This is a genomic window from Branchiibius hedensis (assembly GCF_900108585.1).
GTDB classification, from domain to species: Bacteria; Actinomycetota; Actinomycetes; order Actinomycetales; family Dermatophilaceae; genus Branchiibius; species Branchiibius hedensis.
In genome coordinates, this window is the sequence record NZ_UESZ01000002.1 from 1 (window position 1) to 57,114 (window position 57,114).

The window sequence follows — 57,114 nt, forward strand, 5'->3', positions numbered from 1 at the left end:
CCGTGGCACGTCGACAACACGTCCCTGTGGACGGCGGCACCCATGCACGAGTCAGATGCACTAGTGTGTGTGCATCGACTTGGACTCACCTGACCGCCAGGGACCGCCAAGCGGGCCTTCTGGCACACGAGACAACAAGGAGATCGATATGACGAAGTCGACGCGCGTGGCGGCGCAGCCCCGTGCTGGGCAGCGCGCTACTGGCCTCCGCCTGTGGTGACGGAGGGAGCGGCAAGCCCTCATCCAGCACCACGAGCTCGGCTTCGCCCTCAACGGGCTCGGCCACGCACCCTTCAGCTCCGACAAGCACTACGAGTGATCCGAACTCGCCAGCGACTCGGGCTCGGGCGATGGTCGATCAGTACTTCTCGGTGAGCGACCGCTGTCTCTTCGACCCACAGAGCGCACCGATGACGTGCTTCGACGGCGTGGCCATCGGCACCGAGTTGGACAGTCTCCGGAACACGTTGACGTCTGCAAAGACGGCCTACACAAAGCAAATCGGATCCACCCAGGTGATCTCGGTCAAGCAGACCAAGATCGATCTGACCAACAAGCCGAAAGAGACCCCGCCAAGCATTCCGATCGTCACGTACAGCGTGTGCTTCGACGTCAGCAAGGTGAACATCGTGGATTACCAAGGCAAGTCCATCGTGCCTCCCGACCGGAAGCCTCGCGCCGTCGAGACGGTCGCGGTGGCGAACTATCAGTACCCGAAGGCCACAGGTTGGCGGGTCGCGTACACACAGCCCACGGGGAAGACATGTTGACCCGGCTCCGCGGAGGCACGATCGCCGCGGTGCTCGCCGCAGCGTTGCTGAGTGCTGTGATGTCGGCACCCGCAGCAAACGCCGCGCCGCCGAAGTGCCAGTCCTATGACGTGCGAGGACGCTGCGTCATCTGGGTGACTCCGCCCACCGGTCCGCCCGGCACGCGTCCGCCGACGCCGCCCACGGGACCGCCGGCGAAGGGTGACCCTCCGAAGCAACCGATCAGTGGCCCGCCGGCGGGAGTGGGACCAATCACCGTGAACGGTGTGCAGTGCTGGCCGATCGGCAAGAGCAACCCTCAGCCGCCGAAGTCGGACCCGGTTTGGAAGGTCACACCGACGGCGCCATCTACGACTGCCTTGGGTGGAGGTTTGGGCGGTCTTTGGCGACCATGACGCTCAAGTATTGGGCTGCGACTGCGCCGGCCGTGGCGCCGCCACCTGACCCCCGCGTGCTCGCGCAGCAAGCAATCAGGGCAATGAACCTTCAAGCGGTGGCCATGGGCTGGCTCCTGAACCTACTGCCGGTTCTGTCGGACTGGTGGGATGCCGAACTGGATGTGGGTCAAGCAGCCGCACCCAACACGTGGGGACCAATCACTAAGAGCGCCTCAGCGCAGGGGTACACGGTGACGGCCACGGCGACGGTGTCCGATGTGGTCTGGGACATGGGCGACGGACAGACCGTGACCTGCCAGCAGGGCACGCCGTACGTCATGTCGTACGGGAAGCAAAAGTCACCGACCTGTGGGCACACCTACACCCGCCAAGGACTTACGCCGTCACCGCGACGTCGCACTGGGTCATCAACTGGTCCGGAATTGGCCAGGCCGGAACGATCACGATGGACCTCAATCGCAGGGCCACGGTCCAGATCGGCGAGGCGCAAGTGCTCACCCAGTGAGCAGCACCCGACGACGTACCGACTGAATCAAGGGAGACAGCATGGCAATCGCACCAACAGACGAGCAGCGAAGCGTTCGCCGTCTCGGTCGAGGAAAGAAGCCAGCCGAGGCGAGCAGGGCATCGAGACCAGCGACAGCGTGACGCCACCGCCGAAGATGCGCCGTCGACCACTGCTGTCGCGGCCTCCGTTGCGGCGGTCTGCCTGGGCGCGCTGCTCGCCGTGCTGGCCTTCACGTCGATGAACTCAGCCCAGAGGTCCTCGCCGTCCGCTCGACCGTGCACCGCGGTGAGGTCATCACCCGGGACGACCTCATGACCGTTCGGGTCGGTGTCGATCCCGCGCTGAAGCCTCTGCCGGCATCGGAGCTGAACGATGTCGTGGGCAAGCGCGCGGCCATGGATCTGACCGCTGGGGGACTGGTGACCAGCGAAGATGTGACCTCGAGCGTGGTGCCGGCAAGGGTATGAGCGTCGTCGGCATCAGCCTCGCTCCGGGCGCGTATCCAGCGAATGGGCTGAAGAACGGCGACGCCGTCCGGATCGTGCTCACCCCCGGCCAGCAGGGGCAGTACACCAGCGGCTCGACCCCGACCGAGATCCCCGCGACCGTGGTGGACGTCGCAGCCGGAGGATCCGGCGGCCAGCAGTTGTCGACGTGCTCGTTCCTGAGGGACAGGCCCCAGACGTCGCCGCGATGGCCGCCACGGGCAAGGCTGCGCTGGTCTTGGACTCGCGGGAGCGCTGAGCGATGTCGGTCATCCTTCTCACCTCGGCATCCGGGTCCCCGGGCGTGACATCAGCGGCGCTTGGGCTCGCGCTGACCTGGCCGCGGCCGGTAGTGCTCGTGGAAGCCGACCCGACCGGAGGAAGTGGTCTGCTTGCTGGCTACTTCCACGGTGACGTGGCCCATGTGGGTGGTCTCATCGATCTCGCGTTGGCGCACCGTGACGGTGTCCTCGTCGAGACGCTTCCGGAAGCGATGATCCCGATTCCAGACTCCACCGCTCTTCTTCTGCCCGGGGTTCGCAGCCATGCCCAAGCTCGAAGCGTGGCAGGCATGTGGGGGCCATTGGCAGGTGCCCTGCGGGCGCTGGAGCGCAACGGCCAGGACGTGATCGTTGATGCCGGTCGCCTCGGCCTTGACGGAGCTCCCACACCGCTGATGTTGAACGCGGACCTGACTTTGCTGACGATGCGGACAAACCTGCCCGCACTGTCAGGTGCCCGGTCCTGGGCGCAAACACTGCGTGAGGAGTTCGAGCAAATAGGCTCCCTGCCGCGACTGGGCACCCTGCTCGTGGGCGAGGGCCAGCCGTACAGCGCCCGCGAAGTGCGCAAGGTCCTCGAGCTGCCAGTCACGGCAACGCTGCCCTGGGACCCGCCGGCAGCAGCCGTCTTCTCGGTCGGCGCCAACCGACCCCGCAGATTCGACAACGGCGCGCTCGTCCGAGCGCTGCGCGCGACAGGCGCGGCCGCCCGAGCGGCCATCGAAAGCAACCGAGTCGATCTAGCGGCCACCAAGAGCGTGGGGAGCACAGCATGAGCCAGCCCAACCCCTTCCTCAACGACCCGGACGAGGATGACGACCGGTCAGACCCCACCTCCCTGCCACTGTTCGCGGAAGATGCCGACCAGCCCCGGCCGCCGCGCCAAGGGCGAGTCCGGTCCAACTTCTCACTCGGGGAGAACGCACCCCGCCGGCCGGGACATATCCACGCCGTCGGCCGCGACGTACCGGACGACGAGGTCGCGGGTGGGTTAGCGGAGGCAGCTCTCCGAGCGCTGCCTCCGGCCACCGCAAGACTGGCGCTACTGCGCATGAAGGAATCGACTGGGGCCTCGTTGCGGCGTTCCGCAGCCAGGCCTCCGACCAGCTGAGTGCCGCAATTGGTGAAGACCGGTCGCTCGATCAGCAGGCACAACAGGAACTCGGTCGGGCGATCATCGTCGAACTGCTCGAGAGTGAGGCCGCCGAGGCGGTATCTGCCGGGCGTGAGTCCTGGTCGCTGAGCCAGCAGGAAGACATGGCTGAGGCCATCTTCAATGCAGTCTTCGGCCTCGGGAGATTCCAGCCGCTCGTCGACGACGAAACGGTTGAGAACATCGAGGTCTACGGCAACGACAACGTGCTCCTCGAGCACAGTGACGGCACCATCCAGCAAGGGCCGAACGTCGCCGAGGACGACGACGAGCTCCTGGAGTTCATCAGCTTCCTGGGCAGCAAGTCCGGTAGCGGGCGGCCCTTCTCCGAAGCACAGCCGCGGTTGCACATGCGACTGGAGGGCGGCGCGCGGCTCGCGGCCACCGCGTGGGTCACTCCGCGCCCGTCGATCGTCATCCGCCGCCACCGGCTCCGTGACACCAACCTGGAACAGTTGGCCGACACGGGCATGCTGACCCCGCTGATCGCCGACTTCCTCGAAGCGGCCGTGAGGGCGCGACTCAACATTGTGGTCGCCGGTGCCCAGGGTGCCGGAAAGACGACGTTGGTGCGTGGGCTCTGCGCGGCGATCGATCCGTGGGAGAAGATCGGCACGTTCGAGACCGAGTACGAACTCTTCCTCAATGAGCTGTCGCACAAGCACAAGCGAGTCATCGCGTGGGAATCCCGGCCGGGCTCGGGCGAGGTTGGGATGAACGGTCGCCAGGCCGGCGAGATCACCCTCGACGACCTCCTCATCGACAGCTTCCGGTTCATCCTCAGCCGCACGATTGTCGGTGAGGTCCGTGGCCGCGAGATCCTGTCCATGATCAAAGCGATGCAGTCGACCTCCGGGTCGATCAGCACGACGCACGCAGCCAACGCCAAGGCGGCGATCCGCAAGCTCATCACCTGCGCCATGGAGGCCGGCAACCACATCTCCGAGGGATACGCCACCAGTGCAGTCGCCGGGCACATCGACTTGATCGTTCAGGTGAACCTCGAGACGACACCGGTCACCGAGACGGGCGGGCGCCGCAAGCGGTGGATCTCCGAGATCGTGTCCGTCGAGCCCGGAGAGCAAGCCACCGGCTACGCGACCCAACAGGTGTTCCGACCGGTTCAGGGCGGACCCGCGGTCGCCAGTGTGATGCCGGAGCACATCCGAACCGCACTGGAAGCACAGGGCTTCGACACCCGTCCTTTCGAAGCGGAGCGCCGCTCGCACGGAGGGCCGGCGGCATGACGCCCCTGATTCCTGGCCTGGCCGGCGCACTCGTCGTTGCCGGCATCCTTGGCGTGGTGTTCGGTCTGCGACCGGCACCACAGAAGCCACCCGCACCAGCCCGGACGCGCACCCCCCTGATAGCGCGCCTGGGTCAGACCTCCCCTCGGACTCGAGTGCTGCTGCTCGTCGGGGCTGGTGCGGGTCTCATCGTCGCAATCGTCACCGGATGGTTCATCGCGGTACTGGCCGTCCCGGCACTGATCGTCGGACTGCCCATGCTGCTGACCGCGCCACCAGCCGCCTCCAAGATCGAGCGGCTGGAAGGGATGGAGGAGTGGACCCGCTCCCTGTCCGGGGTTCTCACCGTCGGCGTCGGCCTGGAGCAGGCACTCATCGCGACCCTGCGATCAACGCCCGACGCCATCCGACCCGAAGTGACTCGCCTGGTCGCCCGACTGGGCGCCCGATGGAGCACCGAGGACGCACTGCGCGCGTTCGCGGACGACCTGGACGACGCCACCGGCGACCTGGTCGCGGCAAACCTGATCCTCGGCGCCCGGCGCCGAGGTCGTGGTCTTGCCAACGTGCTGGAGTCACTGGCCGAGTCGGTGGCCGCCGACGTCCGGGCCCGCCGACAGATTGAGGCCGACCGAGCCAAGCCGCGCGCAACGGCACGCTGGGTCACGCTGATCACCGTCGGAGTCCTGGTCTTCCTCGCGCTCACCGGCCGGTACGTGGCCCCGTACGGGTCACCGATCGGACAGGTCATCCTCGCGCTGCTGCTCGGCGCCTATGTGGCCACGCTGGTCTGGATGCGGACGATGACCCGGGGCAAGCCGCTGCCGAGGTTCATCGGCCTGGCGGCCGAAGGAGGCAACGCATGATCACCGGACTTCAGATGGCCTTGGCAGGCGGCGGGCTGGTCGGCCTAGGGCTGTCGCTGCTGATCTGGCGGCTCGTACCCGCACAGCCAGACCTCGGGGACGCGCTCGAGCGGCTGTCTCCCGAACATGTGCGTCGCACCCGTGCGACCGAAGTGGCCAGTCCGGCGGCAGACTCGCGCGAAAGGCTTGGACAATGGGCGCTGAAGACGTTCCCAGCCGGAGCCTGGGCGAGGGTCCCGCGTAAGGAACTGGCCCTGCTGCGAATCTCGCCGACGAGGTTCTACGGCGAGAAGGTTCTCTTCGCGGTCGTCGGCCTGATTACGCCGCCGCTGCTGACGGTGTTCTTCACGGTCATCGGACTGAACCTGCCGTTCGTCATCCCAGTCGTCGCAACTGTCGGCTTAGCCGTACTGATGTTCTTCCTCCCCGACTACAACGCACGCGACGACGCCAAGAAGGCCCGAGACGAGTTCAACCGGGCGCTGGGGGCCTACATCGACTTGGTCGCCTTGGAGCGCAACTCAGGGTCGGGTCCGCGCCAAGCCATGGAAGTCGCAGCCGAAGTCGGCGACAGCTGGGTGTTCCGCCGGCTGAGCGAGGAACTGACCCGCTCGCGCTGGTCAGGCGAAGCGCCATGGGAAGCCATCCGAGCGCTCGGCCACGAACTCGGCCTCGCCGAGCTGGAGGACCTCGCCGACATCATGAGGCTATCGGGAGAGGAAGGCACCCAAATCTACGCGCAACTGCGCGCCCGATCCGCCTCGATGCGAGGCGCGATGCTCAACTCCGAGCTGGCCAAGGCCAACGAGATCGGCGAACGAATGAGCATCCCTATGAGCCTGCTAGGGGTCATCTTCATGGCCCTGCTGATCGCACCCGCGCTGCTACGGGTGATCGGGGGTGGCAGCTGATCGCACTGTCGCAACGTAGGACCAGCAGGCACTACCTCTAAGCCAAACCGTCAGAACCCGGCTCCACCACAGGAGCCACCAAGCCATAGGAAGGCAAGGACCATGAACCACCTCATCGCCACCCTCCACACCCTCGGTGTCCGCATCCAGGACAACGTCGACGACGCACACGCCACACTGCGCAAGAACCGCGAGGAGGGCTCAGTCACGATCGAACAGGTCCTGTGGGCAATCGCCGTGATCGCCTTCGTCGGGATCGTCGTGGCAGCCATCACGACCTACGTGACCAACAAAGCGAAGAACATCAAGTAGACCGAGCGAATCACACACCATGACCAGGACACACGCGCTGCGCGCCCGGCTCGCCCGTCGAGCCGGGGCGCAGCGTGAGCGTGGCTCGAGTTCCATTCAGATGGTGATGCTCCTGCCTGCTCTGTTCGCGGTCATGTTCCTGGGCATGCAAGGAGCACTGTGGTACCACGCCCGATCGGTCGCGATCGCCGCAGCGCAAGAAGGTGCCCGCAAGGCAGGCGCACAGAACAGCAGCGTCGGGGCGGGAATCAGCGACGCATCGTCCTTCATCGCCGACGCGGGCGGAAGCGGTGTGCTGGACGGCGCACACGTCACCGGCAGCCGATCGGGCACCACAGCCACGATCACAGTCAGCGGCACGTCGATGAGCGTGATCCCCGGCTGGACCATCACGGTGCGCCAGAGCGCCACTGTGCCAGTGGAAAGACTGACGCGATGAGGTGCCCCGTCCGTCAGGACTCCGAGGAGGGATCGGCGGCCATCGAGGCCGCCATCGGCGTGCCAGCTTTCATGCTGTTCGTCCTGCTGGTGATCTTCGGTGGGCGCGTCGCTATGGCGCACCAAGCAGTGCAGTCCGCCGCGGCTGAAGCCGCCAGAACCGCCTCGATCGCGCGCACACAAGGGCAAGCTCAAAGCGACGGCGCCGGTGGGGCCGCGGCAAGCCTGAGCTCCCAAGGCGTGCACTGCATCTCACAGGACGTGAGCGTGGACGCCTCCGGATTCGCCGCTCCTGTCGGAACACCTGCCACGATCCGAGCGACCGTTCGCTGCACCATCGACCTGTCCGACGTGTCAATACCTGGCGTCCCCGGCTCGATGACGATCACGGAAACCATGACCAGCCCGCTCGACACCTATCGGGAGCGGTAATGAGACAACGCAACCTCCACCAGATGGGCCGCGACCGCGGATCCGTGAGCATCTTCATGGCCTCCGCAGCCTTCGTGATGATCGTGCTCGTCGGCCTCGCAGTCGACCTCGGCGGTCAAGTCGCCGCACAGCAGCGCGCCCGAGACGTCGCCGCACAAGCGGCCCGATCGGGTGGGGAGCAGGTCCTCGGTGGTCCCGCGGTGAACGGCCAAGGCGCCCAGATCGACACCGCGGCCGCAGCCTCGGCCGCGCGCTCCTACCTATCGACAGCGGGAGTGAGCGGCACGGCGACCATCCAAGGGAACGACACCCTGGTCGTTACGACATCCGCGAACTACCAGACGAAGTTCTTGTCGATCATCGGGATCGGAAGCTTGCACGTCACCGGACACAGCAGTGCGCGGCTCATCCGCGCACAGAACGGAGCACCCCGATGAGAGGCATCCGAGCCCGACTTGCTGGCCTGTTCGCCAGCCTGTTGATCCTGGGCATTGTCGTTGGGCTGCCTCTGGTTCTCCTTGCCGTCGGCGCCAACCCGACCCACCTCTCGATGCCGAGCATCGATGGGATCCGGACAGCGCTCACCAACCCCGACGACGGAACCCTGGCGTTGTCGGCGATCAAGGTGATCGCCTGGGCAGCATGGGCGTTCCTCACCCTGTCGATCGTGCTCGAGATCAGTGCGCGCGTCCGAGGGGTCCGGGCCCCTCGCCTGCCCGGTATGCGCATGCCGCAGTCGGCAGCGAAGGGCTTGGTCGGCACCGCCATCCTGCTGTTCGCGGCCTCCCCGATCGTCGCCCAGACAGCCTCCGCCGCGACACTGCCGACTGCGCAAGTCAGCACCGTCAGTGCCACCGCCCAGCCGGGGACTAGTACGTTGGCCGCCCCAGCACCAAGCAGCAAGGCCAGCCCCGCGCGCGCCTCAGCCCCCACAACCAAACACACCGTGCAACCAGGGGAGACCCTCTGGTCGATCGCGCGCGACCACCTGGGAGCAGGGGAGAGGTACACCGAGATCGCGGCGCTGAACCACGACCTGCTCGGCGGAAGGCCAGGCTTCCTCAAGACGGGCTGGGTACTGAACGTGCCCGCGCCACCCGCACCGATCTCCAGCACGACCTCCCCGGCGCCCGCCGAACACACCGTGACCGTCCAGGCCGGACAAACCCTGTCCGGCATCGCACAGAAGGAACTGGGGAACCCGAATCGGTTCTCAGAGATCGCCGACGCGTCGAAAAACATCACCCAGCCCGGCGGGCTGCACCTGACCAATCCGAACCGGATCAATGCGGGCTGGACGCTCGTGATCCCCGCAGCCAAGCCGGTCAACCACGCCGCGGCGAAACCCCCGACCGCCAAGCCCACCCCATCGGCGGCGACACCCAGCACCGTTCCGGCACCGGTCAAACCGACGCAGCACACCCCAGCACCTGAACCCTCCACCGCACCGAGCGCCCCGGTCCCCAGCAAGACGGCTGTGCGCCCCAACGTCGAAAGCACGGCGGAGGCGGAACAGCAGCACTCGAGCACGGCACCATGGATGCTGACCGGACTGACCGGGGCCGGCGCGGTGCTTGCCGGGTCGGCACTGCTTGCACTCCGCCGCCGGCGTCAGGCCCAGTTCCGGGCCCGCCGCCCCGGGAGGACGATCGCCGTCCCGGAGACGGCGATCGTGCCCGTCGAGAAGACCATCACCGCCATTGGTTCGACGTCGGCACCCACCGTCGAACAAATGGACACCTTGCTGCGCCAGCTGGCCGCGAACATCACCAACTCGAACCTGACGATGCCCGCGCTGGCCGCCGTCGAACTCGGCGGGACGCAGATCGTGCTGCACCTGAGCGCGCCCTGCGCACTGCCCGACCCGTGGGACGGCACCGCCGACCAGCTGCACTGGGCCACACAGGTCGGACCTGCGGTTGGCGACGTCGACGAGAACCAACCGGCGCCCTACCCACTCCTGGTCACGATCGGTGCAGACGACACTAGCGACCACGTGTGGTTGCTCAACATGGAGGAACTCGCGTCGATCAACCTGACCGGCGACCCCACCTACACGCGCGACTTCGCGCGATACATCGTTGCGGAGCTGGCCCTCAACCCGTGGTCGGCCGGGACCACCGTCGACTGCATCGGCATCGCCGACGAAGTCGCTCCCCTCAACCCTGAGCGGATCCGTTACCGCGACGACTCCAGTGACGCGGCCGCCGAGGCCGTGGCCGACGCCGTCGCGATGATCGACCGCGCCGACGCACAGCACGTCGACGTCGCCACCGGCCGCGGAACGGCCGCGGACGAGGACGTTTGGCCCGCAAGACTCCTCCTGGTCGACGCGACGGCAGACGATCACGCCGTCGACCAACTGATCGGGCTAGTCGAACAACACCCAGGGAAGACAGGGACAGCAATCGTCGTCTCAGGTGACCAGCACTCGACCGGCGGGACCGTGCTCAACCTCAGCTCCAGCGGGCGACTGACCATGCCGCGCGCAGGACTGGACCTGGTCGCCGTCGGTTTGACTGGCGACGAAGCGAAAGGCTGCGCAACGCTGCTCGCGCACAGCGACATCCTGGACGACATCGAGATCCCCGTCGACGAGGACGCGACAGAAGGTTGGCGAGCCTTCACCAACGAAGCCGGCGCGCTGCGGGAGAAGCACACCAAGCCACGCGCCGACCGGGACGACGAGACCACCCAGAGCGTCCTGGCTGGCGACGACGACGAATACGTGACCGCCGCTGCGACCACCGAGGAGGACCTGGAGGCACTGGCGCCACAAGTCCCAGCTGAGGTCCGGGTCAGCGTCGAGTCTGCCGACCCGACCCTCGACGACGACGTAACCGCCTGGCTCAGCGACGACTGCCCGCTGCCGCGCCTCACCCTTCTCGGCCCGGTCCGCGCCCGAGCCAAAGGCAGCGCCGCCGCAGTCGCCAAACGCAAGCCCTACGCCACCGAGCTGCTCGCCTACCTCGCCATCCGTCCTCACGGCGCAACACCGGCACAGCTCGCCGACGCGTTCAACCTCAGCGACGGACGCGCACGCAACGACATCAAGATGGTGCGGGACTGGCTCGGCACGAACCCACGCACCGGCAACAAGCACCTGCCCAACGCGCGCGAGTCCGAAGCCGCCAAGGCGCGGGGCGTCGGCGTCTACGTGGTCGAGGACATCCTGGTCGACGCCGATCTGTTCCGACGACTGCGAGCACGCGGAGAGGCACGCGGTGCCGACGGCATCACCGACCTGCTGCGTGCACTACAGCTGGTCGACGGGCGCCCGTTCGATCAGCTGCGCCCCGGCGGCTGGGAATGGCTCGCCGAAGGCGATCGCCTCGATCACCACATGAACGCAGCCATCGTCGACGTCGCACACATGGTGACCACCGCATGTCTAGGTTCGAACGATCTAGTCCGCGCGAGAGCAGCCGCCGAGATCGCCACCGCCGTCGCGCCTGACTCGGAGATCGCCAAGCTCGACCTCGTCGCGGTGTTCGAAGCGGAAGGGCACCGAGCCGAAGCGAAGCGGATCCTGCAAGACGAGGTCTGCAACCGCTCCGACGACCAGGGTGCGCCCGCGGAGCTGTCCGCACGAACCGAGAAGATCATCCGCAACCACGAATGGCTCGACCCCGACCGGGCCGCCAGCTGATGCCACTGGAACGATTCGACCCGGCCTCCGCCCAGGCGGAGGCCACGATCACGATCACGTCGGTGACCGGCGACCTCACGCAGCTGCAAGACGTCGACGGGCTGGTGAACCCGTGGAACCGGAACTACATGCCACGGTGGCTGCTCTACCCCAGCGGCGTCAGCCGCGCGCTGAAGTCGCAGACAGGGCCAGACCCGTGGAAAGAGCTTTCCCGGGCAGGAGTGCTTCCCGTCGGCGGGTGCGTGGTAACTGATGCCGGGCGGCTGAGCGCGCACACGAAGCTCATCCACGTCGCCGGACTCAACCTCGCGTGGCGAGCCACTGAAGCCACCGTCTCGGCGTCAGTGCACTCGGTTGTGCGAGCGGCCGTGGCCCAGAAGATGCGAACGGTCGCGATGCCGCTCATCGGATCAGGCTCGGGCGGCATGAACCCAACGTCATCACGAGAGTGCATCGAGAACGCCCTACGTCGGTACACCAGCGGGTGGCCCCTGGAGGTGCTGCTCGTTGAGCACGACAAGGCAGCCTGATCCGGCCCGACCGACGGTGCGGGACCTCCAAGCGCTACGACGAAAGCGCCGAAGTATGCGTGTACTTCGTTCCGTGATGTGCGTAGAGCTTCTTGACGGAGTCGGTGTCGGCCGGTGATTCGTAGACGGCGCGCCGGACGGCTGCGTCCTTGAGGTTCAAGCCATACAGAGTGTCGTCCTTCTCGACGCCGACAGCCATGATGCGTTCGAACTGGTCACCGTGCTGATCGGCGTACTGGGCCAGGGCCTTCAGCTTGGGCGAGCTGTCTCCCAAGTGCGCACCGTGTGGGTCGACGATGGATGGCAGGTAGGCATCCCCTGTTCGATGCACGAACACGAAGTCCGGCTGCACAGAACTCCAGGAGCCATTGGACGACTTGTGCGCGATCCGTAGGGAACTCGTGGTGGCAGCGGACGGGTTCCGGTACCAGCCAGCGAGGGTTCCGAGGCTTTGCTCGTGCTCGACGACAGCCTGCTCCCACCGGTTTCGGGCCATCGCCTGCTCAACTGGGTAGTCACCCTCGGATGTCGCCAGCAGGTGCTTCCTCTGAGTGGGCAGCTTCTTGCCGTCGGTGTCGACCGAGTCGACCAGCTGCTCCGTCTGGATCTTGATAGCCACCGGCTCCGCGGCGCGGGCCATGTCCTGGATCGCCTGGTAGATAGGCTTTCGATTGTCTGGTAGTGCCGCGATCTTGGTGCTGTTGGTGGTCAGCCACAGCCGGGTGAGTGCGTCAGCGGCGTCCTCGACCGGCTGCTGGACGTCGACATCCAGGAACCCCAGTGCGGCGACTTCGGCCCGGACGCCCGTGATGTCGACGGTGAACAGGTCCTCGCCACGGTCCTCGGCCGCGGTGATCGCGGACTGCATGTTCCGGTGCAGGTACCCGTTGACGACCGAGGTCGAGAGCAGCCGGCGCAGGTGGCGCAGCGCGTCGTCCACGGTCGCCGCGTCCGCGGCACGTGAGGTCGTGCGGTCGGTCACCTGGTCCTCGCCGCGCTGGACGAGGATCTGCCGGATCTGTGCGGTGAGGATCTGCTTCGCGGCGGACGCCACGGCGTCGGCGTTGTCGTGGACGACCCCGTCGAGGACTGCGAACAGCGTCTCGTGCGCTACCTTGTTGGCATCTGGCTCGAGGGCATCCTGGCTGAACGCCTGCGCAGCCTTGAGTAGCCGCTTCACCGGCTTCGGCGCGGCCGCCGGTTTCGCGAACGACGGCAGCGACTCGACCACGTCGAACACCTCGTCGGGGACCTCGGTGTTGCGGGAGAGCATGACCGGCTTGAGCATCACCTTCGCGACGGCGGCACCGCGCTCCCCTGACGCGGGCTCGCGCAGGCCCATGATCTCCTCGGCGACCTGCTTAGCCGTGTCCTTGTCGAAGCGTGGCAGGTAGCACGAGGCTGCGTTAAGCCGCTCGTCACCGGTGGTCTGCGCCAGCGGTGTGCGCACCATCCGACCCAGCAGCTGCGTGACGTAGGTGGCGTCGACCGCGGGCCGCAACGAGACCAGCACCTCGGCACGCGGGCAGTCCCACCCGGTGGAGACCGCGTCCTTCGCCAGCAGCACCCTGATGCCGTGGTCGTGCTGGATGTCCTGCGGGGCGACCTTCGGGATCACGTACGAGCCGACCTCAATGGTGGCCCGGTCTCCGAGCACGTGCGCAACCCCGTCGTACGGCATCTCGGGCCAGTGCTTGCGGATGGTCTCCAGCACCAGGTGGATCGTGTCGTCCTCGGCCTTGAGTGCCTTCTCGGTGTCCTTCTCGCCGACCTCCTTGTTGGGGATCTGGGCTACCAGGAGCGGCACTACGGGCTCGAGGCCCTGCTGCTCGCAGTAGTCGTCCCAGCGCTGGCAAACCGAGACGAAGTCCAAGGTCGCGTCCCGGACCATCGTGGTCGAGAAGTCGCCAGCCTCGTCGGGGATGTCAAGCGTGAGCGCGTTCTTCAACAGGCCCGACTCCTGGACCGCGCGCGGGTCGATGACGATGTTCTGGGTCTTGGTGAACGCACTGGCCTTCGCCATGGCCTGGTCGAACCGCTTCACCGTGGCCGAGATGCCCCACACGATCGGCACCGCCACGTTGGAGCCGTTGCCGTTGATGATCTTCTGCACCAGCGTCTGGTCACCGCTGGACTGTGCTTTCATGCCCTCGTGCGCCTCGTCGAGGACCATGTAGAGGGTCTTGTCCTCATCCTTGATGGTGGCGTCGAGGATCTCCCAGAACGTGTGGTGGCGGGTATCGGTGTGCTTGACGAAGTCTGCCTTCTTGTTGAGCTTGTCCGGATTGATGAAGTACACCGTGCCGGTCTGTAGCGACGAGTCGGCATAGCTCTTGTCCAGCAGCACCAGGTCGCCGGCCGGGATCCGGTCGGCGCACTCGATGAACCGGCTCTTCGTCTGCTCGTTGAGCGCCGGGTCTTTCGACACCCACAGCACGACCGCTGTCGGGTCGGGCTCAACGTCGAACTCGTCGCTGCCGTGCAGCAGCGCCTCGATCACCGTGGCGGCGATGACCGTCTTGCCAGAGCCCGTGGTCGACGACAGCGCGAACGCGGTCCGGCGCTGCCGGCCGTGCCAGTCCTCGCGGGCGTACCCGAGCGTCGTGAGGATCTCCCGCACCGCGTCGGTCTGGTAGTCCTTCAACGGCAGCCGCACGGTCAGGCCCTCCCGGTGTTGATCTGGAACGTGCGCAGGTACGACTCGTAGAGTCGAACTGTCTCGACTCCTTCGGGCAGCTGGCTGGCGACCGCCTGGTATTGGGTTTCGTCATCGGTGACGATGTAGACGATGCGGACACTGGCGGGGGATTTCTCGATGGCCGCGACGAAGTCGGCCGCGGCGTCAACATTGAAGAGCACCGCGTAGGCGTCGGCGAGGTCGAAGGTGTCGGATCGTTCGTCGATCCGGCGGCCCTGCGAGCCAGCGCGCATCCACAGCAGCGGTGCGACACGCTCGAAGGCTAGGTCGAGCTCGACCAGAGCGGGGTTCTCGTACGTCAGGGTGAAGAACTCGACGTTCTCATCAAACCCGTCGGACATCGGAAACTCGTCGGTGAATTTGTAGTCACCGACGATGGGGTCGCCGCCTGGGGTCAGCCCAGTGATGGCTGCCCGGATGCGCGGCTTGGTGATGAGGTCACAGATCCCTAGTGCTTCCCATTGCGAATCGCCAGGGCGGAGACCACGAGCGACTAGGGCCCTCTGCTCATCGGCAGAAACCTCGTTGTTCGTCACGCAGACCGCTCGGCGCTGGCCACCGTCTTGCTTGTTGAGTCGCATGATGGCGTGGGCGGTTGTGCCGGATCCGGAGAAGAAGTCGAGGACGAGTGCGTTCGGCTTGCTGGCCACGACGAAGCGCAATGCGTCCTCCACGGCATAGAGGGACTTGGGGAACGGGAACCGCCGGTCGGGCACAAGCGCGGCCAGTAGGTGAGAGCCATGGTCCCGAGCGAAGTGGCTTGTCTGGCTCCAGACCGTTCGGGGTGCGACCGTCTTGGCGCCGACCAGCTCGAGCGTCAATGCTCCTTCGGAGGTGTGGCCTGCGACCTTGAACGTTCCGTTCGCGATGTTCGCCAAGGTGCCAGGTTGCAGATAGGTGACGGGTCGCAAGCCTGTCGCGGCATCGCGCTTCCCGAGGCGGGCCGTGCCCGCCTCGAAGTAGTTGCGCATGAGTTCAGCGGAGAAGCGCCAGCGGTTCTCCTGGCCTTTGGCTCCAAGGGGCCAGATCGCCAGCTCGCCTGGCTCTAGCGGTACCGAGGCGCGGTCCACGTCCTTGGCGACAGGGTCACCAACCCGGATGAACCGCCCCGTCTCTCGATGAATGATCACCGGATAGAAGAGGCTCTTCGACTCGGCCCGGGAGGCACCGGACCCACGACGCACAGCCGTGAACCAGACGGTTGGCATCGTCATTTTCCCAAGTTCCGACCCGTCCGAGAGCATTGTTGACGTCCACGGCTCGACTTGGGAACCGCCGAGGAACACGTAGTAGATGTATTCGTCGACGCGGGAGAACCTGCCGGTGCGTGGTGAACCGGCCCGGTTGATCACGCAGGAGACCATCTGGATGTCGGCCTCCGGGAATACCTGCTCCAGTAGCAACCCAAGGCGGAGGTACTCCTTCTCGTCGATGGTCACGATCAGCACCGAGTCGCGAGGATTCAGCAGCTGACGAGCGAGTTTCAGGCGTCGCTCCATGAACGCGAGCCACTTGCTGTGGCGGTAGGAGTCCTCGCCGTCGACGTAGTCGTTGTTGTACTTCCAGTCCTTGGCGCCGGTGTTGTACGGCGGGTCGATGTAGATGCAATCCACCGTGCCCTGGTACGTGAAGAGCATCGCCTCGAGCGCGTGGTAGTTCTCGGCGTTGATGACGGCGTGGAAGGGCTTGTCACCGCCACGCAGGACTGGCTCGTCGGAGCGCACCAGCCCCGGGAAGACCGGATCCTTGAACTCGGCGATGTAGACCAGGTCATCGACAGGTCGGCTTGTGATCTCGTTGGTCTTGGGGTCGACGAGCTGCGCGACGCGCTTAGTCTGCGGGCCGGCCAGCTCGACCACTCTCCAGGTGGCCTCCGACTCGACTTCGGTCTGGCCGCGCACGGGGATGAACCGCACCTTGTCACCGACGGAGATCGCTCGACCAGTCAAGGCCACGCTCTCGGGCGTGTGTCGCTCGAAGTTGAGGCCGAACTCGCGCCTGCTCTGCAACGCGTCGATGTGCCGGCGCAACTCCTTCGCCGTGTCGGGATCGCTGCTCTCGACGCGCGCGAGAAGTGACCGCAACTCGTTGCTCACTCTCGTCTTCTCCTTCTCCGGGTGACCGCCCCATCCTGCCGGATGAGCACCACCGAACTGTCGCGCGGGCGAGCCGTTGGCCTGAACAGGGGACGGGGTCGTGTCATTCATTGAGCCACGGATCACGTCAGCGCAAGGTCAGTCGGCGAAAAACTTTGAGCAAAGGAGGTACGCGGCGTTTGCGCAGGTCAACGGCCTGACAAAGCAAACGTCCCTCCTCGTACCCCCGCCCGTGAGGGGTCTGGAGGGACGTAACCGGATACGCCCGCTCGCGAGTTTCTGTCTGTCCGATTCGACAGACAGGAGCTCCGGCGATGAGCGTTGCAGACTGCCTCGGCCTCACCGAGCACAGCGAACTACTGGCACAGGCCGACCAGGCATGGCCAGCCTGGTGCGCCCGCTACCCGGTCCTGGACGTCGCCGCCGACACCGCGGGGCTGCGGTCATGGCTGAAGAAAGCCGTCACCGCCGACGCCGACGAGGTGTTGCTCGCATTGGCCCAACTAGCTGCCCCCGACGGCGACAACGATGTGGCGGCCGCCGCCACCCTCGCGTGGGCGCTGATGCCCGGCGCCTGCACTCTGGCCAACCGGTTGCGCACACTCAGCCCGGAGATCGATCAGATCGTCGCGGGGCAGCTGTGGCTCGAAGTCAGAACCTTTCCGTGGCGCCGACTCACCAAGGTCTCATCGAACATCCTGTTGAACACTCGAGCAGGGACGCTGCGTGAGTGCGGCGCGCAGTCGCAGCTCGTGCGATCCGACCCCACGTGGTCACGCACCGTGCCCCTCGTCCCCTACGGGCCCTTTTGGGACGGCCAGGCGGCCACCGAGCCTGGAGGCGATGCCGCCGCCGAAGAACTGTTCCAACTCCTTGAGTGGGCGTGTGAACACGACGTGATCACGGAGACGGACCGATCGCTTCTGGTGTGCCTGGTCGAGGCCGCCGACCGGGCAACGACGACACGCGTTGGACGCTCCCGCGGTGGCCTCATGGCGAACGAGACGACCGAGCAGGTCGCGAGCCAGTTGGGGATGTCCGCAAGCACGCTCCGGCGACGGACCCGGCAGAGCATTGACGCACTGGCGGAGGCCTGCACGCACCCGAAGGCTTCGGCATGAGTGACCGCCAGCGACGCCACGCGCACCTTAGGTCGGTCGAGGTGATCACAGTGACCGAGACATCCAAGACCGACCGAGCAACCGCCCCCCCGCTCACCGAAAGGGAGCGCAGCACAGCCGACATCGCCCAACTGTTCGACGTCGCTGGCCGCGAAGAAGAGGCGATCCGCCAGCTCGACGGGTGCATGGCCAGGCTCCACGAAGTGCAGCAGGCGAAGGCCGCACTCAAGACACTGTCCGCGTCCGAGCTCCGCGCAGCGCTCGAGTTTCGCCGGGCAGCGCTGGGCGGTGAGATTGCATGACACAGCAGATCTTGACCGACCGCCCCGCGATCTCCGTCGACGAGTTGAAGCGAGCGTGGGCGGCCGTCCAGGCCGGAGACTTCCGGGCTAACACCGCCCGACACACGGTGCCGGCGACGCAGCCCAGGGCCGCAGCCTCGGCACCGGGAGAATGGCAGGCCGGCCCGGGTGAACTGTTCGTGCCCGTGCTCAGCTGCGGCGGATCAACCGGGGCCACCACATTGGCCGTCGCGATCGCGACCACGGCAGGAGTCCCGGCCCGCGTCGTCGAGTGCGCCTCAGTCACTTCCTCGGGGCTCGCAGCAGCCAGCACCGCCGAGCTGGGCAGCTACGCGACCTCATGGTCACGAGGCGCCCGCGACCAGGTCCTCCTTGAGCGAGTCACCGACATCCTGACCACCGCCGAAGAGATCCCTCACCCCTCGACCCCAGACCGACCGGTCAGCCTGACCGTGCTGGACATCGGATGGGAACTCGGGCAAGTCCTGACCACACCCGGCTGGATCGGAGACGCAGTCCGCACCGCACGCCACCTTGTGCTGACCAGCACCGCCACAGTGCCCGGGATGCGTCGCCTCGAAGGCGCACTCGACCTCCTCGACGGCAACCGCGCGTGCGCGGCCGTACTCGGGCCACGCCGAAAGAAATGGCCGAAGAGCGTCGAGCACACCGCCGGTAGGGCCACCCGGGATCTCGAACGCGACGGACTGCTGTTCGCGATCCCCGAGGACCCGGGCCTGGCCGTCGACGGGCTCACCGGAGCACCACTACCCAAGCCGCTGCTGACCGCAGCACACCAACTCGTCCAGCACCTGCTGGACGACACCTCGAAAGGAACACCGCAATGATGAGTCAGACGAGCGCGCACGTGGCCACCCTCGCCGCGAAGGTTTGCCCGAAGGCGCCGCCCGGCGCCACTGCGCCGATGAACGACATCACCGGATACGTGATGTGGGGCGTGATCGCCCTGATGGGCCTGGGCATGCTCGTGGGAGTCGGCGGAATTGTCGCGGGCCGAGTGTTCTCGATGCCGCACGCCAGCAAAATGTCGATCATCGGCATCTGCGTGGTGTTCGGAGCGGCGATCGCGTACCTGGTGCTGCCGGGGATCCTGAACGGCATCGTCGGCAAGGGTTGCGTGTGACATGAGTGCGCAGCTCGATGGAACCGTTGGCTGGGACCGTCGCCGCCTCCTGCTCGTCCTCGGCGCGGTGATCGCAGCCGGGGTCGCCCTGGTCTTCGGTCTGGGGTTCGCGATCTATTTCGCGTTCGCCAGCGCCACGTCGGGCGGGTCCGACGCCACCGGAGCGACCCCGGGACCACAGGCGGCTCACGGGCCGGCCTCTGGTCAAGCTCACCGAGACGCCGTCGCCGCCGAACCGATGCTGAAAGTCGATCCGGGCGCAGCACAGCCGGCGCCGCCGGCCGCTGTGGCCGCAGCGAACATCAACATCCCCGGCAGCACGACGCAAGGGCCAGCAGGTATCCCTTCGGGCTTCCCGCACACTCCCGAGGGTGCGATCGGACAGCTAGCCGCCATCGAGCAGGTCGTGCTGCAAAGCATGAGCATTCAGCAGGCAAACACGATCCACGCCAACTGGACCCTGCCCGGCGCCCCCGGCATCGCACAGTGGCCACTGACCCAGAACGTGCAGGCCTTCCTCGGCAGCGCCCAAATGGGAGGCACTCTGGACCCGACCAGCACAGTGGTGGTCACCCCCGTCGGCGCCCAGGTGAAAGGCACCGACGGCCCCGACTGGGTTCTGGCCTGCGTACTGGTGAAGGTGCACGCGACCATCACACAAGACGCCCAGATGGGGTACGGCTACTGCGAACGCATGCAGTGGCACAGCGGCCGCTGGATGATCGCGCCGGGCGCCACCCCGGCACCGGCACCATCCACCTGGCCCGGCAGCGACATCAGCAACAAAGCCGGCTGGAAGACCTGGCCGACCGGTGGTGACGACTGATGTTCGGCATCCCCGGAATACCCAACCCGTTCAGCTGGCTCGCCGGCGAAGCCGGGAAGGTCGTCGTCGACGGCTGGACCATGGCGATGCTCGGCCTATGGAACGCCGGCCTCTGGATGCTGCGCCTGGTCCTCAACATCATGGACGCCTTCCTCACCCCCGACCTGAGCGAGAACGGACCCGGCTCGGTCGTCTACCAGTACACCTTCTGGATCGCCGGGTCACTGGTCGTACTCATGCTGATGCTTCAGCTGGGCACCGCCGCGATCCGACGCGACGGCAAGAGCATCGCCACCGCACTCATGGGCACCGGACAGTTCATCCTCGTCTGGTGCTGCTGGATCGGCGGCGCCGTCATAGTGCTCGCCGCGGCCGGAGGCCTCACCCGAGCCCTAATGGAAGGCCTCCTCAAGGTCAACACCTGGTCAGCGTGGCAGCCGTTCCAGAACTTCAGCACCAAAGACATCAATGACGGAACCGTTGCGACCGTCCTCGGCGGATTGGGCTGCCTGCTGTGGTTGGCCTCCATCGGTCACCTCATGGTGATGCTCACCCGGGCCGGCGCACTGCTCGTCCTCGCGACCACCACCCCGGTCTCCGCGGCAGGCCTCGTCGCAAACGCCGGCAAAGCCTGGTTCTGGAAGTCGCTGCGCTGGTTCATCGCAGCAGCCTTCAGCCCGGTGATCATGGTTCTCGTCCTGGGCGTCGGTGTTCAGCTGACCACCGGCGTCGCCAACGGCATGACCGACTCAATGCAGAAGGCGATCGGCACCGCCGTCCCCGGTGTCATCCTCATCCTCATCTCAACGTTCTGCCCCATGGCGTTGTTCAAGCTCCTGGCATTCGTAGACCCGGGGACAACCTCTGGCGCAGCCCTCCGAGCCGGACTCGAAGCGCAAGGCGGGATCCAGGGCCTGTTCGGCGGAGGCAAAGGCGCCGGCGACGAAGGCTCCTCCGCAGCGTCCAGCTCGGACGGGAACGGCACCTCCCAGGGCGAGGCATCTAGTGAGGACGCCACCTCAGGCCGATTCAACAAGGCCGAGGGCGGCATGCTCCAGGCGGCCGGGGGAGCGCTGGGTGGTGTCGCCGCCACGGCCCTTGGCGCGATGCACACGATCGGTACCCGCGGAGCCGCGATCGGCGCCGACCTGACCAACCAAATGGGCGTCGGCCACAGCAACTACTACCCGGACTTCAGCTCGGGCAAGCAGCAGAAGAACAACAACAGCAATGACAACCCTGATCGCCACGGCGGTAAGGACGCTGGTGACGGAGACGACGACAACCCGATGGGTCCGAACGATCCCTCCAGCACGACCTCGCCGACCGACCCAACAACCGGTCAGGGCCAGCCCAGCGACCCGACGAACGGGCCAACCAACCCGAACCAGGCCACGCAAGGCCCCGATATGCCGGCCCCTACGCAGGGCGGCCCGCCGAGCACCTCGCCACAAGGCGGCCAACAGGGCGGCGGCAAAAGCGAAGGCGGCCCCAAGGGCGGCGGTGGCACAGGCGGCGCCGGCGGATCGGGTGGCGCAGCTGGCGGAGCCAGCGAAGCCGCCGTGGTCGCGGTCTAAACGAAGGAAGTGAACTGAGATGGCAACGATCTACAACGACTACTCACGCGACCGGATCGGCTGGTTCTTCGGCCTATCCGGATGGCAGGCGGGCGTGCTCGCCGTCGCCGTGCTCCCACCGTGCTGGGCGATGTCAAAGGGGGCCTGGGCCTCCGTTGACCTGTTCACCCTGCTGTGGGGCGTCCTGTTCGTCATCACCGTGACACCCGTGCGTGGCCGGTCAGCTGTCGGTTGGTTCGGGGCACTGAGTAAGTCCGCCACCGGTGGGCTGCTGGGCTGGACAACGTTCCGCAGCAAGGCGACGACGGGCGAGATCGACGACCTCGACGACGTCGACCTCCCGGGCGTACTTCAAGGCGTCCAGATCCACGACGGGCCACCGCAAGGGCACTCACTGTCGCGCGTCGCCGTGATCCAGGACCACGCAACCAAGACCTGGGCGGTCACCGCCTCGGTCGTCCACCCGGGAATCGGCCTCAAAGAGGCCGCTGAACGGTCTCAACAGGGCAACGGCCTCAGCGAACTGCTCGACACGGCGATGCGGACTGAGCTTGTCGAAGAAGTCATTTTCGTCGTGCGCACCGTCCCAGACGACGGCGCTGAGCGCGACCTGTACGTCAAGCGGCATCGGCGCAACGGCCCCGACCTGGCCCGGGTGATCAATGACGAACTTCAGGCTGGACTGTCGGCGGCGGGAGTCCGCACCGAGGCGTTCTGCACGCTCGTCGTTGCCGAGTCCCGGCTGAAGAACGAGGCCAAGGAAACCGGGGGCGGGCTCGACGGGCGATGCAGGGTCCTCTACGGGCTCATGGCGGAGATCGAGGCACAGCTGCGCGGCGGCATGGCGATGACGAGCGTCTCCTGGCTGACGTCGCCCGAGCTGGCCCTGGCCTGTCGGACCGGCTTTGCACCTGGCGACAGGGCGAGCATCGTCGATGCCCTTGCCGCACGGGATCGGGACGCTGACGTGAACGCCGACGTCCCGTGGGCAATGGCGGGTCCATCTGGTGCAGACACCGCGATGCGGCACTACAGCCACGATGCGTGGAACTCCGTCAGCTCCACGATCAAACTGCCCATCAAGGGCGCTGTGATGGGAGCACTCGCACCCGTGCTGACCCCAGGCGAGCCGGGTGAACGGCGCTCCTTCATGGTCTGCTACCCGATCGTGCGTCAGTCGAAGGCCGATCGGCAGCAGGGCAACTCGGAGTGGGCCGCAGACGTCGGTGACGCGCTGCGCTCCAAGGCGAAGGTCAAGGCCCGGGCCCGCCAGCGCGACGAAGCGGCCAAGGTGCGGGGCCTGGACGCCAAGCTCGCTCGAGGGAACGCGCTTACGCGCCCGTACGCGGTGTGCACCGTCACCGCACCGAAGACCGCTCGGATCAGCGAGTACGGCCGGCGACTCGACGCCTCCGTCCGCCGAGCAGGTTTCGCGCCCCTGCGGCTCGACGTGTCCCAAGACGCAGCATTCGCGGCAGCAGCCGTGCCGCTGGGCGTCAGCCTCTCCCGCCAGGGCGACGCATGACACACCAGACGAACACCCGCACCCAGGAGGAGCGCCGATGATGAAGCCACGAGCCAAGGACGGCCGCGACATGGCGCGGCTGCTGCACGACTTCGGTCACGAGCTGCCGCGCGTCCCGGCACCCGTGCCGACCCCCAAGGATCCGCGACTGTTCCACTACGCCGCCAACGGCGGCGCCAAGCGGCGCGGCCGCGGTTGGGCACCGGCAAAGGCCCCGGTGACGTCCTGGCGGATGACCTCGGACCAGGCCCCAGTCTTCTGGCCGTTCGTCGCGACACCCGGACTGCCACCCACCGGAGCCCAGATGGGGATCGACCAGCTGAGTGGAGGGTCATTCTTCGTCGACCCTCTCGGCTGGGTCCTCAACGACGGGATCTCCGTGACGAACCCCAACATCATGCAGTTCGGCAAACCAGGCCGCGGCAAGTCCGGAAACACCAAGGCCTTCTGCCTCCGGATGATGGACTTCGGATACCGAACCCTCATCCTCGGAGACCCGAAAGACGAGTACGAAAAGCTCTGCCGTGCACTGGGGGTCGAACCATTCGCGATCGGCCCGGGCCTGTCGGCCCGGATCAACCCGCTGGCTTTCGGCCCGCTCGGCCAGGGCTGGGACAAACTCGACCCGGCGGAGGCACAGCGCCGCGGTGCGATCATCTTCGGCCGCTGGCTCACCCTCGTCCGCGGACTCGTCGGATCGCAGCGCATCGGCGAGAACCGCGTCCCGTTCGGGCCCACTGATGAGGTCGTAGTCAAGAACGCGCTGCGCAGCCTGACCGGGTACAGCAGCGGCGCGTCGCAGCTGCGCGAGATCACGATCCCCGAGCTGTGGCACCTGCTGGACAACCCGACCGAGGAACTGATCGCCGAGTGCCGCTACGACTCCGCGCGGCACTTCCTCGACGAGACGCGCCTCCTGCGCGATGCGCTCGGCCAACTGGTCTCCGGGGCGCTGGCCGGGCTCTTCGACACCCACACCACCATCGACGTCGACTGGAACGCGCCGATCCAGAGCCTGAGCCTTTCCCGGCTAGACGCACTCGGAGACGACGCGATGGGCATCGCACTGACCTGCTTAGGGTCCTGGGGTCGAGGCATGCGAGAGATGGCCCAGCCGGGAGATCTGCGCATTGTCGTGCGTGACGAGGTGTGGAAGCAGTTCCGGCTCGGCCCGGAGGCCGTGAAGGCGTACGACTCGGACCTGCGACTGTCCCGCGCAGCCGGGGACATCCAGTGGGCGAACGCGCACAAGCCGTCGGACCCGATGTCGGCCGGCGACGAAGGATCGCAGGCCGTGGCGATCGCCAAGGATCTGATGCACCTGGCAGACATCAAGATCCTGATGGGCCAAGACAGCGCCATCGGCGACGAGCTTGAGCGGCTGCTTGGCCTCGGCCCGATCGCACGGTCACTCATCACCGGTTGGGGGATGCAAGGCAAAGGACGCGGGCTGTGGGTGGTGGGGGAGCAGATGTACAAGGTGCAGACCGTGCTCCATCCGCTCGAGCGTGACCTCACCTTCACCAACGAAGCAATCGAGTCGGCTGCCTGAGCCATGAAGAAACTCGTCGTCGGGCTCACGATGGTGCTGGCCATCCTGACCGCTGTGCCACTGCTCGCCGCCTTCATGGTGGTCGTGGTGGCCTCACCCGCCGCGGGCGAAGAACTGAAAGCTCAGGACTGCCAGGGTGGTTCGACGGTAGCGACTGGCCCATGGCGAGTTCCCACCGCGCAGAAATACACGATCACCTCAGGATTTGGCCCCCGGATGTCACCGGGCGGGATCGGCTCCACCAACCACCAAGGGGTCGATCTGGCGATGCTGCCCCAACCGGGATCGGTGCTCGCTGCCTCCGCGGGCAAGGTGAAGGTGGCCGGCCCGTATGGGGGACTAGGCAACGCCGTCGTCCTCGACAACGGATCCGGGATCACCACCGTCTACGGGCACATGGCGCAACTGGACCCGGCGATGAAGGTAGGCGCGACGGTCACCCTCGGCCAGCGTCTCGGCCTTGAAGGATCGACCGGAAATTCGACCGGCAACCACCTGCATTTCGGCGTCGCGATCAACGGAACGTTCACCGATCCGATTCCGTTCATGACCCAGCACGGAGCACCGCTCAACGGGCAGGCTGTCGCACCAACCCCACCTCCTGCGAAAACACCTTCCGTGGGGCCACCGACCCCGCCCCCGTGGAAGTCGCCGCTGGGTGGCAAGTCACCTACGGACCCCGGCGTTCCAGTGAAGGACCCGGGCGGAGAGGGTGGGATTGGGTTCCCCCTTCCAGCGCCGGGCGAACCGCGCAAGGACTCTCTGCACAATCCGCCGCTGTCGATCCCGGACGCGATCAAAGCCGACTACGTACGCGCGGCGAATAAGTACAAGATTCCCTGGACGCTCCTGGCAGGAATCGGCATGGAAGAGACGGGCCACGGCCGCAACAATCATTCGTCCAGTGCTGGCGCACAAGGGCTTATGCAGTTCATGCCAGCGACGTGGGCAACCTACGGCGTCGATGGTGATGGCGACGGTAAAGCGATCATCACGAACGACGCCGATAGCGCAATGTCGGCCGCCAACTACCTGACGGCGAGCGGGGTCACCAAGGGGGAGGCGGGCGTAAAACGTGCCATCTTTGCATACAATCACGCGAGTTGGTATGTGAATGACGTTCTATATTATGCGGCGAAATATGGGGGCGGCGAGGTCCTGGGAGACCCGACCGACTGTGGGACCGGTGTTGGGGACGGAAATCCTCAGCTTCCGCCGCTGACGAACGAGCGAGTGAAGAAGCTGCTCACCTGGGCAGAAGGTCACCTGGGCGACGGCTACGTGATGGGAGCGAACGGGCCCAACACGTGGGATTGCTCAAGCTTCAGCTCGGCGGCGTACCGCCAGCTCGGAATCACGATGCCCCGGACCGCTGGAGCGCAGCAAGCTTGGCTTGCGGCCGGAAATGGTTTCCGCGTCTCGCCAGGCGATGCCAAGCCGGGGGATCTAATTTTCTACGACTCATATCTCGGACCGAACGTCATCGGCCACGTGGAGATGGTGTTCGATCCCGCGAAGCACCAGGCGATAGGTGCCCAGAGCCCAAAGATCGGCGTCACCATGAGCGACTACTCCTACAACATGAAGACCAAGCACATTTTCGAAATTTGGCGTGTAGGTAATATCAGCGATAAGGGCAAAAAGACGATGTGATTTTTTTGGTTGTTGTCATCTGTTTCTCGCTGATGTCGGCGGGAGTGTCCTCTGAGATAGTCCGCCGAGGTGGTGGCGGAACACCTCACCGACGCGTCGCACTCGGAGGTCGCTCATCTTTCGGTTTCGACGTTCTCGAACAGTGTGACCGTCAAGGCGGGTCGTGGCGCCTTCAGGTCAGTGAGTCGATCTAGGAGGAACGATGCAGAGATCTCGTCGACGAGACCCGATCCCGTGGACCTGGGAGGTTCCGGCCGGGGTGGTGCTGGCCATCGTGCTGGTCTTAACGCTAGGTGTGCAGGCTGGCCGGTCGCTGGCAAACCTGCTCGCCGGGGCAGGGTGGGCGTGGGTACCGAGCGCGAACCTGTTCACCAGCCTGCCGGACATCGCGCGCGGCGATGCTGGAAGCGGCCTGACCGGCATGCACGACGTCGCCGGAAAGCACCTGCTCTCGGCGTGCGTGATCGGCGTCGAGCTGGCGCTGATTGTCGCGGCGTGTTGGGGCGCGAAGGTGGGCCTGGACCGGTGGGGTCCGAATCGCCTACGCGGGATGGCTACCCGCGAGGAAGCCGAGAAGCTCCTGGGGCGCTCACGGCTGCGGAAGGTGGCACCGGTGGTCCGACCAGACATCTACGGCAAGGCGAAGACTCGATGAAGGCGCTGCGGGTGAACCCGGGGGATATCGGGTGGAAGATCGGCGCCGCGCACGAACCGCGAGGCGGGGAGCTGTGGCAGCCGTGGGACCGGACCGCAGGGGTGATCGGGCCCCAGGGCTCCGGCAAAACCCTTGACGTGCTGATCCCGGCACTGCTGGGAGCACCAGGGGGCGCGCTCGTCACCCTGACCAAGGTCGAGGATCTGCTGTTGAGCCTGACCGAACGGCAGCGTGACGGTCGGCCATGCGCAGTGCTGGACCCATTCGGGCTGGCGGACGGGCTCACGGAGCTGATCTTTGATCCGATCGCTGGATGCGTCGACTCGATGATCGCCGAACGACGGGCGAAGGCGTTCACAGCGGGCACCGTGAAGGGAGCCATCCAAGGAGGGCAGGGTGACGATGCCGCACGGTTCTACGCCGCTGAGGCCGCGAAAGTGCTCCAGGCGTACTTTCACGCCGCCGCGCTCACTGGCAGAACCCTCGAGGACGTGCTCCGGTGGGTCGCTAACCCGCTCAGCAACACCGATCCTGGGGAGATCCTGCGCGAGCACCCGCACGCTGCACCGTTCTGGCACGGACTGCTGCACGGTGCGTTGCACGGCGACGACCGCACGGCGGGCAACACCATCACCACGGTGCAGCAGTCGATGAGCCTGTTCTTCCAGCAGGAGATCCGCCGGCGGTGCGTACCCGGACCAGGTCGACCGGCCACCGATATCGGTCAGATCATCCGGGAGGGCGGCACCATCTACCTGCTCGGTCGCGAGGACCCGTACGCCAGCGCGTCGCCGCTGATGACAGCGGTCGCCGAGTACGTCCTCGACGCGGCACTCCTCGCTGCCAACAGCTCGCCGTGGGGCCGGCTGTGTCCACCGTTCCTCGCCTGCCTCGACGAGCTGCCATCAACCGCACCACTGCCGACACTGCGGACCAGGATGGCGAATGAGCGCGCACTGGGCCTGGCATTCATCTACGCGGCGCAGACATGGCGTCAGCTGGCCTCGATCTTCGGCGAGAACGACGCCCGAGCGCTGTTCGGCCTAACCAACACCCTGATCATGTTTGGCGGATCCAAGGATGTCGCCTTCAACCAGGAGATCTCCGATCTCGTCGGCACGGTCCGGGTCGCACGTACCAGCTGGCAGACCGGCCAGATGGGTGGGCGGACCACGTCAGGGGAGGACATCCCGATTCTGCGACCGGAGGAGATTCGACAGCTGGAGGAGCGTCACGCGCTGGTGATCGCCGAGAACGGCAAGCCGATCATCGCCCGGCTGCACCGATGCATCGACGGTGCATCGGGTAAACGGTTGCTGGCCGAGCAGGAGAAGCTGCGCGTCTCCCTCGACGCAGCACGCCACATGATCGTCACCCCTGAAGCCCGAACAACCGCCGCGCTGGTGGAAGCCAAGCGCCGGAGCCTGACCAAGGACAGGAGTCACCAGTGAGTACTGACGCGGAGCGTGAACCCCGAGTCGCCTCGATGACGCGGCCGTTCCCGGAAGGGGGCAGCATGCTGCGGCTGGCCTACCGGGAGCTCAATATGGCCGCCAACGGTGACAAGGACCAGGTCAAGGCTCTCGGCCCGCTCCACATGCTGCCGCGCCCGTGGGATCCGCCGACCTGTCGACGCCCCGAACTGCGCGAGCAGCTGTGGGAGTGGTTGGAAGAGGTGGTCAACTGGCTCAACCGCGAGTACGTCTGGGACGTCGCCGGGATGATCCCCTCGTGCTGGCCCGAGCACCCGCACCTCGTGCACGAGATCGCCGTTCTTGCAGACCAACGCCGCCGAGCAGGACTGGCGCTCAACAGTGACGCTATGGAGGAGTGGCACCGCTACGCGCTGCCGGCGTTCGCCGACAGGATGCGTAACCGGGTTAAGGACCACTGCGAGGAGGGGCACCAGGGCTGGCCAGCGCGGAGTCGTTACAGCCGGCACGTCAGCGATCAGTCCATTCACAACCGGGGGCAGGCGTACGCGGCTGACGTGCGAACCACTGCCTATGGGCGTAAGAGGGACGAGGCGGTCGTGGTCGACGAGAGTCGACCACGACTGGCGGCGGTCAACCTGGACACCGGCGAGATCCTGGACGGCCCCGACGCGGAATAGACGTGGCGAGCCGCCGCCTAGGTGCCGAAGGCCGCGGCGGCCACCAGCGAGCCCAGCAGCATCCAGGGTCCGAACGCGACCCGGGTGCTGCTGGGCTTTCGCCGTTTCGCGACCACGAACCAGATCAGGCACAGCACCGAGGACAGCAGCAGCGACCACCACAGCGTTCCAAGGCCTAGCGCGCCGAGAGTGAGACCGACGATGGCCGCCAGCTTGACGTCACCGAAACCGAGCGCACCGCGCCCGATCAGGTGCAGCGCGAAGTAGCCGCCGCCAGCGAGAACAAGGCCGGCCGTTCCGAGTGCCAGCATCGAGGAGCTGGTCCTCACAGTGGAGACCAACAGGAGGGCTACCAGCGAGCTCGCCGCGACCGGCCCGATGACACGGTCGGGCAGCCGGTGCACGTCGAGGTCGACCGCGGCCAGCCAGGGGCCGGCCACCGTCAGCGGGGCCAGGAGGATCAGTGTCGACGGGTGGTTCGGCGCCAGCCGGATCGTCAGGATCACGGCGGCTAGCACCGCGGCCGGCAACACCCAGGCCGTATCCGGGCGCGGCAACGCCACCTCGTTGTCACGGCGGTACCTGAGCGTGCGCAGGCTGCGGACGCTCAGCACACCGACGAGCGCTCCAACGGCTGCTGCCGCAATGGTGAAGTCGATGGTCCCCATGCCGATGACGGTACGGGATTCGGGCACGCGAGCATTCGCGTCATCCACAGGCGTCAGGCGCACGACTGTCTGAGAGCATCACCCAACTGCTGGAGGGCGCTCCCGCGCGTAGCGGGCACACCCTCAACGCCTCCGGCTCGAGGACGGCGGTACCCGTCACCGGCGGGGGCCTCCCGGTCGGTGGCTCGAAACCTCGGATGTTCGACGCTCCTGCGCAGCACCGTCCGGTGCCTTGGCAGCCACTGGCCCGCCTGTGTCGACAGCGACGTCGAAGGCAGCGACCAAGCGGTATCGCAGATCTTGGGCTGGTTGGTCCGCCGCTAGCGCGCGCTCGGCCACCAGTCGGCGCGTGACCGCGGGCACGTCGTGACCTTCGAGGGAGGCCTCCTCGAGCATCTGGGCCAACGCTGGCCAGTCAGCCTCGCGGGGGAGACGCGGATCGAGTTCGCCGGCCAAGCCGACCCACCGCTCCTGGGGTGGCCGTTGCGCTGACTGCTGCATGCGAGACCGCACATCGGCGACCTGGTCGAGTTGCGACCGGGCGGCCTTGCGTCGATCGTCGTTCCATGACTCGGCGGCCGGGATGAGATCGCGCCTGGCCAACACAGTGCTGAGTCGCAACCTGGCGGAGATGCGCGTCGTGCCGTCGCTCCAGTGCCGTGCTGGGCGGGTCGCGAGGATCCGGGCAGCGGCGATCCTGGCCCGGTCGGGGGGCAAGTTCGACAGCCGTTCCTCCAGCAGCGTGTCAGCCAGCGCACGGGGCTGTTGGAGTGCGTCGCGGAGAGCAGCTGGGCCGCGCATCGTAAACATGTCGGCGGGGTCGAGACCGGAGGGGAAGGTGGCGTGACCGGGGTCAAGATCGTGGGGGGCCAGCAGCCAGTAGTCCCGTTCGGCGGCCACCTGTCCTGACAGGTTCTTGTCGTTGTCGGTTGCGACGATCAGCCAGGGGTCGAACCGGGCGGCCGCGGAGTCTAGGTCGGTGGCGCTACCAGCGCCGAAGTGTTCCCTGATCGCGGCCAGCTGCTGGGCCTGTTCCTCGGTCAGCGAGGTGCCCAGGGGGGCGACACCCACCCGGGTGCCCTGTGCGGCCAGGGTGACGGCGATCGCGTCCATCGGACCCTCGACGAGCACGGGCCGGGCACCGCGCCCGTACAGGTCCGACCCGGCGACGTACAGCTGCGCGCCCATCGCGAAGAGCGGGGTGGTGGGGCTGTTGAGGTACTTGGGACCCTTCTTGTCCTCGTCGGTCAGGTCCGGGTGGCGACGGCCGACGAATCCCAGGACGACATCGCCGCCGGCGAATGGCGCGGTCTCGAAGTTCTCCCAGCCGTCGCGGCGGTGGATGATCGGCAACACCAGCCGGTTGACGAAGTGGTCGCGGATCCGCCCGGTCGACTCGTTCTGTTTCGCGACACCGGCGGCGACCATCTCCTCGTCGCTGACTCCCATGCTGCGTAGGTGTTTGACGAGACGGTCCCAACCGGGAGGGGCGAACCCGGGCTGGAAGCGTTCATCGCCGGCGAGATCGGTGTCGAACCGATCCGAGAGGTGCTGCGCAGCCCACGACCCAGGTAGCTGCTGGCGGTAGTAGGTGAGCGTGAGCGCGTTGATCTGCGCGATGCGCTGGACGCTGACCGGGCTGTCCACGAACCGCATCGCGCGTTCGGCCGACCGGGCGATCTGCTCGTCGGACACCTCCAACGGGCCAAGGACGTCGCGGCGCAGCGCGGCCATGAGCAGCTGCTGATCCAGCGCCTCCGCGTCGATGGTCTCCTCGCCGAGGTCGTCGAAGGGTGCCTCGTCGTCGAGTGGCGGCGGTTGCTGGTCGACCGGGAGGTCCGGCGGGACCACCTCGGTGGCGTCGTCGGAGAACGGGACGTGGTCCCACAGGTCCTCGTGCTCGTCCGGGTAGGCGTCGTAGTGCTCGTCGGGGATGGGGTCCATCGCGACGGTGAGTCGCCACACCAATGCCTGGCAGGGATCGTCGCCGGGCTCCAGCGGCCTTGTTGCTTCACCACGGAATAGCTCATCGACCGACCATCCGCGCTGAAGCGCACGGTCGACGGTCGTGACCAGGGTGGGCCACCAGGGGCTTTCCTGCATCTGAGCGGCGCGGTCTTCACCCAGCAGTTCCGGCAGTCGAGGGGTCCAGGCGGTCTGAATGTGTCGGTCTTTGTCGACCTGCTCGGCGACGGCTGGCGACAGGTGACGACTGATCCGCCACCACAGCGCTGCCGCCGCGTGATCGTCGGGCAGGGTGCCGGCCGCGGTCGCGCGCCGCAGCAATCCGGCCGCGTCGACGCCGGAGCGGGCCATCGCGGCGAGCCGTTCGGCCAGGACCGGCGCGAACGGATCGCGGATGGTGGCGCGAGAGGAGGCAGCGATCTGCTCGCCCCACTCCTGCATCGCGGGGGCACGGTCACCGACGAGTCGCTCATTCAGCTGGCGCTGCCAGAGTGCCGCAGCCTTCTGCATCTGTGCCCGACCGGTAGGCCGCCGGTCGGCGTCGTCGACGAGCATCGCGGCCCGCCATACGGCGACGTCGCCGAGCACCGCATCAGCCGGGCGACCCGCGCCGGACGAGGCCCAGCTGGGTGTCACGTCAGCGATCGCTGCCTCACGAACCGTGGTCGCCAGATCGGTGACCTTCGCAGCGCGCTGGGCGAGGTATGACCCCCACATTTCGTTCTTGGCCAGTGAGGTGGGCACGCCGGGGATCCACGGCAGTGGGCCGCGGCCGCCGCCGCGCAGGCCGGTGTCGTCCAGGCGCCAGTCCAGAACCGCGGCGGTGTCGCCGGCGGTGTCGAGCTCGCGCGATTGGGCCGCGGTCCGGAGCCTGGCGATCGGGTCGACGCCGTGTGCGCTGGTCAGAATGAGATGGGCGCGCAGCGCCGGCCAGGCGGGCTGTTCGGTGACATCGGGGACGACACGCTCCGCGTCTGCCTCCAGGGCCTGGACCTTCTCTGGGCCGAGCTGGTGCTCGGCCGCGACATACAGCGAGTCGAGGTAGCGCTGCGCGGCCTGACCGAGCAGCGTCGTCGGCTCGCTCTGCTCGCGCAGCATCGTGGTAGCCGAGCGGGGTGCGTCGTCGCGGGCAAGGATCCGCTCGAGCAGGTCCGTGGGAGTCAGCGGATGCGTGAGCTCTGGGCGAATGACGTTGTGCGGATCGCCGTCCCCGACGACCTCGAGGTACACGTGGTTGGCCTGCTTGCCACGGGTCAACATCGTGTACAGCTGCTGCCGCGATTCGTCGCCGCTGGCCAGCCCGTGCATGGTGTCCACCGAGACGCCCTGGGCCGTGTGCACGGTCGTTGCGTAGCCCAGTTCCGTGTTCTCCTGCACGTAGTCGGCGGGCAGCGTGACCAACCGGCCGCTTTGCGCGTGCTGCACCCGTAAGGCGCCACCGTCGATCTCCAGAACGGTCCAGCGGTCGCCGTTCTTCACCCAGTCGCTGGACGCTGTGCGCAGCCGTCGATCGTTGGAGCGAGTGATGATCAGTTCGCCGACACTGGCCTGGTTACCGTCCGCCAGGCGCACCGTGGGTGCGTCCTCACCGGCGCCGGCAGCGGGGTCTGCGCCCTCCAGCCGGTGGGCACGCGCCCGCTGGTTCAGCTCACTCACCAGCTCGCGCGTCGGTGCCAGCATGATCGAATCCAGGCCCTTGCCGCGGTCGGCCTGCCATGCTCCGAAGACGTCCTCGGTCATCGTTGCCAGGTCGCCGACATGAACCCTGTTTCGGTCCAAGTAGAACCCGAGCGCCTCGGGCTGGCCCTCGCGTAGTGCGAGTGAGGCAGCACCCTCGGCGGGGTCGACGAACCGGACTAGTTCGGTAAGTCGGCAGGCGCCATGGGTGGCCTGGATGTCTCGCAGCACGCCACCGGCGCCGATCGCGGCGAGTTGCTGGTCATCGCCGATCAGCCGGACGCTGCCGCCTCGCTCGAGCACGAACTGGACCGCGAGGTCGAGCGACAGCGTGTCTGCCATCCCGGCTTCATCGATCACGACCAGGGTCTTGGGGCCGATGTCGGTGACCGTCACTCGCCACGGCTCCAGCGCCGCGCCGGGGGCGACTTGTGTCGGGCCGTTGGGGCGTACCAGGAGCGAGCGTTCGGGTCCCAGTGGGCACCGGCAGCCTTTGCCTTGTCTTTCTCGGTGACGGGCACGTCGAGCCAGGTGCGCGCATCCGGGTCGCGGCCGGTGATCTCATGGATGAGCTTGGCGAGGGTGTCGGTGCTGGTGTCGATCTGTGAACGCAGTGCGGAGGCCGCGGCGGCCGAGGGGGCCAGGCCCAGCACCTGCCCACCGCCCTCGATCCAAGCGCCCGAGAGGGCGCGCATGGCTGTGGTTTTGCCGGACCCGGCGGGTGCGATGGCCAGTTGTAGGCGGGCACCGGAGGTTGCCATGTCGTGCACCAGGGAGGCCTGTCCTGGGTTGAGTTTGACGCCGTTGGCAGTGCTTTCCATCAACGCCAGATCGACGGCTAGCTCCTCGACGGCGACCCCATCGAAGCGACCCGCCGCATCCACCAGACGCTTCTCGGCCTCGATGACCTTGGCCGAGGTGAAGAGGTCGGAACCGGCCACCGTGTAGACGCTGGACCCGTCCCGCCGGCGGAGCGGTTCTGGCTCGACGATGTCGCGCTCGGGCCTGGCCATGGAGACCGAGGAGGTGAGCGCATGTCGGACCACCTGGTCGACGAGTTCTGGCATGCGCTTGGGGGATGCCCCGGTGCCGCGGATCTGCCGCTCGGCCTCGGCACGAACGTGCCAGACCTGCCAGTTGGACCGCCGGTTTTCCATCTGTGTGATGACTGCCCGGGCCGTGTTGTCGACGTCGACCCGGGCGTACCGGCTCAGCCTTTTGGGAGGGAGGGACCGATCGCCGAAGTCAACATTGAGCGGATTCCGGCGTCGCCACCGAGTACCTCACGTGCCTGCTCTCTCCACGCGAGACGCTGCTCGGCGAGGGTGCGCGGTTCGTGCTTGGCCTCGCGGGTCTCCAGGGTGGCCTGCTGCGCTAGCTGGATCGCTTCGACCGGTGTCGGTGGGCGGCCATGGGTGCGCTGGAACTCTGTGGCAAGCGTGGATCGTCTTTCCTCGATGCTCGCGCGTCGGGCCGACCAGCGGAGGTTGAGTGCCGGATCGACGCCGACGATTTCGCGGATCGGGCGTTTGCGCTGGTCTGCGTTATCGCGCTCCTCGAATCGCAACCCGAGGTCCGCATTCAGGTGTCGCTCAAGAGCGCTGTTGTAGGTCTCGGACGCGGCGACGGTCGCCTTGAACAGGACGCGGCCGTCGATCGCCAGCCACTTCCCCTCCGTCGTCTGCACCTTGTTGGCGACCGCGACGTGGGTGTGTAGATCGGGGTCGCCGGCGCGGCTGTCGCGGTGAGTGAACGCGGTCGCGACGAGCCCTTGCACGTCGACCTGGCGGACCCCGTTGGTGCCCTCACGTGAGAACAGCGCGTGCTGCTCGATGAACTCCAACGCGTCCTTGACGGCGGCCTGATGAGCGCGCTCGATCCTGGCGGCGACGCTCTGATCGGCGATCGCCCAGAGGGTCGAAACCGACTTCACCGGGCTGAAAGTGAGGTCGAAGCCGGCGACGGCCTGCGTCTTCGGGCGTGAGTGCTTCGCAATGGTGGTCGCCAGTTCGCGGGCGTCTTCAGGATCCCGGCCATGCTCGGCGCGGAAGAACTCACGCGCCACCTCGGTGCGGATCCGGGCGCGGTCCTCGGCAGGCACAGGCCAGTCGCCTTGTAGTCCCGCGGCCTCGTTGTGCGCGGCCAGCCGCTTAGCCACCTCCATCCGGTATGCGGAGACGTCGTTTGCGAACACCTTGTACGGGACGCCGAGGCGGGTGACCGACCGGTAGTCCTTGTCCGTCAGGTCGGGTCCCTGGAGGTGCTCGCGCCGTTCGTGAGCGAGGGGATGGTGGCCCGAGCCGAACAAGGCTTGCATCTGCTCGGCGGTCACGACGTCGCCGGCAGCCAGCCCATCGATCCCGGCAATGCCGGAACCGACCCAGACCCCGGGGGCCTCGCCCTTCTCGGCGTAGTACGAGGTGAGGCCAGTGTGGCCCTTCTCGGTGGCGTCCATGGCGGCGACTTGCCGGGTCAGGTAGTCGTACCCGGAGCCCGCCGTCAGCTTGTGAATGCTCATCGTCACACCCACCTGAAGGCAGGTGAGTGGCTCTGGCGCTCAGCAATTGAAAAGGAAATACTGGCGCTATGACGTGAACTGGTGTGGCGAGATGCCGAGATGCCGAGGAATCTGACTGACTCGCTGTCAATGTCAAGATCTACGGGTCACAGTTGACCCCCTGACTTGGGTCACCCCGGTAGTGGCCGAGGGCTGGCAAGGCGCTGACCTGCGGTGATGCGGTGCCCAGGGCATCGCCAAGGCACTAAGCGAGCTAGCACTGCGACTCCCAGGGTGCGGGTGCGTGCGCTCGTTGGGCTGGAATGGCGCTTGGGTCTGCCGACTCCATGTGCAAGCTTGCCCGAATTGCGTTGTGTAAGAGGAGAACTCGCGCACCCGCTGAACGATCCCGCGCAATCAGGAACATCTGCCCGGTCGAGCGACACGGGAGGAGTCCTTTGGATTTGCACCCAAGTGAGGGGCTGATCGCGCAGTTCTCGAGGGAATCAGCGCTCTGACCTGCACAAACGCCTTCGGGCGTGGGCACGGTTAAGGCACTAAGGCCATTGAGCCAACTCAGGTAGTACGAGGTGAGGCCAGTGTGGCCCTTCTCGGTGGCGTCCATGGCGGCGACTTGCCGGGTCAGGTAGTCGTACCCGGAGCCCGCCGTCAGCTTGTGAATGCTCATCGTCACACCCACCTGAAGGCAGGTGAGTGGCTCTGGCGGTCAGTAATTGAAAAGGAAATACTGGCGCTATGACGTGAACTGGTGTGGCGAGATGCCGAGATGCCGAGGAATCTGACTGACTCGCTGTCAATGTCAAGATCTACGGGTCACAGTTGACCCGGTCCCCGTACGCATCGGGTCCGGACCGCTCATCTGCTGGACGAGGTCGAGGCAGACCAGGTTCGGCTCGGCGACGAGGCGTCTGACTGGCTTCGAAGAAAGCGACGTGTCGGAGTTGCAGACGCCGGCCTAGACTGGGACGGGCCTCGGCCTTGAGCTCCGATGGGTCGGACTCGAATCGGCCGAGTGCGCCACGCCACGGCAGACGCCGAATCGGCGGTGCAGGTGCCCGGCAACGGCGGCGTCGGATAGGACGCAGGTAGTCAACGACCCCGGCTCTGGCGAACCGGGGTGCGGGTGATCGCCACGAGTCTTGGATCGGCACCCGCCTGACTCGCACTTCATATTCTGCGGCCCTGGTTGGGGCTTGGGCCGTATCGTTCTCGTCGCCATGCTGAGAGCACCTGTACCTGAAGCGTTGGTGTGGGCGAGTGTCACTCGTCCACCGGTTCCGCTCGTCTACTTGGACCTGAACCACTACATCGAAATGGCCAAGGCCAGCCGGGCAGCGGACGGCCATGTCATGGACTCAGGCAGACCCATCAGAGTCCTCCCTGGGTATACGGACCTCTTGGCGGCGGCTCGCCGTGCAAAGACGGAGCGTCGCGCGGTGTTCCCTCTCTCCGCGGTCCACTTCCAGGAGGTCGCGCACTCGGTTCCGAGTCCGCGCCAACGCGGTCACGTCGCGGACGTGATGGAGGAGCTATCGGACTTCACCTATCTCCCCGGCCGGCCATCCATCGTCGAAATGGAGATCGCCGCGGGTCTCGACAAGGTCTATGGCGCGCCACCGAGCTATGCCTCGATGCCGCTCCTGGGGGACTCCGCGCTGTGGGCGTTTGGCAGAAGCGGTGGATTCAGGTTCTTCAACGAGATCACTGGCGAAGACACCGAAGCACAACTGCGTGAGGAACTCGGCGACGAGGCGTTCGAGAACCAGTTGGTCGAGATGCGCTACTTCATGGAGCGCAAGCTCCTGGAAGGCCCGCAGGACTCCGAGATCGCGGACCTCCGCGCCCGTGGCTACGCCCCTGAGACCTTCCAAGTCGGCACCGAGAGCCGCCTGGCATTCGAGCTCGAGACCTCGGCGACCCTCAAGAAGTACCCATCCTGGCGACGCGGTCGCTTGCGCGACCTCATCTTCGCCCGCGAGGTCACGCACGAAGGAATGACTGCTTTCGTTCACCACCTCCAGCAACGTGAAGAAAAGGGCCTTCCGCACGAACTTCCCGAGGCCGCCGAGATGGTGACTCTCTGGGCCGCGATGCCGCAGATCCAAGTCGCGGCCACTATGAAGACTCGCTATCACCGCAACCCGGGTCACCGGTGGAAGACCAATCACATCGCCGACATCGACGCCCTCGCAGTCGCGTACGCCTACTGCGACGCGCTGCTCACCGATGCCGAGGCACGAACCGCTCTGTCGAGCGCCCCAGAGCTTCGCAGCTTCGGGGCTTATCTTCCGCTCAACGCTGCAGAGATGGCCGGCTGGATTGACAGCTTTCCCGAGGTCGCGAGTCCAGACGACCATGTGCCCCATCCACTTCGGGCTCAGCCGGACACCAAGCCTCCCGCCCCTCTGTGACCCGGCTGGTGCCGGTTGGAACTTGCGCTGCCCGCGGCGCCTGCTCCAGCCTCCACGGGCATGGCATCACAGCGACACAGCCCGCTGGCACGAGTCAGGTAGGGCATGCGGGAGATCGGGATGTTCGCCAACCAGAACAGCGCCTGCCGTTCCAGCCAGCGACCAGGTGACGGCCGCGCCAGGGCTGGGGAGACTGGGTTGGCAGAACTGTCGGTGCGGATCGGTAGCCTCCTCGGTGAGACGAACGTCGTCCTCGATCAGCGAAAGGTGCTCCGTGGCCCGCCCCTATCGGTCGGAAATGGCCGAACTCTCAGCCACCCTTGACTGGGTCAATAGTGCTGATATCTCGGACCTCGTGACGTGCCTTGAACGAGGGATGAGTAGGCCGATTGTCGCGGTTGGGTCGGGAGGGTCGCTCTCGGCGGCGTATCACTTGGCGCGCTTGCACCGTACGTTTGCTCTCGAGCCAAGTGCAGCGTTGACTCCTTATCAGTTCCGAACTGAGCCAATTCAACACGATTCGCATTGTTGGATCTTTAGCGCAGGTGGCTCGAACGTCGACGTCGTAGCGGCGGTTTCCGCCGCGCGCCGGGCCGAAGTGGCCGCCGTGAACGTCGTAACAGTTCGTAGTCGAAGCGCTCTCTCTCGAGTTGCGAGTGCCGATCCAGTCGTACGGTTCCATCACCTGGGCATTCCGTCGAAGAAGGATGGCTTCCTTGCGACCAACTCTCTGCTAGCCTTCTGTGCCGTCACCACCCGGGCCTACCTCCAACTAGAAGGTCGTGAAGAGGAGTGGCACGCCATCTCCAAACTGCTTGAGGAGAACCTCGGCGAGACGTACCGGGGCGGCTGGCGCGAAGCGGCCCTTTCCGCCGCAGGACGCGAGCACCTGGTGGTCCTCCACGACGCAAACACCAGCTTGGGTGCGTTTGACCTGGAGTCGAAGTTGATCGAGGCTGGGATCGTCGGAGTGCAACTAGCCGACTACCGACACTTCGCGCACGGCCGCCATCACTGGCTAGCAAAGAACGGATCCAATAGCGGCGTGCTGGCCCTTGTCTCGGACTCGGATAGGTCGTTGGCCCGACGGACGACCCGGTTGCTGCCTACCGACCTCCCAACGGCTGTCATCGACATCCCGGGCGAGCGCGAAGCAGCCCAATTAACGTCGATCCTCGCGGCCTTCCACATCACCGAAGCCCTGGGGTTCGCACGAGGCATCGACCCGGGCCAACCCGGTGTGCCTGACTTCGGCCGCAAGCTCTACGGACTTCCACTGGGAAAGCCGCAGGCTAGGTCGCGGTCACAGATGTCGATCGCCCGCAAAGAGCAACAGCGGCCAACACCGAAGAGCTCCGACCTTCGACAGTCTTCGGCAGAGGCCCTCGCAGCGGCCTACCGAGCCTTCGAGATGAATCTCGCGAACACCGCGCTTGGAGGCATCGTCTTCGACTACGACGGAACGATCGTGGACACACCTGACCGATTCCAGCCGCCGCGCGACGACGTCACTGCAGAGTTGATTCGCATACTCAGCGGAGGTTTGCCCCTAGGAATCGCCACAGGCCGAGGGAGATCTGCTGGCTCCGACCTGAGGCAGGTCATCCCCGAAGACCTCTGGTCGCTCGTAACGGTCGGCTACTACAACGGGGCAGAGATTCGCGAGCTCGGGGATACCCAGCCCCTGGCTGGCGTCGAGCAGCCCGCCGGACCACTTGCTCTGCTGCACGATCAGCTCAGAGGCGACGGGGGCGGACTGAAGCTCACCCTTCGACGACACCAGCTGACTGTCCAGGCCGAAGGAGGACTCTCAGAGGACAGACTGTGGGAAAGCGTCCAAGCTGTCGTTGCAGAACAGGGTCTGACGTCACTCCGCGTCGTGCGATCGAGTCACTCGATCGACGTCCTTGACTCCGACGCCTCGAAGCTCAACGTCGTTGCCGCAGTGGCGTCACATGCGAAGACGAATGACATCCTGCGAATCGGGGACCGTGGCTGCTGGCCCGGCAACGACCACGAGATGCTGGCGTCACCCCTTGGCCTCAGTGTCGAACAGGTCAGTCCAGACCTGGCGAGGTGCTGGAACATCGCACCAGAAGCGCTGCGGGGGAGCCGCGCGACCCTTTACTATTTGCGATCGGTGGAGGTGCAGGACGGACTTGGCAGATTCAGGGTGGAGGGCGAATGAACCCGGACCTTGGCCTACGGGTCTTGAGCAGCGTCATGGACTGGGACGACGACAAAGCCCACGACCAGTTCCAGCGCCTTCGCCTCATGGCGACGTTAAAGTACGACGGCTACCGCGACTTCGAGGCTGGTGTCCGTTTCACCGAGAGCTTGGCATCCTGGCTCCAGCAGTTTGATTCGGATCAGAGGGAAGCTGCCTACGAGTTCATCATGACCAGGCTGGTGTACATCGGTCCTTCTGAGATGGAAAAGCTCGTCGGGCAGTTCTATGCGAACTTCGTCCACCCCGAGTTGCTCACGGCGGTCGCCAAGCAGATGGACACCCCGCGGCACACTCTCCTGGCCAACGAAGAGGCGCGCGAGCGCATCGGCAGACTGCGCCGCCGGACGCTCTTCCTTGGTCTGAGCGACGGCGCGAGGGTCGACTACATCCGTCACCAGAACGTCGGCCTGATCACCAACGAACAGGTCGTTGGCTCGACCCAGCTCGACCGCGCAAAGTGGGAGGATCTCCTGGATGAGCTCCGCGGGGATCTCAAGGACGATGATGCCACCTTCCGAGCCGTGTACTTGATCGATGATTTCGCAGCGACCGGTACCTCCTTCTTCCGGCTCGCCGACGGCAAGGCCAAGGGGAAGTTGTCCAAGTTCGCTACGTCGGTGCAAGAAGCCCAAGACGTGCTCGAAGCGAGGATCTTCGAAGACGATTACCAAGTCTTCATCCACCACTATGTCGGCACCGCCAAAGCGAGGAAAGAGCTGGCCGATCGCCTCGATGCTGGAAAGGGCGCCTTAGCCAAAGCCGGGCTTCCGCCGAACATCTCGACCACGTATGGGCTCTGGTTACCGGAGTCCCTCCCGCTTGACGCAGACAACCCCGCCGACGGTGCATTCCTCGCGCTCGCTAATGAGTACTACGACGACTCCATCACCAGCAGGCACACCGCTGTAGGCGGCACCGCCGACATGAAGCTCGGCTACGGCGGGTGCGCGTTGCCACTCATTCTCGACCACAACACCCCGAACAACTCGATGCCGCTTCTCTGGGCAGAGACGGCTGGCTCCGCACCAGCGGACGGCAAGGACGCGGTCCCGGCGATGAGACCGCTCTTTCGGCGCCGACAGCGGCATATTTAAGGGGACTACGGTGGCCAATCCATTCGAGAAGCGTGCAACTGAGTACCTCGCCGACAGCGAGGCTTTCTTGGCCGTGGTGACCCCTGAGCCGCTCATGACCTTCTTCAAGCAGCCGGCGACGGACGGCACGCTGTACGACCGGCTTGCGATCGTGACGGGCACACCAGGCAGTGGGAAGACCACGCTTGCTCGTTTGTTTGAGTACGACACTGTCCGCAGCCTGCTCCGCAACCGCAACGTCAGAACGTATCGCTCGCTCGCAGATGCCCTCACTCAATGCGGCGTATTGGAAGACCTGACTCCGAAGGTTCTTGGTGCGCGGGTACCCCTCGAATCGGAGTACCGGGACTTCTGGGAATTTCCCTACCCCGAAGAGATTCGGATGTCCCTAACAACACGGCTACTCGAAGCGCGGTCGGTAATCCGCTGGCTGCGCCAACTCAACGAGTCCAGCGTCGTGTTGAGCGAGGTTGAGATCGTTCCTCGAGCTGGCGCCGAGGCGGCGCTAGAACAGATTGGCGGGCGCGACGGTCAGGCGGTTCTTGACAGGGCCCGCGACGTCGAGCGGGCGCTCTACAAGATTGTCCGCGCACTGGTACCGCCTCCGCTGGATTCGTTGGGAGACGCTGTCAGCGAGGCATACCACCCCTTCGACGTAGTGGAGACGATTAGCTTTCCGTGGGAGGGGCAGCGCATCAACGCCGCCCCGCTGGCGATGTTCGACGACGCACATTCCCTCCATCCCGTCCAGTACGAACGACTGGAGCGCTGGCTCACTCAACGTGAGATGCGGGTTGGACGCTGGATCCTCACCCGACTCGACGCCCTTAATCCGGCACGTGTGCTTGGTCAAGAAGGCGAACCTGACGTTCAGAAGTTGCGGGTCACCACCGAGATTCGGATGCAGCTAACCGAGCGACGAGCCACACGGACCGCCTTCCGCAAGATGGCCAGAGATATGTCGAACCGCTACCTGGGGCAGATCGAGCCGTTCAGCCGCAGGGGTCTTACGGACTTCAGTGATTTGCTAGCCACGGAGATCGCTGCTCCGACGGAGAAGAGGCTCGGGGAGCTCGCTGGACGAGTAGGCGTCGTTCAACGGCGGGTCGGTGCCTCCGATTCCCAGCGCCGCGAACTTCAAGCCAAGGTTGAGGGCTACCTCGATCGGTCATCGGCCAACACCAGTGACCCGGCGTTGATCCTCGCCGCAACCGCCATCGCCCTCGAACGATTCGGCAAGCGCACTCCTCAACTAGCCCTCGACGTGTTCAGTGATGAGGACCTCGAACCGAACAAGCCGATCACCATCGACTCGAGCGTGATCGACGGCGCTCGTATCCACCTGCTGCACGAATGGGACGCTCCTTACTACGTTGGCTTCGACGCCCTATGCGATGCCTCGTCGGAAAATGCCGAGCAGTTCCTCCACCTCGCCGGCCGCCTGGTGACGCAAGCAGAAACCCAACTCGTGCGAGGAAAGCGAGCCCTGCTGTCTGCGCATGACCAGCATCGTCTCATCCGGCAACGCTCAACGGAGATCATTGAGGCCTGGGATTTCCCCCACCACAGAGAAGTGCGAGCGCTCACTGAGTTGATGGCCAAGCAATGCGTCGATCGGAGCCTTGAGGGCAATGCATCACTGGGCGGTGGCCCCAACGCTTGGGGTATCCCGCAGGAGCAATTCGAGGCACTACCGGACAAGCATCCCGGTCTCGCCCGGATCTTGCAGTTCGCTGTCGCCTACAACGCCCTGGTGTTGAAGACTGAGCACTCGACAAAGAACCGGCTGTGGTGCCTCCTTGAGCTTGGCGGCCCCGTGGCGGTGGCCAACGGGCTCACCCTGCGCCGTGGGGGCTTCTTGGAGCGTGACGTTCGGAACCTAATAGCTGGCGTCGAGGTCGCCTGAAATGCGCGAAGAGGGACGCTACAGCGAGTGCGTCATGCACCGGTCCGACGACGTCAGCCCGTTCTTCGCGTCGTACTTCCAAGGACGAAACGTCCTCGTGGTCGGTGGCGCCGGATTCGACCCGCGCGCCTGCAACGCGGTTCAGCACCTCCACCGCAGCGGCGCCCAGGTGCAACTCCACCTCATCCGAGAGCACAGGCCCGGACCCACGGACGCTCTGACGGCTGCTGCAGAGAAGAACCTCGAGTTGTTCCAAGAACTGGCATCGACATTACACGTGACTGATGTCGAGATCTTCGGCAACGACGGCGCGATCGTCGGAGGAAGACGAGCAGCTCACGCAGTGAGCGAACTGGACCTCAGGTCCTACGACGACGTCATCGTGGACATCAGTGCGCTTTCGATCGGAACCAGCTTCCCGATCGTGCGCCTCCTGGTCGAGGAGTTCGCCCGCAAGGTGCAACCCAAGAATCTCCACGTCACGGTCACCCACGATCCAGGCATCGATGCGCGGATCACGCGGACTGCCGGGGACCGCCCGGGGTGGGTCCACGGTTTCAGCGGAGCACTCGGCGTTGACCGCGATCAGAGCCCTGCGAGGCTATGGATGCCCCAGCTTGCCTCGGGGGCTCAGCAGGAAATCCGCCGGATCTACGACTTCGTTCAGCCCGACGACACGTGCCCCATCCTGCCCTTCCCCGCACGCGATCCGAGGTTGGCAGACGACCTCGCGCTCGAGTATCGAGAAGAACTGCTGAGCACCTGGGAGGTCGACGTCCGCAACATCGTGTACGCCGATGAGGACGATCCCCTCGACGTCTATCGGACCATCTTGCGCATCGATGATCTGCGCAAGCCGGTCTTCGAAGGCAGCGGAGGCTCCGCCACCATCGTGTCGCCTACGAGTAGCAAGCTCACGGCACTCGGGGCACTCATGGCCAGCATGGAGCGGGATCTTCCCGTCGCCTATCTTGAGGCTGAAAACTACGAACTCGAAGCCCCGGCGGCGACCCCATCCATGACCAGCCAGATTGCGGCAAGCCCGGGCCTGTTGCATCTCTGGCTCGAAGGCGAGGCGTACGCTAGCTGGCGTCCGGCCCTGAGAAGAGAGGTCTGAGAGATGCCTGAACAGGCTCCGAAAATTCTGGGCACTGGGCTGGTCGCCTTGGATCTCGTGGTGAGCGCTGACCCCGATTCACCGGTGCGATCGTGGGCAGGAGGAACCTGTGGAAACGTCCTCTCCATCCTTGCGTGGCTGGGTTGGGACGCATACCCGATTGCGCGCCTGAACGACGATGCAGCCGCAGTGCGGGTCAAAGCAGACTTCAAGAGGTGGGGCGTCCACCTTGATCTCGCGGACTGCGGCCCAGCGGCCAACACCCCGATCATCGTCCAGCAGATCAAGGCGTCAAGCAGTGGCGGCTCTACCCACAGATTCTCCTGGTCGTGCCTGCGCTGCGGTGGCTGGCTGCCGTCCTTCAAGCCGATCACCCGTCACGTCGTTGACCAGGTCGTTCCGTACATCCCCGAAACCTCGGTGTACTTCTTCGACCGCGTCTCACGAGGAGCCCTAGACCTAGCGACTCAAGCCTCCGAAGGCGGCGCCGTCGTCATGTTCGAGCCCTCCGGACGCGGCGACGAGAAACTGTTCAAAGAAGCGCTCGGACTCGCGCACATCGTGAAGTACGCCGACCAGCGCATGGCCGATTTGGCGGCCAGCGATGGTTCAGGCAACCTGCGGCTCGAGATTCAGACGCTGGGATCTGAAGGTCTCCGATTCAGGCTCCCGCGCAATCGGCGCAACCCCGGATGGCGAACGCTGAATTCCGCGCCGGCTCCGGACGTACGCGATTCGTGCGGATCCGGAGACTGGTGCACCGCCGGCATCTTGTCAAAGCTCGCAAGCCGTGGGGTTGAGACGTTGGACGCCGCATCCGTCACCTCCGTCACCACTGCGTTGAAGTTCGGCCAGGAACTCGCGGCTTGGAATTGCGCATTCGAAGGCGCGCGAGGCGGAATGTACGCCCAGTCGCAAGCCGTCGCGGTTCGGCCCGACCTGTTCCTTCCTGCGGCGTCTCACGCGGCCACCCAGCACGTCAACAACAGCCCTGCGGCAGACCTCGTCAGCTGCCCAAGGTGTGAGGCCGCTTGACCGCAAGGCCTAGTCGCCGACCAGCCGAGTGGCGGGCACGCTGGCCCGCACGGCTCGACTAAGAATTGACGAGATCGGCCGGAAGTCTGATGGACCCCATAGATCGCCAGAGACCCACTCTGACGAGGCGAGGTGACGTCTGGGCCTGATTTGAATCGACCGCTACGTGACCCGCGCGGAGGACCGGGGTGAGCCGGCGTAGCAGAACGTGGCCGTCCTGGCGCAAAGCCCCGAGCAAGGCTTTTCCTGGGCGCCATGTCGTTATCTAGGATCGTGTATTTGCTGGCCAACAGCCCGTGAAAAGGTTAGCGGCTGAGCCGGGGGTTGCGTGTTCGGCTGTGATCACCGACGGCGTAGCGTTTGTACGCCGTGCCTGCTTGCGCGGCGATGGCTTCGGATTTGCCGGTGTGGTAGCCGAGCATGCCGGCGACCACAGCTGGTGGCGCTTGCAGGAGCATCTCGCGTAGGGCCCGTGAGCGGCCGGGCATGTTGGGGATGTCCAGGTTGCTCAGCCTCAATCGTATTGAGGTGGGGTGCAGCGGCTGTCCGGCGCGGCGGCCGGGGAACAGCCAGGTGCTGTTCTTGTTGGTGGCGGTGGTCAGGTTCGGCCGGGCTGCGAGGTAGTCGGTGATGATCGCGGCGAAGATCGCCGGCACCGGGGCGGGTGGGTCACCGAGCCGGATCAACATCTGTCCGTCTTCGTCGACGCTGATGTCGTCGAGGGTGAGCCGGGTGATCCGGTTCAACGGTTGGGCGTAGAGCAGGATGAGCATCGCGATCACGCGTTCGGTCAGGTCCATGCCGTCACCGGCATGGATGCGGCGCAGTAGCTCGACGCGGTGGCGCAGGCTGATCGGCTTCGGGACTGGCTCACGGGTGGGCGGCAGCCTCAGCTGCTGCATCCGCTTCGTGCGGATCGCCCACACCAGGAATGGCCGCGAGGCGCGTTTTCGAGCATCGGCGGCGTTCGCGAACCACCGATCCAAGTCGGCTTGGCCGCAGCCAGGCAGGTCGACGCCGCAGCTGGCGAGGTGCTCGAGAAAGGCCGCGGCGACGCGCAGCCGGTGTCGGGCGTTCTGGTCACGGTAGTGGCCCACCGGTCCGTTGTCGGCGGCCGAGCGGAGTCGGTGCAGGACCGACCAGGTGGCGTAGGTCTGCAGGATCTTGCGCTGCGCAGGATCGGTGATCTGGTCCAGCCACTTGGGAAGCCATTGCTCGAAGAGCACCAGGTGACGGTCGACCGGTGGCAGCACCCCAGACTCGATGAGCAGATCTCTGACGTGCACCACCGACTTCAGTGGCGACAGGTGGGACAGACCGTCGTGGGTGAGCGGGACATCGCCGCGGGCCAGGGCACGCAGGATCGGCGGGACGTGGGGTTTGGACAGCCACAAGATCCCGACTCGGGGCCGGTGCATGGCCACGATTCGGTCATAGAAGGCGACGAGCTCGGGGCGGATCTGCCCGGTGCCGTCGTCGAGATGAGCAGCAAGCCGATCGCCCAGAACGCAGCGGCCGCAGACGCCGCGGTACTCGTTCGACCCCTCGTTTCCGCAGCGAGTGCAGGTGAAGTCGCCGATGCCGCCGGCACAATCGGTGCAGCATGCTGCACCGTCCTGGGTCAGACCGGGCAGCAGCCGATCGACACCGCAGCCGGGACAGACGCCGTAGGTCTCACGAGCCTTGGAGTAACAGCCGCCACAGATCCATCCCTCGGGCCACCTCCTGACAGCGACCAGGACCCGGCCGCGTGAGTCCGGGGGAACCGGGCGGTTGCGCACCGGCAGCCGCAGCGGCCGCTGGCACCGGGCACACACGAACGTGGCAGCTTCGTTGACGTCCCGGTGTGGGGAGCGACCTGGCCGGGCGTGATCTGGCGGGGTGTTCACTCCTCGGGTCGCACGATCCGTGCCCGGACCGGCTTCAATTCGCCAAGCTCGCCCACCCTGGCAGGGGCGGGCCGGTCGCCGGAGACGACCTTGCGGACACCGACACTGGTGGCCTCGGTGGGGATCAGCTCGGCCGCGTCGACGGCGAAGATGTCACACAACGCCGCCAGGATCGGCAGCGAGAGCCGTTCCGGGGTGCTGGTGACGAGCCGGTGCACCTGGGAGGCAGACAAGACGATGCCGCGCTCGGCTAGCAGCGGGACCAGCTCGGTGGTGGCATACATCTGGTTCTCGGCCATCACCTCCCGCAGCCGCCACTGGTACGACACCTTCCACCGCTGCCGGACGGGCCTCTTGTTCGGCGTCGGGCTCATGCCAGACCTCCCAATCCATCGGTACCGACATCGGGATCGAGCACCCCGTCGAGCGCGCCCGTCAGTGCCCCGCCGAGTGCCTCGTTGAGCATCCCGTCCAGGACGCGTCGCAGGGTGCGGGTGCGGAAGTCGGAGGAGACGTGGGTGTAGATCGAGGTAGTCGAGGCGTGGTTGTGGCCGACCTGTTCCTGCACGAAGCGAGGGTCCCAGCCGTCCTCGATCAGATGCGTCACGTAGGAGCGTCGCAGTGAGTGGAAGTCCAGCCCGGGCCCCATGCCCAACGCGTCGCGGTAGGACGCGAGGCGGTGATTGATGACCTCCAGACCCACTCGTGGGGCGCGCTCCGAGGGCCACACTGCGGGATTCTCGTCGGTCCCGAACACGGGCCGGACCTCGTCGAACCACTGCTCGAGGACCTCGACCGACCAGGGCCATACCGTCAACACGCTGCGCCGCTTGGGCGCGGAACCACGGGCCGCCTTGCCGTATCGGACGTAGAGGACGCCGTACTCGCCGAACTCCGCGCCGTCGGGATTGCGGCCGAAGTCGGCGACATCGAGCATCCGGGTCTCGTTGCGGCGGAGCCCATAGGCGTAGGCAACCTTGATCATCGTGGCGTCGCGGAACGCCGACATCCAGCCCTTACGACCCAGTCGCCGCTTGACCTCAACCTGCTCATCGGCGTAGTCGAACAGCGCCTGCAACTCGGCCCTGGTGAAGGGCCGCTTCGTCGGCTCGGATTCCACCTCAGCGACGTGAGCCGCGGCGTTGACCTCGTTGATCACCTGGATCGGGTGGGTTCCGAACCGTCGTTCGCACTCCTCGGTCCACGCGTATGCGGGATCACCCAGGTAGTCGCAGAAGCCGCGGATCGCGACCTGATAGCCGCGCACCGTCGACCGGCTGCAGTGTCGGATCGCGCGTAGATCGGCGAACCACTCATCGGCCAGCTGCGCCGACCACTCCCACGGGAACGCTCCGGCATGCTCACCGAAGGCTCGCACCTGCCGGACCCGGTTGCGGATCGTCGCCGGCGCAAGGTTGCGGGCCAGCATCTGGTTATTCCAGCCCTCCAGCATCGCCTCGTACACCTGCGGCTCGGGGTGCAGCAGCGGTACGCCCCCGACCTCACGAATAGGCCTTCGAGTGACGGTGTCTGCGGTCCCAACTCGACCGCCCGACAACGCCACTCCTGACCTGCGCAGATGCAGATTCTCGTCGCTAAACAAGCTCTGTGGCGTGATCGCATCCGCTGCGATTCGCCACAGAACTACCGAGAATGCAAGAGGTGTGTGGGACTTCGACTTTGGGATTTTGAGAGGGGGTACGGGGTGCGGGATCGGGGCTGGCTGGCTGCGCGGGATCTGTGTGGGTGGTTGTGACCGCTGAGAGGGCTCGGACTGTCTTAGGGGTGTGCGACGGTTTGACACGAGAAAGGTGCGCATCGATGGGCAAGCAGACGATCAAGCAGGAGGCGCGTCGAGCGGCGCTGGACGCGCAATCGAAGCGGCGCGAGGAACGCGCTGAGCGGGAGCGTCGCCTGGAGCGGCTCGCGATTGAGGTGCTGGTCGCCGTCCGTGAACGCGAGGCGGCGGTGTTGGACGCCGACCGTCGTGCGGGCAAGGCGCTGATCGAGATGATCGAGACGGAGCGGCTCTCGGCGCGCGAGGCGGTGCAGTGGTGCGGGGACGAGCTGAGCGCGCGCGAGGTCGCACGCCTGCGGCGAGTGGCGGCGGACGCGGCGGACGCGGCGGCGGAGGGTGATGCAGATAGCGCAGCGGCTGCGTCCAAGGTGCCGACAGAGGCCGCGCCTGAGTCGGTCACGGCGGACGACGCAACCGAGTCGCCGTCCGTGGCGTCGTGAGCCGGTGAGCGCGCGGCGACTCGGTCCGGTCGGCGTGGCCGCGCTGGCTGAGGCGCTGGCCGACCCGGTCGTCGTCGCGCGCTACGCGGCCAAGGTCGTGCAGGTCCCCGGCTCGGACTGCGCCTGGTGGACGGGAGCGATCAGTGGACGTGGCCACGGGCGGTTCTGGTTTGGTGAGCGTCGGGTGGTGGTGGCCCATCGGTTCGCGTTCGGCTTGGCGTACGGCGCGGACCGTCTTGACGACGTGCGGGTACTCGGGCACAAGTGCGACAACCCGTTATGCCAGCGGGTCGGGCCGGGGCATGTGGTGGCCTCGTCGGCGGCGGAGAACCGGCGCGAGTGGGTTGCACGACGGACGTTGACAGGGTCTCCACTGGGTGACCCGCGCGGCGCGCGTCGTCGGGCGCGCGAGCTGCGCGACATGGCGCGGCGCGATCCCGGCGAGGTCGCGGCCGACCTGGAGCGGTTGCGGGCACTGTTCGGGGAGCAGCTCGCGTTGTGGTGACGCGACGAGGCGACCGGTTCGGTGGGAGCCGGTCGCCTCGTCTTGTCAGGGCAGGAACTACACGGTGAGGCACTCGACAATCTCGGCGGTGTTGGCCATGCCGGTCAACGCTGCTGCGAGGGCGCGAGCGGTGCGGGGGGTGACGGTGAGGGCGTCGCCTTCGACGGCCACGGTGACGGTCGCGGGGCCGTCGTGGCCGCGTCGGACGGCGGCGGTCAGCACGGTGCCGTCGCCGTCGTGGAAGATGACAGACTCACCCAGCACCAACTGGATTCCGTCGGGGTGCGCGGTGACGCCGTCGCGTCGGGTACTGGTCATGAGGGTGACTCCTTGGCTGGTGAGTTTGTGTGGTTGGTGGCGGTCACGTCGCGTCGCTGGATCGGCGCGACGTGACCGCTGCTGTGGGGGTGGCTCAGGCCGGGACCAGTGCGTCCCACGCGGTGCGCTTGACCCGCGACAGGTCGTCGCTGGTGAGCAGCCGGGTCGCGCGGGCGGATGCCTGGTCGAGGTTGCCGCTGCGGACGGGGGAGAAGTGGTCGATGTACTCAACGACCGCCTGGTAGCCGGCCCACGCGGTGCCGCGAATGCCGGCCTGCGTCTCGGCGTCGTGCCACAGGTGCGACAGCTTGGCGCTGCGCTCTCGGTGCGCGTTGAGCGTGCGCACGGACGCCGATGCCGGTTCGGGGAAGCAGCGGCGCACGAGCGCGTCGAACTCGGCATCGGTCATCGTGGTCTGGATCAGCTTCTCGGCCTCGACCTCGAACTGCTCGCAGTAGGCGACGGTCAGCCCCAGCGCGTCGCGGGCCTCCTGCACGGCGCTTTTGGCGTTGGCGGTGTGCCGAATGCTGAAACTGGAGACGTGGTCGCGGAGCGCGGCTGCCTGCGTGTTCGCACACACCACGCGTACCGGGGTGATCAGGATGCGGAACGCCGACGAGCCGTCGTGACTGTTCAGCGCTGCGATGTTGAGGTCGACGCGGTCGGAGCCGCCGACCCTCAACGACTCCGGCAGTCGCATGGTGACGAACACCTGACGGCCCCCGCGCAGTGAGCCTGCGGTCTCAAAGATCGCGCCGGACTCGTGCGAGAGCGTGTTGAGGAAAGCGGCGTGCTCCTCGTTCTGCAAGGGGGTGTAGCCGGTGCCGACTACGCCCAGGGCCTCGGCGTTGCCGGTGAACGGGTTGGTTCGCACGGTCGCGAAGCCCGGCGCGTCCATCGTGGTGACGCCGTCCTCGGTGATCTCGGTTGCGGTCAGTGGCACCTTGCGGACGTTCCAGCCGCCCAGATTGCCGAGTGTCATCGCTTCCTCGGCGGTGAACGCTCGGTCGCGCACCACGGTGCCGAGTCGGTGCCACGCGTCCTTGCGGGCAAAGACGGCGGCGGCCTGGTCGCCGTGGGTCTCGATTTGGTGAGCCATGAGTGGTTCCTCTCGGGTGGTTCTCTGTCCTGACAAACTCAATTCTAATGTTTCTACTCTACTGAAATGAGTTGTCCACAGAGGCAGGTGAATTCGCGGACGCGAGGTCTGCGTGTTGTGCGCGAGCAAGGTCGTACTCGGCGTGCGCGGCGGCGTCGCGGGATCGGTAGGTGGTGTCGCCCGGGCGGCGGTCGCAGACGATGCGCCATTTGTGGTCGGGGTAGTTGCGGCTCACGCAGCCGATCGCGCCGTTGGGGTAGCGGACCTCGGGCACGTACCAGCCGCCGTGTCGCCATCGCTCGTAGGTGAACGTGGGGGAGGAGCCGGGCAGCGGCTCACTGTCCTGGCTCATGGGGTCGCGCCCATCGCAGCGCGGACCTGATCCATCGCGCGGGTCAGCAGCGCCTGGAGCTCCTCGCCGCTGCCCTCGATGACGGTCACCTCATCGCCTGCAACGAGCAGGGCCAGCGGACTCGTCACAGTGTCGTAGCCGAGTTCGACGCCAGCGTGCACGACCTCGGTGGCGGCGCAGCCAGCCGCGATGAACTCGTAGCGCACGCTCATCGGGCTGTCTCCTTCGCGGTCGTGGCCAGCCGGTGAAACACGCGCCGTCCTCCTTGCATGACCGCTACTGCCTCGATGCCGTTCTCGGCGGCGTGGGCGAGTTGCACCTCCGCGGCGGCAATCGCGCGGACGCGGGTCGGGATCATCGCCGCGTGGAACTTCAACCGGGTGGTGCCGTACGACGGGGTGACGAACAGGAAGCGTCGCTCCCCGGCGAACCGGACCTTGAGGAAGGCGCACACCTCGTCGCGAGGCTCGGTGTCGGTGTCGGGCTTGGTGCCCATGGTGGTGTCCTTTCGTGATGGGCCGGTGGTGCGCGGGAGGCGCGCCACCGGCCACGGGGGTGGGGCAGGTCAGGCGGCGGGGTGCGCGTCGGCGCTGGCGGCGTCGGTGCCTTCGGTGGTGTCTGTCTCCGGCGTGGGAGCGGTGGCCTTGCGGGTCTTCTTCGCGCGTGGCTTGGGCGCGGGCTTGTCCAGGCCAGCCGCGCGCTTTTCCACGTCGGCCAGGTCGTAGCCGTTGGCCGCGAGGAACGCGAGGTAGCGGGCGGGGCCGGACGAGACCGCCCGCCAGGTGTGCGTGCCCATCTGCGCCTCGTAGGCGGCGCAGCACTGACCGACTGCGAGCATCAGTGCTCGGCCCTCGGTGGCACCTTCGACGGCCTTGGAACGGTCGCCGCGCGAGCGGGTCTTCCCTGCGTTCAGCAGCTCGTCCACTTTGCCGGGTGTGCGGTGGTCGCTGAGCCACTGGGCCTCGTCGGCGAGGGTCGCGGCGACGAATGCAGCGCTTCCCTTCGGGGCCGTCTTGCGCGTCAGGAACTTGACCACCCAGGCAGTGCGGACGGTCTCGGCGGACAGCCACGCCTTGTTGGACTCGATCACGTCGCGACGCTCGGCGCGGGCAGCCTCTCGCTCGGCCTCGCTCATGTCGGCAGCCTTCTTCTTGGTGCTGCCGCCAGAGTTACTCGCCCAACGGTCCTGGTGGCCGTGCGCCTTGGCGTCGGTGCAGACGTAGGTGGCGACCGTCACCTGCTCGCGCTCTTCGGTGGCGTCGTCGTCCTCGTCCTCATCGTCGGACTCGACCCAACGCCAGTCACGTTCCAATAGGCGGCGTGTCCGGGGCAGTCGGCGTGCGTCTCCGGGGTGATCTTGTTGCCGTCCGCGTCGACCAGGCGGTGCAGGGCGAGAATCGCCTTCTCGTCGTAGGAGGGCCGGTCGATCACGGTCACACCCTCGGCGGTCAGCTGCTCGGCGTAGGCGGCGATGGACTCTCGGTCGTCACGCTTGTCGCGCTGGCGCTGCAACTCGTGGTCGAACCCGTGGCCTCGCTCGGCGGCGACCGTGAGGGCCTTGAGCGCGTCGGCGTCCTGCTCGAACTCTGCGAGGGCGGCTGCCTGCTCCAACGTGAGGAAGTCCCATCGTTCGGTGGCCTTACTCGCCAAGTCGGACCCCGCAACCTTCAGACCGGCGTCGACTTCGGGGCGCTTGTAGCCGGTCTTCTTGGCAATCTGTGCGACAGACAGGCCGAACCCGGCCAACTGCTCGAAGCCCTTCGCCCGCTCTGCGGTGGTGATCGCTGCACGGTGATGGTTGGCCGACATCTGGTCGATGATGCGGTCGGCATCCTCGCGGCGGTGGGTGGCGAACGCTGGAATGGTCGGCTGCCCCGCTTCAATGGCGGCAAGAGTCCGGCGCTGGCCGTCGACGACGACGTACTGGCCGTCGTGGTCGAAGTAGCCGACGACCGGGACGATGACCCCTCGGTCGCGCACGTTGGCGACGAACTCCTTGTCGACGTTGGGGTCCAGGCGCACATTCGCACCGATCTGGACCTGGTTTGGATCGATGGCCACAACGGTGTCGGTCACCTCGGCTGCTGCTGCTGCGGTGGTGGTGGTGGTCGCGCTCATGGTTCCTCCGTGGTGGAATAGAAAGAGTGGTAGTGCTATCGTGCCCGCGCGCGAGGGGTTTCCGGGCAGGGCCTTGGGTGGCTGTGGACAGTGGCGGACGCGGCGGGCACCCATGTGGAAAAGGCCTGCGACGGAGCGGCGGCGGGCAATGAGCAGATGTCCGGGCATACCCTCGACCTCGCCGGCCGCTGGCACCGCGCAAGGGTCACCGGTCAGTACCGGGAGGGTGTTAGGCCTTCTGCTCGGCGCAGGAAAGGCCGGCGGCTACTGGGCCGCAGCCGCAGATACCCTTCGGATGCGGAGCACGAAGAGCAGACACTACGGAGGTGCGTCGATGGCGCCCAAGCGCAAGCTGACCCTGGCTGAGAGGGGCTTGGCGGCGTTCGCGGTGTACTGGGACAGGGAGACCTGGGAGCTGTCACGGTCGGCCTACATGGCCGACCTCGACGACCTGCCGAAGTGTCCGGACTCATGGATCGGGTGGTTCCAGCGCGCCCTCGAGCGGCACGTGCGTCGCAGCGCCCGGGCACGGGCAGCGCTCGAGGTGCCGGTGCCGGAGCGGAACCCAAGTGGTAGCCAGGGGGCGCTCAAAGATGCGGGTGAGCCGCTGGACGGGTTCACTAAGACGCACGTGGTGCCGGCGGACCTGAAGGCCAAGATAGAGCAGGCGATCACCGACGATCGCGCCAAGATGGGACGGATGGTAAGCCGATCCCAGTTCGCCCGCGAAGCGGCTGCGGCCGCGATCGGTGAGACGCGCGCGAGGCGCGGCGGCCGCCGGCTGCCGCTGGCCCCGGATCCTCTGCCGAACAAGCCACCCAAGCGCGCTCGAGCCTAAGCATGCCGGTCGAGGCCGACGCCGAACGATGGGCCACCCAGTTGGCGACCGCGCACCAGGTCGAGCTGGCCAGCATCACGTGGGCCGCTGGCGCCGGCGGTATCGCGCGGATGACCGACACGGGTGCTCAGCTGGTGCTCGCACACGAGATCCTCGTCGACGACGCCACCATGCGCTTCCACGTCGCGCACGAAATCGGTCACGTCGTGCTGGGGCACGCCCGCAGCCGGCGGCAGCAGCTGCGCTCGGCTGCGCCCTATCTGGTCGCCGGTGGCGCGGTCGAGCTGGCCACGATTGTCAGCGCTGCCTTCTGGCGGTGGTCGATCGCGCTGCTGCCCATCGTCTTCGTGGCCACCCTGGCAGTCATCGCCCGACGAGTGGTCTTGCCGCGGGAACGACAGGCAGACTCGTTCGCGGCCGCCAACGGCGCACCTGCCTGGCTCGCGCGGCCGCCGGCGACGGGTCGAGGACCACTGGCCAAGCTGATCAAAACTCACCCGACGTGGGCCGAACGGTCCACCTGTGGATGACGAATCGCACCAAGAGTAGAAAGAGTACGTTGGCTCGAAAGCCTCTCACCCGAAGGGATTTCGACCATGAGCAGCACCACGAAAGCACCCGACTCGAGCGCGCCCACGATGAGCGTTTCCGAACTCACTCTGTCCGATGTCGGACCCGACCTGATCCACATCATCGACGGCTCCGATGCCCACGTCGACGGGATCGGAGCTAGAGCCGACATGCACCCCGCCTTCGACCCCGCCGGCGCAATCAACGGGGAGAGCGGCCTGCTGGTCACTTTCACCGACGCGCACGGACGCAACCGGATCGCCGAGGTGAGCATCATCGCCCGATGGCGCGAGGATGACTGCTGGCACCTGCACACACGGCCCGGCGTACTCGGCCGGGAGTGCCGTGACTGCGGGACCGTGGTGGAGGCGGCAGCTGCGGAGGAATGACGGCTTAGCGAGCCGGGCGTGAGCTGTCTCTCGTTGGGCAGGTTCGGGCCGCGTGGTCGTGACCGCCACGGCGCCCAGGCTCGCCTTCAGGGGAGTGGGACGAAGCAGCGGCAGATGGTTTGTCCACAGGGCAAGCAGCGAGCCAGCGGATGAGGGGGCCGGAGGAGCACACTCGAAATATCTACTCTTTCTAGTCCATACACGTGGAGTCGGCATGAGCCTCATCGAAGTTGTTGTTGTTCGAGTGACGACGAGAACGATGACCAGATCGATCACCGGCTCGACCGGCGCAACTGCTGGCCCGCCGGTGAGGACGGGTCTTGCGCTGGCAGCGGCCGGCTTCATCCGCGCGAACGCCGCCTATCGGCAGGCGTATGAGACGTGGCGGACGCAGCGGGATAACCGGGGGCCGGGGGAGTGCGCGACTTCGGCGGCTGACCGGCGCCGCGACCAACGGCACCAGACGCTATTCGCCGCCCACGAAGACCTTGCCGCTGCGGCCGACGCCGTGAGGCGCGCCGGCGGACAGATCGACTACAGCCCCGATGGTGGCGACACCGTCCGCGTCTATGGACCTGGCCATCAGCTTCTCGGCTACATGTGACGACAGCAGTGAAAACCCAAGGAACAGAGGAGTGTTCAGAATGACCACGCTCACGAGAACCGCCACGATGACGCCGGTCGCCGATCGACCGAAAGTCACCTCGTGGATCTTGACCCCGCCGACCGGACCTATCGTCCCGGTTGACCTGGTCCGTCACAGCGAGGCCTACCTGGAGCTGCGAATGGGCGCACTCGACAACGCGTTCCCCGTCGCTCGCGCCCATCACAACCCGCGAACAGGCATCTGGGTCGTCGACATCCTGCTGATCGGCCACCGGTTCGAGGTGACCTCCAGCGACAACGCCGTCGCCATGATGCTCGGCGAGATGCAC

Annotated in this window: 55 protein-coding genes (1 of these 55 only partly in view); 38 read left to right on the plus strand and 17 right to left on the minus strand. The window is 66.3% G+C overall.

What is annotated here, in order from left to right; all coding sequences use genetic code 11:
- The first annotated feature begins 428 nt into the window (after positions 1–428).
- Positions 429–770 carry a hypothetical protein gene (locus DR843_RS20195; protein WP_170119948.1) on the plus strand — a complete coding sequence of 114 codons (342 nt, stop codon included), beginning with the start codon at positions 429–431 and terminating at the stop codon, positions 768–770.
- Between the two features lie 1,217 nt (positions 771–1,987).
- Positions 1,988–2,143, plus strand: a complete 156-nt coding sequence (locus DR843_RS20660; RefSeq protein WP_245934251.1) for an SAF domain-containing protein — start codon at positions 1,988–1,990, stop codon at positions 2,141–2,143.
- Between the two features lie 328 nt (positions 2,144–2,471).
- On the opposite strand, the gene DR843_RS20665 is transcribed toward DR843_RS20660, so the two are convergent.
- Positions 2,472–2,708, minus strand: coding sequence for a hypothetical protein (locus tag DR843_RS20665; RefSeq protein ID WP_245934252.1), 237 nt, complete (start codon positions 2,706–2,708; stop codon positions 2,472–2,474).
- Between the two features lie 24 nt (positions 2,709–2,732).
- Here DR843_RS20665 and DR843_RS20670 point away from each other — a divergent pair, with 24 nt between their 5' ends.
- The 11 genes from DR843_RS20670 (at position 2,733) to DR843_RS18615 (ending at position 11,980) form a co-directional block, all read left to right on the plus strand.
- A complete protein-coding gene (locus tag DR843_RS20670; RefSeq protein ID WP_245934253.1) occupies positions 2,733–3,218 on the plus strand; it encodes a P-loop NTPase family protein in 486 nt (161 codons plus the stop codon).
- On the plus strand, positions 3,215–3,553 hold the full coding sequence (locus DR843_RS19870; protein WP_146202635.1) for a hypothetical protein: 339 nt from the start codon (positions 3,215–3,217) through the stop codon (positions 3,551–3,553). Before DR843_RS20670 ends, DR843_RS19870 begins: the two co-directional genes overlap by 4 nt.
- Positions 3,554–3,699: 146 nt before the next feature.
- Complete coding sequence (locus DR843_RS18575) at positions 3,700–4,842, plus strand: TadA family conjugal transfer-associated ATPase (protein ID WP_245934254.1); 1,143 nt, start codon at positions 3,700–3,702, stop codon at positions 4,840–4,842.
- Positions 4,839–5,708 (plus strand): type II secretion system F family protein, encoded by an 870-nt coding sequence (locus DR843_RS18580; RefSeq protein WP_109689208.1) that lies wholly within the window; start codon positions 4,839–4,841, stop codon positions 5,706–5,708. The genes DR843_RS18575 and DR843_RS18580 overlap by 4 nt, the downstream gene beginning before the upstream one ends.
- Positions 5,705–6,619 carry a type II secretion system F family protein gene (locus tag DR843_RS18585; RefSeq protein WP_109689210.1) on the plus strand — a complete coding sequence of 305 codons (915 nt, stop codon included), beginning with the start codon at positions 5,705–5,707 and terminating at the stop codon, positions 6,617–6,619. Before DR843_RS18580 ends, DR843_RS18585 begins: the two co-directional genes overlap by 4 nt.
- Positions 6,620–6,721: 102 nt before the next feature.
- On the plus strand, positions 6,722–6,931 hold the full coding sequence (locus DR843_RS18590; RefSeq protein WP_109689212.1) for a hypothetical protein: 210 nt from the start codon (positions 6,722–6,724) through the stop codon (positions 6,929–6,931).
- A gap of 19 nt (positions 6,932–6,950) precedes the next feature.
- Positions 6,951–7,370: a TadE family protein gene (locus DR843_RS18595; protein WP_109689214.1), complete on the plus strand. Its 420-nt coding sequence runs from the start codon at positions 6,951–6,953 to the stop codon at positions 7,368–7,370.
- Positions 7,367–7,801, plus strand: a complete 435-nt coding sequence (locus DR843_RS18600) for a TadE/TadG family type IV pilus assembly protein (protein ID WP_109689216.1) — start codon at positions 7,367–7,369, stop codon at positions 7,799–7,801. The genes DR843_RS18595 and DR843_RS18600 overlap by 4 nt, the downstream gene beginning before the upstream one ends.
- Positions 7,802–7,824: 23 nt before the next feature.
- On the plus strand, positions 7,825–8,238 hold the full coding sequence (locus DR843_RS18605; protein ID WP_245934255.1) for a pilus assembly protein TadG-related protein: 414 nt from the start codon (positions 7,825–7,827) through the stop codon (positions 8,236–8,238).
- Positions 8,235–11,450 carry a LysM peptidoglycan-binding domain-containing protein gene (locus DR843_RS18610; protein ID WP_109689220.1) on the plus strand — a complete coding sequence of 1,072 codons (3,216 nt, stop codon included), beginning with the start codon at positions 8,235–8,237 and terminating at the stop codon, positions 11,448–11,450. The genes DR843_RS18605 and DR843_RS18610 overlap by 4 nt, the downstream gene beginning before the upstream one ends.
- Complete coding sequence (locus DR843_RS18615; protein WP_170119949.1) at positions 11,450–11,980, plus strand: macro domain-containing protein; 531 nt, start codon at positions 11,450–11,452, stop codon at positions 11,978–11,980. Before DR843_RS18610 ends, DR843_RS18615 begins: the two co-directional genes overlap by 1 nt.
- A gap of 34 nt (positions 11,981–12,014) precedes the next feature.
- Here DR843_RS18615 and DR843_RS18620 read toward each other — a convergent pair whose 3' ends face one another.
- Both DR843_RS18620 and DR843_RS18625 read right to left on the minus strand, forming a co-directional pair.
- The gene (locus tag DR843_RS18620; protein WP_109689224.1) at positions 12,015–14,636 is read right to left on the minus strand and encodes a DEAD/DEAH box helicase; all 2,622 of its coding nucleotides are present in this window, start codon (positions 14,634–14,636) and stop codon (positions 12,015–12,017) included.
- A gap of 2 nt (positions 14,637–14,638) precedes the next feature.
- Positions 14,639–16,885 (minus strand): site-specific DNA-methyltransferase, encoded by a 2,247-nt coding sequence (locus tag DR843_RS18625; protein ID WP_109689226.1) that lies wholly within the window; start codon positions 16,883–16,885, stop codon positions 14,639–14,641.
- Positions 16,886–17,088: 203 nt separating this feature from the next.
- Between DR843_RS18625 and DR843_RS18630 the strand changes: the two genes are divergently transcribed.
- The 12 genes from DR843_RS18630 to DR843_RS18685 all read left to right on the plus strand — a co-directional run bounded on the left by DR843_RS18630 (position 17,089) and on the right by DR843_RS18685 (position 29,242).
- Positions 17,089–17,895, plus strand: coding sequence for a hypothetical protein (locus DR843_RS18630; RefSeq protein ID WP_109689228.1), 807 nt, complete (start codon positions 17,089–17,091; stop codon positions 17,893–17,895).
- On the plus strand, positions 17,892–18,197 hold the full coding sequence (locus DR843_RS18635) for a hypothetical protein (RefSeq protein ID WP_109689229.1): 306 nt from the start codon (positions 17,892–17,894) through the stop codon (positions 18,195–18,197). The genes DR843_RS18630 and DR843_RS18635 overlap by 4 nt, the downstream gene beginning before the upstream one ends.
- Positions 18,194–19,045, plus strand: coding sequence for a hypothetical protein (locus DR843_RS18640; RefSeq protein ID WP_109689231.1), 852 nt, complete (start codon positions 18,194–18,196; stop codon positions 19,043–19,045). Before DR843_RS18635 ends, DR843_RS18640 begins: the two co-directional genes overlap by 4 nt.
- Before the next feature lie 20 nt (positions 19,046–19,065).
- Positions 19,066–19,341: a hypothetical protein gene (locus DR843_RS18645; RefSeq protein ID WP_245934256.1), complete on the plus strand. Its 276-nt coding sequence runs from the start codon at positions 19,066–19,068 to the stop codon at positions 19,339–19,341.
- 1 nt (position 19,342) lies between these two features.
- On the plus strand, positions 19,343–20,167 hold the full coding sequence (locus DR843_RS18650; protein ID WP_109689235.1) for a hypothetical protein: 825 nt from the start codon (positions 19,343–19,345) through the stop codon (positions 20,165–20,167).
- Positions 20,167–21,744, plus strand: coding sequence for a hypothetical protein (locus DR843_RS18655; RefSeq protein WP_109689237.1), 1,578 nt, complete (start codon positions 20,167–20,169; stop codon positions 21,742–21,744). The genes DR843_RS18650 and DR843_RS18655 overlap by 1 nt, the downstream gene beginning before the upstream one ends.
- A gap of 19 nt (positions 21,745–21,763) precedes the next feature.
- Positions 21,764–23,269: an SCO6880 family protein gene (locus DR843_RS18660; RefSeq protein WP_109689239.1), complete on the plus strand. Its 1,506-nt coding sequence runs from the start codon at positions 21,764–21,766 to the stop codon at positions 23,267–23,269.
- A 37-nt stretch (positions 23,270–23,306) separates the two neighbouring features.
- Positions 23,307–24,821: an ATP-binding protein gene (locus tag DR843_RS18665; protein WP_109689241.1), complete on the plus strand. Its 1,515-nt coding sequence runs from the start codon at positions 23,307–23,309 to the stop codon at positions 24,819–24,821.
- 3 nt (positions 24,822–24,824) lie between these two features.
- Complete coding sequence (locus tag DR843_RS18670; protein ID WP_109689243.1) at positions 24,825–26,474, plus strand: peptidoglycan DD-metalloendopeptidase family protein; 1,650 nt, start codon at positions 24,825–24,827, stop codon at positions 26,472–26,474.
- A 202-nt stretch (positions 26,475–26,676) separates the two neighbouring features.
- Positions 26,677–27,129: a hypothetical protein gene (locus DR843_RS18675; protein ID WP_146202636.1), complete on the plus strand. Its 453-nt coding sequence runs from the start codon at positions 26,677–26,679 to the stop codon at positions 27,127–27,129.
- Positions 27,126–28,580: a type IV secretory system conjugative DNA transfer family protein gene (locus tag DR843_RS18680; RefSeq protein WP_109689246.1), complete on the plus strand. Its 1,455-nt coding sequence runs from the start codon at positions 27,126–27,128 to the stop codon at positions 28,578–28,580. Before DR843_RS18675 ends, DR843_RS18680 begins: the two co-directional genes overlap by 4 nt.
- On the plus strand, positions 28,577–29,242 hold the full coding sequence (locus DR843_RS18685; RefSeq protein WP_211310347.1) for a hypothetical protein: 666 nt from the start codon (positions 28,577–28,579) through the stop codon (positions 29,240–29,242). The genes DR843_RS18680 and DR843_RS18685 overlap by 4 nt, the downstream gene beginning before the upstream one ends.
- A 17-nt stretch (positions 29,243–29,259) precedes the next feature.
- On the opposite strand, the gene DR843_RS18690 is transcribed toward DR843_RS18685, so the two are convergent.
- The 4 genes from DR843_RS18690 to mobF all read right to left on the minus strand — a co-directional run bounded on the left by DR843_RS18690 (position 29,260) and on the right by mobF (position 36,070).
- The gene (locus DR843_RS18690; RefSeq protein ID WP_146202637.1) at positions 29,260–29,910 is read right to left on the minus strand and encodes a prepilin peptidase; all 651 of its coding nucleotides are present in this window, start codon (positions 29,908–29,910) and stop codon (positions 29,260–29,262) included.
- Between the two features lie 156 nt (positions 29,911–30,066).
- On the minus strand, positions 30,067–33,948 hold the full coding sequence (locus tag DR843_RS18695) for an AAA family ATPase (RefSeq protein ID WP_211310348.1): 3,882 nt from the start codon (positions 33,946–33,948) through the stop codon (positions 30,067–30,069).
- On the minus strand, positions 33,945–34,709 hold the full coding sequence (locus DR843_RS20420; protein ID WP_211310349.1) for an AAA family ATPase: 765 nt from the start codon (positions 34,707–34,709) through the stop codon (positions 33,945–33,947). Before DR843_RS20420 ends, DR843_RS18695 begins: the two co-directional genes overlap by 4 nt.
- Before the next feature lie 53 nt (positions 34,710–34,762).
- On the minus strand, positions 34,763–36,070 hold the full coding sequence (gene mobF, locus DR843_RS20425) for a MobF family relaxase (RefSeq protein ID WP_211310350.1): 1,308 nt from the start codon (positions 36,068–36,070) through the stop codon (positions 34,763–34,765).
- Positions 36,071–37,359: 1,289 nt separating this feature from the next.
- On the opposite strand from mobF, the gene DR843_RS18705 reads away from it, so the two are divergent.
- The 6 genes from DR843_RS18705 (at position 37,360) to DR843_RS18730 (ending at position 45,863) form a co-directional block, all read left to right on the plus strand.
- Positions 37,360–38,481 (plus strand): hypothetical protein, encoded by a 1,122-nt coding sequence (locus DR843_RS18705; RefSeq protein ID WP_146202638.1) that lies wholly within the window; start codon positions 37,360–37,362, stop codon positions 38,479–38,481.
- 607 nt (positions 38,482–39,088) lie between these two features.
- Positions 39,089–40,669, plus strand: a complete 1,581-nt coding sequence (locus DR843_RS18710) for an HAD family hydrolase (protein WP_146202639.1) — start codon at positions 39,089–39,091, stop codon at positions 40,667–40,669.
- Positions 40,666–41,805: a phosphoribosyltransferase-like protein gene (locus tag DR843_RS18715; RefSeq protein WP_109689254.1), complete on the plus strand. Its 1,140-nt coding sequence runs from the start codon at positions 40,666–40,668 to the stop codon at positions 41,803–41,805. Before DR843_RS18710 ends, DR843_RS18715 begins: the two co-directional genes overlap by 4 nt.
- Positions 41,806–41,815: 10 nt before the next feature.
- Complete coding sequence (locus tag DR843_RS18720; protein WP_109689256.1) at positions 41,816–43,711, plus strand: hypothetical protein; 1,896 nt, start codon at positions 41,816–41,818, stop codon at positions 43,709–43,711.
- A 1-nt stretch (position 43,712) separates the two neighbouring features.
- Positions 43,713–44,828, plus strand: coding sequence for a hypothetical protein (locus DR843_RS18725; protein WP_109689258.1), 1,116 nt, complete (start codon positions 43,713–43,715; stop codon positions 44,826–44,828).
- A 60-nt stretch (positions 44,829–44,888) separates the two neighbouring features.
- Entirely contained in the window at positions 44,889–45,863 is a 975-nt protein-coding gene (locus tag DR843_RS18730; RefSeq protein ID WP_170119950.1) for a carbohydrate kinase, read from the plus strand.
- A 305-nt stretch (positions 45,864–46,168) separates the two neighbouring features.
- On the opposite strand, the gene DR843_RS18735 is transcribed toward DR843_RS18730, so the two are convergent.
- The 3 genes from DR843_RS18735 to DR843_RS18745 form a co-directional block, all read right to left on the minus strand.
- On the minus strand, positions 46,169–47,680 hold the full coding sequence (locus DR843_RS18735) for a site-specific integrase (RefSeq protein WP_211310351.1): 1,512 nt from the start codon (positions 47,678–47,680) through the stop codon (positions 46,169–46,171).
- A gap of 68 nt (positions 47,681–47,748) precedes the next feature.
- On the minus strand, positions 47,749–48,126 hold the full coding sequence (locus tag DR843_RS18740) for a helix-turn-helix domain-containing protein (RefSeq protein WP_109689262.1): 378 nt from the start codon (positions 48,124–48,126) through the stop codon (positions 47,749–47,751).
- Complete coding sequence (locus DR843_RS18745) at positions 48,123–49,355, minus strand: tyrosine-type recombinase/integrase (protein ID WP_245934257.1); 1,233 nt, start codon at positions 49,353–49,355, stop codon at positions 48,123–48,125. Before DR843_RS18745 ends, DR843_RS18740 begins: the two co-directional genes overlap by 4 nt.
- Before the next feature lie 218 nt (positions 49,356–49,573).
- Between DR843_RS18745 and DR843_RS18750 the strand changes: the two genes are divergently transcribed.
- Positions 49,574–49,990 (plus strand): hypothetical protein, encoded by a 417-nt coding sequence (locus DR843_RS18750; protein WP_109689265.1) that lies wholly within the window; start codon positions 49,574–49,576, stop codon positions 49,988–49,990.
- Between the two features lie 4 nt (positions 49,991–49,994).
- Positions 49,995–50,495, plus strand: a complete 501-nt coding sequence (locus DR843_RS18755; protein ID WP_109689267.1) for a hypothetical protein — start codon at positions 49,995–49,997, stop codon at positions 50,493–50,495.
- 57 nt (positions 50,496–50,552) lie between these two features.
- On the opposite strand, the gene DR843_RS18760 is transcribed toward DR843_RS18755, so the two are convergent.
- From DR843_RS18760 to DR843_RS18790, 7 genes are all read right to left on the minus strand, one after another.
- Entirely contained in the window at positions 50,553–50,813 is a 261-nt protein-coding gene (locus DR843_RS18760) for a hypothetical protein (RefSeq protein ID WP_109689269.1), read from the minus strand.
- A gap of 94 nt (positions 50,814–50,907) precedes the next feature.
- A complete protein-coding gene (locus DR843_RS18765) occupies positions 50,908–51,912 on the minus strand; it encodes a DUF932 domain-containing protein (RefSeq protein WP_109689271.1) in 1,005 nt (334 codons plus the stop codon).
- Between the two features lie 58 nt (positions 51,913–51,970).
- Entirely contained in the window at positions 51,971–52,264 is a 294-nt protein-coding gene (locus DR843_RS18770) for a hypothetical protein (protein WP_109689273.1), read from the minus strand.
- A complete protein-coding gene (locus DR843_RS18775; RefSeq protein WP_109689275.1) occupies positions 52,261–52,476 on the minus strand; it encodes a hypothetical protein in 216 nt (71 codons plus the stop codon). Before DR843_RS18775 ends, DR843_RS18770 begins: the two co-directional genes overlap by 4 nt.
- Complete coding sequence (locus tag DR843_RS18780) at positions 52,473–52,760, minus strand: hypothetical protein (protein WP_109689277.1); 288 nt, start codon at positions 52,758–52,760, stop codon at positions 52,473–52,475. The genes DR843_RS18775 and DR843_RS18780 overlap by 4 nt, the downstream gene beginning before the upstream one ends.
- A gap of 69 nt (positions 52,761–52,829) precedes the next feature.
- Positions 52,830–53,501: a hypothetical protein gene (locus tag DR843_RS18785; RefSeq protein WP_170119951.1), complete on the minus strand. Its 672-nt coding sequence runs from the start codon at positions 53,499–53,501 to the stop codon at positions 52,830–52,832.
- Positions 53,498–54,382, minus strand: a complete 885-nt coding sequence (locus DR843_RS18790) for a ParB/RepB/Spo0J family partition protein (RefSeq protein ID WP_170119952.1) — start codon at positions 54,380–54,382, stop codon at positions 53,498–53,500. The genes DR843_RS18785 and DR843_RS18790 overlap by 4 nt, the downstream gene beginning before the upstream one ends.
- A 334-nt stretch (positions 54,383–54,716) precedes the next feature.
- Here DR843_RS18790 and DR843_RS18795 point away from each other — a divergent pair, with 334 nt between their 5' ends.
- The 5 genes from DR843_RS18795 to DR843_RS20205 all read left to right on the plus strand — a co-directional run.
- A complete protein-coding gene (locus DR843_RS18795) occupies positions 54,717–55,220 on the plus strand; it encodes a hypothetical protein (protein WP_109689283.1) in 504 nt (167 codons plus the stop codon).
- A gap of 2 nt (positions 55,221–55,222) precedes the next feature.
- Positions 55,223–55,750 carry a M48 family metalloprotease gene (locus DR843_RS18800; RefSeq protein WP_109689285.1) on the plus strand — a complete coding sequence of 176 codons (528 nt, stop codon included), beginning with the start codon at positions 55,223–55,225 and terminating at the stop codon, positions 55,748–55,750.
- Positions 55,751–55,816: 66 nt separating this feature from the next.
- On the plus strand, positions 55,817–56,179 hold the full coding sequence (locus DR843_RS18805; protein WP_109689287.1) for a hypothetical protein: 363 nt from the start codon (positions 55,817–55,819) through the stop codon (positions 56,177–56,179).
- 214 nt (positions 56,180–56,393) lie between these two features.
- On the plus strand, positions 56,394–56,783 hold the full coding sequence (locus DR843_RS20200) for a hypothetical protein (protein WP_170119953.1): 390 nt from the start codon (positions 56,394–56,396) through the stop codon (positions 56,781–56,783).
- Positions 56,784–56,823: 40 nt separating this feature from the next.
- On the plus strand, positions 56,824–57,114 hold the 5' portion of the coding sequence (locus DR843_RS20205; RefSeq protein ID WP_170119954.1) for a hypothetical protein. 285 nt of this gene lie beyond the right edge of the window; only the first 291 of its 576 coding nucleotides appear in the window; the start codon lies at positions 56,824–56,826; its stop codon lies beyond the right edge, outside the window.

Excerpts from the sequence above, each read along its gene's own strand:
- DR843_RS18580 (WP_109689208.1), top strand. The coding sequence starts at position 4,839 with ATGACGCCCCTGATTCCTGGCCTGGCCGGCGCACTCGTCGTTGCCGGC.
- DR843_RS18750 (WP_109689265.1), top strand. The coding sequence starts at position 49,574 with ATGGGCAAGCAGACGATCAAGCAGGAGGCGCGTCGAGCGGCGCTGGAC.
- DR843_RS18680 (WP_109689246.1), top strand. The coding sequence starts at position 27,126 with ATGAAGGCGCTGCGGGTGAACCCGGGGGATATCGGGTGGAAGATCGGC.
- DR843_RS18640 (WP_109689231.1), top strand. The coding sequence starts at position 18,194 with ATGACACAGCAGATCTTGACCGACCGCCCCGCGATCTCCGTCGACGAG.
- DR843_RS18795 (WP_109689283.1), top strand. The coding sequence starts at position 54,717 with ATGGCGCCCAAGCGCAAGCTGACCCTGGCTGAGAGGGGCTTGGCGGCG.
- DR843_RS18740 (WP_109689262.1), bottom strand. The coding sequence starts at position 48,126 with ATGAGCCCGACGCCGAACAAGAGGCCCGTCCGGCAGCGGTGGAAGGTG.
- DR843_RS20420 (WP_211310349.1), bottom strand. The coding sequence starts at position 34,709 with ATGGAAAACCGGCGGTCCAACTGGCAGGTCTGGCACGTTCGTGCCGAG.
- DR843_RS18675 (WP_146202636.1), top strand. The coding sequence starts at position 26,677 with ATGCAGAGATCTCGTCGACGAGACCCGATCCCGTGGACCTGGGAGGTT.
- DR843_RS18625 (WP_109689226.1), bottom strand. The coding sequence starts at position 16,885 with ATGAATGACACGACCCCGTCCCCTGTTCAGGCCAACGGCTCGCCCGCG.
- DR843_RS20660 (WP_245934251.1), top strand. The coding sequence starts at position 1,988 with ATGACCGTTCGGGTCGGTGTCGATCCCGCGCTGAAGCCTCTGCCGGCA.
- DR843_RS18585 (WP_109689210.1), top strand. The coding sequence starts at position 5,705 with ATGATCACCGGACTTCAGATGGCCTTGGCAGGCGGCGGGCTGGTCGGC.
- DR843_RS19870 (WP_146202635.1), top strand. The coding sequence starts at position 3,215 with ATGAGCCAGCCCAACCCCTTCCTCAACGACCCGGACGAGGATGACGAC.
- DR843_RS18590 (WP_109689212.1), top strand. The coding sequence starts at position 6,722 with ATGAACCACCTCATCGCCACCCTCCACACCCTCGGTGTCCGCATCCAG.
- DR843_RS18610 (WP_109689220.1), top strand. The coding sequence starts at position 8,235 with ATGAGAGGCATCCGAGCCCGACTTGCTGGCCTGTTCGCCAGCCTGTTG.
- DR843_RS18660 (WP_109689239.1), top strand. The coding sequence starts at position 21,764 with ATGGCAACGATCTACAACGACTACTCACGCGACCGGATCGGCTGGTTC.
- DR843_RS18605 (WP_245934255.1), top strand. The coding sequence starts at position 7,825 with ATGGGCCGCGACCGCGGATCCGTGAGCATCTTCATGGCCTCCGCAGCC.
- DR843_RS20670 (WP_245934253.1), top strand. The coding sequence starts at position 2,733 with ATGTGGGGGCCATTGGCAGGTGCCCTGCGGGCGCTGGAGCGCAACGGC.
- DR843_RS18690 (WP_146202637.1), bottom strand. The coding sequence starts at position 29,910 with ATGGGGACCATCGACTTCACCATTGCGGCAGCAGCCGTTGGAGCGCTC.
- DR843_RS20665 (WP_245934252.1), bottom strand. The coding sequence starts at position 2,708 with ATGGCTGCGAACCCCGGGCAGAAGAAGAGCGGTGGAGTCTGGAATCGG.
- DR843_RS18630 (WP_109689228.1), top strand. The coding sequence starts at position 17,089 with ATGAGCGTTGCAGACTGCCTCGGCCTCACCGAGCACAGCGAACTACTG.
- DR843_RS18575 (WP_245934254.1), top strand. The coding sequence starts at position 3,700 with ATGGCTGAGGCCATCTTCAATGCAGTCTTCGGCCTCGGGAGATTCCAG.
- DR843_RS18670 (WP_109689243.1), top strand. The coding sequence starts at position 24,825 with ATGAAGAAACTCGTCGTCGGGCTCACGATGGTGCTGGCCATCCTGACC.
- DR843_RS18650 (WP_109689235.1), top strand. The coding sequence starts at position 19,343 with ATGAGTGCGCAGCTCGATGGAACCGTTGGCTGGGACCGTCGCCGCCTC.
- DR843_RS18655 (WP_109689237.1), top strand. The coding sequence starts at position 20,167 with ATGTTCGGCATCCCCGGAATACCCAACCCGTTCAGCTGGCTCGCCGGC.
- DR843_RS18770 (WP_109689273.1), bottom strand. The coding sequence starts at position 52,264 with ATGAGCCAGGACAGTGAGCCGCTGCCCGGCTCCTCCCCCACGTTCACC.
- DR843_RS18725 (WP_109689258.1), top strand. The coding sequence starts at position 43,713 with ATGCGCGAAGAGGGACGCTACAGCGAGTGCGTCATGCACCGGTCCGAC.
- DR843_RS18715 (WP_109689254.1), top strand. The coding sequence starts at position 40,666 with ATGAACCCGGACCTTGGCCTACGGGTCTTGAGCAGCGTCATGGACTGG.
- DR843_RS18595 (WP_109689214.1), top strand. The coding sequence starts at position 6,951 with ATGACCAGGACACACGCGCTGCGCGCCCGGCTCGCCCGTCGAGCCGGG.
- DR843_RS18600 (WP_109689216.1), top strand. The coding sequence starts at position 7,367 with ATGAGGTGCCCCGTCCGTCAGGACTCCGAGGAGGGATCGGCGGCCATC.
- DR843_RS18665 (WP_109689241.1), top strand. The coding sequence starts at position 23,307 with ATGATGAAGCCACGAGCCAAGGACGGCCGCGACATGGCGCGGCTGCTG.
- DR843_RS18615 (WP_170119949.1), top strand. The coding sequence starts at position 11,450 with ATGCCACTGGAACGATTCGACCCGGCCTCCGCCCAGGCGGAGGCCACG.
- DR843_RS18775 (WP_109689275.1), bottom strand. The coding sequence starts at position 52,476 with ATGAGCGTGCGCTACGAGTTCATCGCGGCTGGCTGCGCCGCCACCGAG.
- DR843_RS18635 (WP_109689229.1), top strand. The coding sequence starts at position 17,892 with ATGAGTGACCGCCAGCGACGCCACGCGCACCTTAGGTCGGTCGAGGTG.
- DR843_RS18760 (WP_109689269.1), bottom strand. The coding sequence starts at position 50,813 with ATGACCAGTACCCGACGCGACGGCGTCACCGCGCACCCCGACGGAATC.
- DR843_RS18765 (WP_109689271.1), bottom strand. The coding sequence starts at position 51,912 with ATGGCTCACCAAATCGAGACCCACGGCGACCAGGCCGCCGCCGTCTTT.
- DR843_RS18800 (WP_109689285.1), top strand. The coding sequence starts at position 55,223 with ATGCCGGTCGAGGCCGACGCCGAACGATGGGCCACCCAGTTGGCGACC.
- DR843_RS18805 (WP_109689287.1), top strand. The coding sequence starts at position 55,817 with ATGAGCAGCACCACGAAAGCACCCGACTCGAGCGCGCCCACGATGAGC.
- DR843_RS18790 (WP_170119952.1), bottom strand. The coding sequence starts at position 54,382 with ATGAGCGCGACCACCACCACCACCGCAGCAGCAGCAGCCGAGGTGACC.
- mobF (WP_211310350.1), bottom strand. The coding sequence starts at position 36,070 with ATGAGCATTCACAAGCTGACGGCGGGCTCCGGGTACGACTACCTGACC.
- DR843_RS20200 (WP_170119953.1), top strand. The coding sequence starts at position 56,394 with ATGAGCCTCATCGAAGTTGTTGTTGTTCGAGTGACGACGAGAACGATG.
- DR843_RS18780 (WP_109689277.1), bottom strand. The coding sequence starts at position 52,760 with ATGGGCACCAAGCCCGACACCGACACCGAGCCTCGCGACGAGGTGTGC.